A 56,394-nucleotide genomic window follows, 5' to 3' on the forward strand; every position below is an offset into this window, starting at 1 on the left:
CATGGAAGGCGTTGGTGGCCTTGGGAATGGATGCGCCCCGCTGGATATAGCCGTAGCCCGTCTCCGGATATCGCGGCTCGATGCCGAAGGTCACCAGATGGCCCTGTGCCGCCAAGCTGTGGGCTCTGGCCACCGCCGCCTGAAAGGCCGGTTGATCGAGGACGGCGTGGTCGGCGGGAAGCAGGAGAAGAATGGCGTCGGGGTCGGCATCACAGGCCACCAGGGCGGCCACGGCGGCGGCGGGCGCGGTGTTTCGGCCGACGGGCTCCAGAATGATGGCGGATGGTTGGACGGCGATGTCCCGAAACTGCTCCGCGATAATGAAGCGATGGTCTTCATTGCAAACGATCATCGGCGGCGCGAAGCGGGTCGTCTCCCCCACGCGCAATGCCGTGTCCTGGATCAAAGACCGCTTGCCATGGATGGTTTGCAGCTGCTTTGGGTACCGTTCGCGTGACACCGGCCAGAGCCGGGAACCGACACCACCGGACAGCAGGACGGGTTGGATGAGCCCCACCCGGTGGGAGGCGCTCATCAGCTCCGGAAACGCGTGATCATCGGTTGCCACGATACTCATAATGCGAAACCCTTATTGGGGTGTGATTGGTTCAACCGGTATTATCTGAATAGTTAATCACACGACAAACCAGAAGCTTGGAGTCTTTCTGGCGATTTATCCTCGATCGGGAAGATTTTAAAATGCGTACCCATGCGGGCGATATAAGCGATCAGTAACGGAAGAGCAAATGGACAACCTTGCGGACAGGCGCGACGGCGCCTGTCTGGCAGGACATGGCCGGTGTGAATGTCTACCCTCCACCGACCGGGAATAAACACGGTAGCGGTTGGACCCGCCGGCGGACCGGCGCCGCCGGGGGCCGTTTCGTCACCCCGCGTACTTCTTCACCACCGCGTACAGGAACTCCCGCCCCTCATAGAGGGAGCGGACGCGGATGCGTTCGTTCAGGCCGTGCACGCCGCTGCCGTCCGGGTCGCGGAACATGCCGCTGAGGCCATAGGTGGCGATGCCGGCGGCGTTCAGGAAGCGGCCGTCGGTGGCGCCGGTGGATTGGGTGGGCACCACCGGCACGCCGGGCCACATCTTGGCCGCCACCTCCTTCACCGGGTCCAGCACCGCAGGCGTCAGGGCTGGCGGCGGGGAGACGGGGCTGGGTTGGCCCACCGCCGTCACCTTGATGGCCGGGTCGTCCAGCACCTTGATCAGGGTCTGGCGCACCTCTTCCAGGGGTTGGCCCGGCAGGATGCGGCAGTTGACGTTGGCCTGGGCGTGCTGGGGCAGGGCGTTGGGCGCGTGGCCGGCGGTCACCATGGTGGCGACGCAGGTGGTGCGCAGCGTGCTGTTCCAGCCAGCGTCCTGGCTGACGCGCGTGATGGCCGCCGGGTCGGGATTGTCCTTGGTGACGGCGATCATGTCGGCCCCAACCGGACCGCCGATGACCGGAGACAGGGCGGTGAAGTAGGCCTTGGTGACCGGGTTCAGCGCCACGGGGAAATCGAAGGCCGCCAGCCGGTTCAGGCCCGCCGCCAGGTGATAGATGGCGTTGTCCCTGCTGGGCCGGGAACTGTGGCCGCCGGGGTTGGTCGTTTCCAGCGTGAAGTCCTGGTAGACCTTCTCCCCCGCCTGGATCTCCAGGGCCAAATACTTGCCGTCCTTGTCCAGCCTGCCGCCGGCCCCCTCGTTCAGGGCGAACTCGGCCTCCAGCGCGTCGCGATTGTGGGCCAGCAGGTAGGCCACACCGTCGAAGGTGTCGCTGGTCTCCTCGCCGCAGGTCAGCGCCAGCTTGATGTCGCGCTTGGGCCGGAAGCCCTCCTGGCGCAGTCGGACCAGCAGGTCGGCGAAGACGGCGGCCATGGCCTTGTCGTCGCTGCTGCCGCGCCCGTAGAAATAGCCGTTCTCCTCCACCAGGGTGAAGGGATCACGCTGCCAATCCTCGCGCTTGGCCTCCACCACGTCGATGTGGGCCAGCAGCAGGATGGGCTTGGCCGCCGGATCGCTCCCGGGCAGCACCGCCGCCAGCGCCCCGTCCTTGGGCCGGCCCTCCGGCACCAGCACGCGCACGTCGCTTTTCTTCAGGCCGATGGCGGTCAGCCGGTTGGCGATGTTCTGGGCCGCCGCCGTGCAGCTGCCGGCCGACAGGGTGGTGTTGGTCTGCACCAGCTGCTGGTAGAGGTTGCGGAAGGCCACCCAGTCGGGCCGGGTCAGGTCGACCTTGATGCCTTCCACTTCCCCGGTCGTCTTGGCCGCGTCCGCCGCGGACGCCGTGCCGCTCATGCTGAGGCTGAGCGCCGTGCCCAGGGCCAGGGCGGGGGCCAGCGCCCGCCATCCGTTCGTCTTCTTCATCGCCTGCCGCTTCCGATGTTTATTGTAGGCGGGAAGAATAGATAACGGTTTCAGCCCCCTGGCAAGCGCCGCCGTTCCCTTACCGGTCCAGGTCGCCCGACGGGCAGCCGGCGTCGGCCGTCACCGGGTTGCAGCGAGCGGCGACCCCGCCCGGCAAGCCGACGACGAAGCCGCTGGCCGCTGGTTCGGACGCGGGGTAATCCGTGCTGATCATCTGCGCGCCGCTGTCCAGCGCCACATCACGCCGCCGCGTGTCGTTGGTCCGCGCCTCCCTGGTGTCGGCGTCGGAACGCGTGCGCACCAGGTAACCCTGGCGCACCAGGGCGGTGATGGCGTCACCCGGGCCGTCGTTCATCTCGATGAACGCGGCGTCATCGCTGGCACCCTGGGGCCCGGCTTGGGCGTTGGTGAAGGCGACGCGGCCCTTCAGGCTGGGATGGCCCTCCAGATAGCGGGCGCTCACGGTGCGCTGGTCCAGCAGGAAGACGACCTTGCCCCGCGCCTCTTCCAGGCTGGGCCAGCCATGGTCGCGCACGGCGGCGTTCAGGGTGGCGGCGTTGCCCCGCACCCGGTCGGGGGTGATGATCTCATCGGCCTTGAACACCGACAGGATCTCCGCATCCAGGGCGTCCAGGCTGGCGGGGGTCAGCGCCTCGGGCTTGACCGTGGGGAAGGGCAGGGACAACACCTCTTCCTTCGTTTCGATCAGGATGAAGACGGGCACATGGCCGGGGTGGGCCCGCGACCAGGCGCGGATTTCCGCTAGGCATTGAGTGAAGGGCTGGCAGGAGCTGCGGTAGTCCAGGTCCTGGATGTGCATGACCTTGAAGCCCGGCCTGTCCATGACGTGGCCGGGGTCGAAGGGCGGGTCGGCCGGCCGGCCCGCCTGCGCCGCCAGGCCCGGGCCGGCCGGATGGGCGTACAGGCCACCCTGGCTGTCGGCGTAGATGTCCAGCTCCACCTGCCGCACGCCAGCCGACAGCTGGGCCGTCAGCGGCTGGTGGTGATAATCCAGGGCCGCGTACAGCTCCGGACGGGTCTTCTGCCACAACACCAATTCATTGGCGGCGATGCCGGCGTGATAGCTGTTGTGGGTACCGATGACCTGGATCTGGTTCATGGCGACCTGGTTTGTCGCCACGGTGTTCTCGGGCGCCTTGGTGGCGCAGGCGGTAAGGCCCAGGGCGGCGGCCAACAGCAGGGAACGGGAAAAAGGCATGGGGGGCGTGTTCCTAAAATGGCTTGGCGCAGGCTAACCATGAATGGTTTCAGAGCCATGACAGTTGACGCTCGGCAGGGGCCTCCTGGGACGGGTGGCGGAATAGGAGCGGCGGCGGGGCCGCATTCATGCCCCGGTGCCGGTCGGCGGGCGGATGTCATTTTCCGGGCTGCCCGCCCGATTCGGCACCGCGTCGGGTGGTCTGTTTGCGCCAGTGGTGGTGGGGGGATGGTGAGCGAACAATTTATAATGGATACGGCTCACCCGCCTGGCCCCGGAACGGACGGGCGGCCTGTTTGATGGTGGGGTCCGGCTTTCATCCATCAAAATTTTGCGCATACTCTCCGGCAAAACAGGGGCACATCCGTTGGGAGAGTTTCATGGTCAATCGTCGCCAGTTCCTGGCTGGCAGTTCCGCTGCCGTCGCCTTGTCCGCCACAGCCTTGTCCACCACACTGCCCGCCTGGGCGCAGACTTCCGCCTCGTCCGGCGCCGGCGCCTCCCTGACGGCGCTGTTGGAAACCTTCTTCCAGGAGGATCTGCGGCGTCGGCCCGAGGCCGCGACCAACCTGGGCCTGGACACGGGCGACCTGGCGTCCCTGCGCGGCCGCCTGGGCGACCGCTCGGCCGCCGGCTTGGCGGTGGAACGTGAGGCCGCCGCCAGCCAGATGCGCCGCCTGGCCGGCATCGACCGACGCAGCCTGGTCGGCATCGACGCCGTGAATTACGATTGCGTCGCCTACGTCCTGTCCAACCGGCTGGAAACCTACAAGCGCTTCGACTTCGGCCGGCCGGGCGAACGCTCCCCCTATGCCATCAGCCAGTTGACCGGCTGCTACCAGTCCACCCCCACCTTCCTGGACACCAAGCACCCCATCGCCACCAAGGACGATGCGGAGGCCTATCTCTCGCGGCTGGAGGCTTTCGCCACCGCGCTGGACCAGGATACCGAGCGCCTGGACCACGACCGGGGTGCTGGAGTTGTGGCGCCGGACTTCCTGCTGGACACGACCCTGACCCAGATGCGCGCCCTGCGCGTCGATGCCGACAAGTCGGACCTGGTGTCCTCCGTCGCCAAGCGCGCCAAGGCCAAGGGCATCGACGGCGACTGGGCCGCCCGCGCCGCCGGCATCTACACGTCCAAGGTGCTGCCGGCCCTGGACCGCCAGATCGCGGCGGTGGAGGCCGCGCGCGGGCAGGCGACGCACGACGCCGGCGTCTGGCACGTCAAGGACGGCGACGCCTGGTATGTCGACGGCCTGCGCGCCAACACCACCACCACCCTGTCGCCGGAGGAGGTGCACAAGATCGGCGTGGACCAGGGGCGCGAGATCACCGCCCGCCTGGACGCGGTGTTGAAGGCGCAAGGCCTGACCCGGGGCACGGTGGGCCAGCGCATCAAGGCCCTGTACCAGGACCCCGCCTCCTTCTACCCCAAGACGGAGGAAGGCAAGGCCCAGCTGATCGCCGACCTGGGCGTGCGCCTGGCCGACGTGGTCGGCCACCTGCCCCAATACTTCTCCACCCTGCCCAAGGCCAAGGCGGAGGTGAAGCCGGTGCCGGCGCAGATCGACGCCGGCGCGCCGCTGGCCTACTACCAGTCGCCCTCGCTGGACGGCAAGCGGCCGGCCACCATCTACTTCAACCTGCATGACACCGGTGAGTGGCCAAAGTGGGCGCTGCCGTCCACCCTCTATCACGAGGGCATTCCCGGCCACCACCTGCAGGTGGCCCTGGCGCAGGAGACGGCGGGCATCCCCCGCTACCGCTCCAACATGTTCTTCTCCGGCTACGGCGAGGGCTGGGCCCTCTATGCCGAGCAGCTGGCCGACGAGATGGGCATGTACGAAAAGGAGCCCATGGGCCGCATCGGCTACCTGAAGTTCCTGCTGTTCCGCGCCGGCCGCTGCGTCATCGACACCGGCATGCACCACAAGCGGTGGACGCGGGAGCAGGCGGTCAAATACATGGTCGAGCTGACGGGCGACACCGAAAGCGCCATGACGCGCGAGACCGACCGTTACTGCGCCTGGCCGGGTCAGGCCTGCAGCTACAAGATCGGCCATACCCTATGGGTGCGCCTGCGCGACCAGGCGCGGAAGGAACTGGGGCCGAAGTTCGATATCCGGGAGTTCCACCACGCCGGCCTGTCGTCCGGCAGCATGCCGCTGGACGTATTGTCACTGGTCATCCGGGACTACATCAAGGCGCGCCAGGCGGCGTGAGTCCGGAATGGGGCGCGCGGGTTCAACCGGGCGCCCCCCTGTCAGAACCAGGCGCGGTTGCCGCGCACGTACACCGCCTCGAACTCCTCGTCCGACTTCACGATGTAGAGGATGGCCTCGATGAAGGCGATCAGGCCGATGATGACCGAGGGGATGCCCAGCAGGATGAAGCCGAACAGGAACACCAGCAGCATGATGATGCCGGCGGTGGTGTAGCCCAGATAGAATTTGTGAATACCGAAGGTGCCGAGGAAAAACGCCAGCAGGCAGGCCACCAGCTTGTTCTTTTCCATCGGCGGGCTCGCCACGGCGTAGATCTGCTGGGCGACACCGTCGACGCCCACGAAGTCGACCTTGCGCCCGTTCACCGGTTCCGCCTCCGACCGCCAGTCATTGCGGCGGAAGGTGTAGCGCTGGCCGTCGGCACCGCTGATGACGCCGTCGCCGGTGTGCGTGGAATAAGAAAGAATGGTCCCCAGCATTTGTCCCCAACCTCATGCCTGTTGGGCCGGCACTCCATGCCTGCACCCTCCAGTAGAATAATCAGGCCGCCAGCGGAGGGGAAGCCGCTGATGCCCCTGTCGCCGGGATGTCATATGATGGCCGGGCCTTGCGAGGCCCCAAAATGACAGCGGGGGAGGCGGGACATGGCCTTGACGGGGATTGCCGCGACGCGGGATGTGCTGCTCCAGACGCCCGATCTGGCAGCCGCCACCGCGTTCTATGAGAAGGTGCTGGGCTTTTCCGTTTTCCACCGCACCCCGACGCTTGTGGGGTTGGAGACCGGCGCGTTCCGCCTTTACCTGGAAACTGCCGCCTCCGTTGGTCCGGTGTTAGAATTCCTGGTGGATGATTTCGACCAGGCGCTGTCGGACCTGTTGGCCGCCGGCTGCGTGATCGTGGACCGCGACCTGGCCGTACCGCGTTGCCATGTGCGCGACCCCCAAGGCCTGCTATTCAACCTGGCATCCCGGCGCTGAGCGCATAAGGCTCAGGCCGGGTTTGCGCCTCGACAGGTGTCACTCCACCGCCGGCGCGGTCTCCGACCCGCCCAGCACCTTGAACAGGGTGACCCGGTTTTCCAGCAGCGACAGCTGCACGGAAATGCGGTTCTGCTGGGCGCTGTACAGGCTGCGCTGGGCGTCCAGCAGGGTCAGGAAGCTGTCGACGCCGCGATCGTAGCGCTTGGTCGACAGGTCGTAGGTCAGCTGGCTGGACTTCACCAGCGAGGTCTGGGCCGTCAGTTGACGATCCAGCGTGCCGCGCGCGGCCAGGGCGTCCGCCACCTCGCGGAAGGCGGTCTGCACCGCCTTCTCATAGTTGGCCACGTCGATGTCGCGGGTGGCCTTGGCGGAGTCCAGGTTGGCCTGGTTCTTCCCATTGTCGAAAATCGGCAGGCTGATGCTGGGGCCAAAGCTCCAGGCGCTGCTGCCCGGCGCGAACAGGTCGGTCAGGCCGGCGCTGGCTGTGCCGTAGCTGCCGGTCAGCGTGATCTGCGGGAAGAAGGCGGCGCGGGCGGCGCCGATGTTGGCGTTGGCCGCCTTCAGCGTGTGCTCGGCCTGACGGATGTCCGGCCGGCGCAGCACCAGGTCGGACGGCAGGCCGGCCGGCAGGTCGCCCAGCACGTCCTGGTCGTCCAGGCTGGCGCCCTCGACCTCCGCGTCGGTCAGGGGCGCCCCCACCAGCAGTTCCAGGGCGTTGCGGTCCTGCGCCACCAGGCGGGTGTATTGCTCCAGATTGGCGCGGGCGGTGTCGACGGATGTCTGCGACTGCGCCAGATCCAGGGCGGAACTGCTGCCCCGGTCGAACATGCGCTTGTTGCGGTCGTACGTCGCCTCCTGGGTGCGCAGGGTGTCCTGCGTCAGGGCCAGCAACTGGCGGTCCGATACCAGGGTCAGGTAGGCGTTGGCCACCTCCGCGATCAGAGACAGGCGGGTACCGGCGGTGGCCTCGGTCGTCGCCAGGTACTGTTCCAGGGCCTGCTGTGACAGGCTGTGCACCCGGCCGAACAGGTCCAGCTCGTACGAGGTGACGCTGACCTGGGCCTGGCTGCTGTTGGCCGTGACCGGCCTGCCGGTGACGCTTTGCGAGGCTGGAGTGCGGGACCGGGTGGTGCTGCCGCCGGCGTTCAGCGTCGGCAGGGTGGCCGCGTCCTGCACCCGGTATGTCGCTCGCGCCACCTCGATGTTCAGCAGGGCCACGCGCAGGTCGCGGTTGTTCTCCAGCGACTTGGCGATCAGGGCCTGCAGCCGGGGGCCGCGGAACACGGCCTTCCAACTGTCGGGACCTTGCAGGGGTGACGGCGCGCCGGATGCCCCCGCTGGTTCATACGCCTGGCCGGTGGGCCAGGTGCTGGGGACTGGGCTTTGCGGCCGAGTGTAGTCCGACGCCAGGGAGCAGGCTGTGGTGAGCAGCAGGGCGGTGATGGCCGCGATGCGCTTGGGGGTCGAAAACACGGTCATCACGGATGTCCTGCGGTGTCGTGGCCTTGGGCGCCGGGGGCGGGTGTGCCCGAGGCGGGTGTGCCGGGGGCGGGCCGCTTGCCGAAGCGCCGGAGGACCGAGACGAAGAAGACGGGGACGAAGAAGATGGCGAGGAAGGTGGCCGAGATCATGCCGCCCATCACGCCCACGCCGATGGCGTTCTGCCCGCCGGAGCCGGCGCCGTTGGCCACGGCCAGCGGCAACACGCCCAGGATGAAGGCGAAGGACGTCATCAGGATGGGACGCAGGCGCTGCCTGGCGGCGATGGTCACCGCGTCGATCAGCTCATGCCCGGCCTCGTACTGCTCCTTGGCGAACTCCACGATCAGGATGGCGTTCTTGGCGGACAGGCCGATGGTCGTCAGCAGGCCGACCTGGAAGTAGACGTCGTTGTCCAGGCCGCGCAGGCTGGCCGCGGCCACCGCGCCGATGACGCCCAACGGCACCACCAGCATGACCGAGACCGGGATGGACCAGCTTTCATACAGGGCCGCCAGGCAGAGGAAGACGATGGCCAGCGAGATGGCGTAGAGGGCGGGGGCCTGCGAGCCCGACAGCCGTTCCTCGTACGACAGCCCGGTCCATTCGTACCCGATGCCCGGGGGCAGCTTTGCGGCCAGCTTTTCCATCTCCGCCATCGCCTCGCCGGTGCTGTGGCCGGGGGCCGGCACGCCCTGGATGTCGCGCGACGACACGCCGTTGTAACGCTCGAGCTGGGGTGAGCCGTACTGCCAATAGGCCGTGGTGAAGGAGGAGAACGGGACCATCTGGTTGCTGGAACCCCGCACGTACCAGCGGCTGATGTCGCTGGGCAGCATGCGGAAGGGGGCGTCCGACTGGGCGTAGACCTTCTTCACGCGGCCCTTGTCGATGAAGTCGTTGACATAGGACGAGCCCCAGGCGGTGGACAGGATGCCGTTGATGTCGGACAGTGACAGCCCCAGGGCCGTGGCCTTGGTCTGGTCGACCTTCACCCGCAGTTCGGGAACGTCCTCCAGGCCGTTGGGGTGGACCTGCATCAGCACGGGGCTCTGCGCCGCCATGCCCAGCAGCTGGTTGCGCGCGGCCATCAGCTTTTCATGGCCCAGGCCGGCCCGGTCCACCAGTTCGAAGTCGAAGCCGGAGGCGTTGCCCAACTCGATCACCGCCGGCGGCAGGATGGTGTAGATGGAGGCGTCGCGGTAGGCCATCAGCTTCATCATCGCCCGCTGGGCGATGGCGCCGGCCTTCTGGTCGGGCCGGGACCGTTGCGACCAGTCGCGCAGGTTGACGAAGGCGAAGGCGGAGTTCTGGCCACGGCCGGCGAAGTTGAAGCCCACCACCGTGAACAGGCCGGCCACATTGTCCTTCTCATCGACCAGGAAGTGCTTTTCCATGGCCTTGGCCGCTTCCAGCGTGCGCTCGGCGGTGGCGCCGGGGGGCGTGGCGGCCTGCACGAACAGGAAGCCCTGGTCCTCATCCGGCAGGAAGCCGCTGGGGATGCGCATGAACAGGAAGACCATGCCCGCGACGATGACGCCATAGACCAGCAGATAGCGCAGCGTGCGGCGGCTGACATGGCCGACGGCGCTGCCGTAGCCGTTGGACAGGCGGTTGAAGCCGCGGTTGAACCAGCCGAAGGGGCCCGTTTCCACGGCGCCGCTGCCGTGGTGGGCGGCGGGTTTCAGCAGGGTGGCGCACAAGGCCGGGGTCAGGACCAGGGCCACCAGCACCGACAGGCCCATGGCCGACACGATGGTCAGCGAGAACTGGCGGTAAATGGCGCCGGTGGACCCGGAGAAGAAGGCCATGGGCACGAACACGGCCGACAGCACCAGGGCGATGCCGATCAGGGCGCCCGTGATCTGCCCCATGGATTTGCGTGTGGCCTCGCGGGGGGACAGGCCCTCTTCCGCCATCACGCGCTCCACGTTCTCCACCACCACGATGGCGTCGTCGACCAGCAGGCCGATGGCCAGCACCATGGCGAACATGGTCAGCGTGTTGATGGTGAAGCCGAAGGCCGACAGCACGCCGAAGGTGCCCAGCAGCACCACCGGCACGGCGATGGTGGGGATCAGCGTGGCCCGCCAGCTCTGCAGGAACACGAACATGACGATGAAGACCAGGACGATGGCTTCCAGCAGGGTTTCGACCACGTCATGGATGGACAGGCGCACGAACGGCGTCGTGTCGTAGGGGTAGGCGACCTCCAGCCCCTCGGGGAACAGGGGTCGCAGTTCCTCGATCTTGGCCTTGATGGCCTTTTCCACCTGCAGCGCGTTGGCGCCGGTGGTCAGCTTGATGGCCAGGCCGGCGCCCGGGTGGCCGTTATAGCGCGCCTGGGTCTCATAGCTGTTGCTGCCCAGCTCCACCCGCGCCACGTCCTTCAGCAGGACCTTGGACCCATCGGTGTTCACGCGCAGGATGATGTTGGCGAACTGCTCCGGCGTTTCCAGCCGGGTCTGGGCGATGATGGTGGCGTTCAGCTGCTGCTTCTGGACGGAGGGCAGGCCGCCGACCTGGCCGGCGGACACGGCCTTGTTCTGCACGCCGATGGCGGTGGTCACGTCGGCCGCCGTCATCTGCACGGCCGCCAGCTTGTTCGGGTCCAGCCAGACGCGCATGGCGTGCTGCGGCCCGAACAGGGTGATGTCGCCGACGCCGTCCAGGCGGCTGATGGGGTCCTGCAGGTTGGACGCGACGAAGTCGCCGACGTCGGTGTCGCTCAACTGCCCGGTGGGGGAGAAGAAGGCCAGCACCATCAGGAAGTTCTTGGCGGACTTGCTGACCTGCACGCCCTGCTGCTGCACTTCGGTGGGCAGCAGCGGCGTCGCCAGCTGCAGCTTGTTCTGCACCTGCACCTGGGCGATGTCGGGGTCGGCCTCGGCGTTGAAGGTCAGGGTGATGGTGACGTTGCCCGAGCTGTCGCTGGTGGAGGACATGTAGCGAAGATGATCGATGCCGTTCATCTTCTGCTCGATCACCTGGGTGACCGTGTCCTCCAGCGTCTTGGCCGAGGCGCCGGGATAGCTGGCGGTGATGGCCACGGACGGGGGCGCGATGCGGGGGAACTGCTCGATGGGCAGGGTGTTGATGGCCAGCGCGCCCGCCATCATGATGACGATGGCGATGACCCAGGCGAACACGGGCCTGTCGATGAAGAATTTTGACATGGGGTGGACCCTGCCTTACAGCGGCTGCGGGGTGGCGGGGGCTGCGGCCTGGGGCTTCACCTCGTCCGCTTTCACGTCCGCGCCGGGGCGCAGGCGCTGAACGCCTTCCACCACCACGCGGTCACCGGCATTCAGGCCGCCGGTCACCACCCACTTGTCGCCCTGCGCTTGGGTGGTGGTGACGGGGCGGACGGTCGCCTTGTTGTCCTGGCCCACGACCCAGACGGTGGTGCCGCCATCGGCGCCGCGCACCACGGCCTGCTGTGGCACCAGCATGGCCTGGTCGCGCACGCCTTCCTCCACCCGCGCCCGGACGAACAGTCCCGGCAGCAATTCCGCCTTGGGATTGGGCACGGTGGCGCGCAGCGTGACCATGCCCGTGGTCTGGTCCACGGTCACGTCCGCGAATTGCAGGCGGCCAGGCTCACCGTAGGGTTGGTCGCCCAGGCCGTCGATCAGCAGGCTGATGGGGGCGTCGCCCGCGGTGGCGCCCTTCACATGGCCGGCGGCGATCTCCCGGCGCAGCCGCATCAGGTCGACGCTGGACTGGGTGACGTCGACATACAGCGGATCCAGCTGCTGCACGGTGGCCAGCGCCGTGGTCTGGTCGGCGGTGACCAGCGCCCCCTCCGTCACCGACGAACGGCCGACGCGGCCGCTGATGGGGGAGTAGACGCGGGTGTAGTCCAGGTTGATCTGGGCCGTCTTGACCTGGGCCCGGGCGGCGTCCACCGCCGCCAGGTCGGTCGCCAGGCTGGCCGTGATGTCGTCGTAGTCCTGCTTGGACACGGCGTTGACCGTCACCAGGTCGGCATAACGCTCCGCCTTGGCCTTGACCGATTTCACCGTGGCCTCCGCCTGGGCCAGGCTGGCCTTGGCGCTGGCCAGCGTCGCCTCGTAGGGGGCGGGATCGATCTGGTACAGCTGCTGGCCGGCCTTGACGTCGCCACCTTCGGTGAACAGCCGCTTCAGGATGACGCCGCTGACCTGGGGGCGCACCTCCGCCACGCGGAAGGCGGATGTGCGGCCGGTCAGCTCGGTCGACAGGGTCACGGGCTGGGGCGCCACGGTGACGACCCCCACGGAGACGGGCCCCTGTGGGGGCGGCGCCTGTTTCTTCTCGCCGCAACCGGCCAGCGTCACCGCCGCCACCGATAGCGTCGCCACCAAGGCCACCCTGGGAATAGTGAGCGTCATCAAAGCCTCTTCCACCGAAAGTCAGCCCCGCCCCGACCATCCCTTCGGGTGCCGCCGAAACGCGCGGGCAAAACGCGTTTCAGCCGGGACAACCCGGGGGTGGTAAGGGAACGGGGAAAAAGATAGGCAAGATGCAAGGAACGGAAGCCCCGTCCTTGCCCGATGATGTTCATGTACTGTATCATACAGTACAGTCCTGTGACGGGCGTCACCGGGGCCTTTGATTAAGCTATGAAAAAACGATGACCCCCTCTGCCCACGCCCCACTGTCCCCCTTGACCGGGACGCCCGATGCGCCATCCGGCGTCCCTTCCGGATCCGATGCGACGCCTGCACCCAAGCTGGGCCGCCGGGCGGAGGCCCGGCGCGGCGCCATGATGGACGCGGCGTTGAAGGTCTTCATGGAAAAGGGGTTCGAGCGCGCGACCCTGGGCGATATCGTGGCCCTGTCCGGCGGGTCCCGCGCCACGCTTTACGAACTGTTCGGCGGCAAGGAAGGACTGTTCCTGGCGGTGCTGGAGGTGGTGACCGGCCACATCAGCCAGCTGATGAACGACATCGCCGAAAGCTGCGGCCCGCCGGAAGAGGTGCTGGTTCAGTTCGGCACCTCGCTCCTGGAGGCATTGGTACAGCCGGACGTCATGGCCATGAACCGCATCCTGGTGGCGGAGGGGCGGCTGTTCCCCGACCAGTTGGAGGGCTTCTTCCGCACAGGGCCCGACCAGTCCCGCGACAAGGTGGCGAACTATCTGCGCCGGGCGGCGGACCAGGGGCTGGTCGTGGTGGATGACCCCGTCACCGCCGCCCGCATCTTCTTCGGCATGGTCACGGCGGGGTATTCGTTCGAGGGCCAGATCAACCCGGCCCGTCTGGGCGACGCCGCCTACCGCCACACCTACGTCCAGCAGGTGGTGCACCTGTTCCTTCACGGCTTGTGCCCGCGCTGAGGCCCCTCAGCCATGCTGGCGGCGTTGGTTCAGCTGGACGAACAGGACGGCCAGGGCGGCGGCCGCGGCGGCGAAGGGCGCGCCGATGATCCACGCCATCAGGAAGATGTACTGCGACACGTTCAGCAGCATCAGGACCAGGGCCAACAGGACGATGGCGCCCAGGGCCGCGATGGCCATGGACCAGCTGACGATGGACAGGCAGGCGACCGTGGGGTCGCTGGTGTCGACACTGACGATTTCACCGTCGTCGGTCGAACTGTCACTGGCGCCGGTCATTTCGCATCCAGTAGTTTTGTCTCCCGTCTGTGAAGAATATCACTCCGCCCCATAGAATCCAGGGGTCTGCCGCCTATCCCTGCGTATGGATGTAGGCGTCCCGGTGAAGGGTGGGACGCGATCGGCCTTGGCGTTCCCGGGCCGGACGCGGTAGTCATGGGGCGCAGCAGGCTCCGCGCCGTTCTCCAACCGCCGTTATCGATCCCCGTGACCGTGTCAGACACCGCCTCAGACGCCACTCTCGCCTCCGGCCCGCCCCAGGGCCCCGCCCCGACCGGCCGGGCGGCGGCCATGCGCATGCGGTTGATGCAGGCGGGGGCCGAACTGTTGGGCGAGGTGGGGATCGAGCGCATCTCCACCAACCAGGTGGCCAGCCGCGCCGGGGTGACACCGCCCGTCTTCTATCGCCATTTTAAGGACAAGTACGACCTGCTGGCGGCCCTGGGCAGCACCCTGATGGAGGCCCAGAACGACATCCTCTATGAGTGGCTGGAGCGCAGCGCGCCCGCGGGTTTTGAAGAGCTGATGGGGGCCCACTACCAATTCCTGCTGTCCACCATCCAGGCCACGGCCGAGATGCCGGGGGCGGTGTGGATCATGCGGGCGCTGCGCGCCGTGCCCTCGCTGACCGCCGTCCGCCTGGCCTCGCACGAGATGGTCACCGACCGCATCTGCCGCGCCATGGGCCCGCTGTTGCCCGACATGGACCCGGCCGAATTGCGCCTGCGCACCCGCATCGCCGTGGATGCGGGCTACGCCGCCGTGGAGATGGCGCTGGACGACCCCAGCATGTCGCCCGAAAGCGTCTGCCGCGCCCTGACCCAGATGTGGCTGGGCGGCCTGCGCCACGGGGTGTGACGCAGGCCGCCCGTACCGGATCAGCGTGGCATGAACCGGTCGCGCATCAGGGCCATGTAGGCCTCCTCCGACGTTTCGCGGCGGGCGGCGATCAGCGGCTTGATGTCATCCGTCGCGACATAGCGCAGCTGGTCCGTGCCGTCGGTGGCGGCGGTATGGATCACCTCCGCCACGCCGTCCGGCGTGGTGCCGGCCAGGGAATTGCGCCAGCCTTCGAAAAAGGCGTCCAGCTTGGTGACGAAGGGACGGTAATCGGCCAGGTCCGCCTGCGCGCCCGCCTCCGTCCCGCTACGGGGGCCGAAGTTGGTGCTGGTGACGCCGCCCGGCTCCACCAGCTTCACCGTCACGCCGACGCTGGCCAGTTCGAACGACAGCGCCTCGGAGAAGCCCTCCAGCGCGAACTTGCTGGCGCAGTACAGCGACATCAGGGGCAGGCCGAAGGCGCCGGCACCGGAGCTGATGTTGATGATGGTGCCGGCGCCATTCTCGCGGAAATGGGGCAGGATGGCGCGGGTCACGTCCATGACGCCGAAGACGTTGACCTCGAATTGCTCCGCCACCTTGGCCACGGGCGTGGCCTCGAACACGCCGAACAGGCCGAAGCCGGCGTTGTTCACCAGCGTGTCGATGCGGCCGAAGCGGGTTAGGCCGGCGTCGATGGCGGCGGCGATGCTGTCCCGGTCCTGCACGTCCAGACGGGTGACCAGCACATTATCCAGCGCGCCCAGGCCGGGGTCCCGGGCGGGGTCGCGCATGGTGGCGATGACGTTCCAGCCGCGTGCGGCGAACAGCCGGGCGGTGGTTTCCCCGAAGCCGGAGGAACAGCCGGTGATCAGGATGGTCTTTGCGGGGGTGCCCATGGTCCAGGGTCTCCTTGAAGGGTCGAGACCGCTGATGTAATGCGCCATCACTGATGCGATAATCGGCGCAATCTTGCATGACTTGATGAAGGATGCCGTACAGTGGCGAGCCTGGCCCTGAATGAACTGGCCGCCCTGGCGGCGGTGGCGGAGCATCGCAGCTTCCGCGCGGCGGCGGCGGCCATCGGCGCCTCCCCCTCCTCACTCAGCCACCGGGTGGCGGCCATGGAACGCCAGCTGGGCGTGCGCCTGTTCAACCGCACCACCCGCAGCGTGGCCCTGACCGAGGCGGGGGAGCAGTTCCTGGCCCGGGTGATGCCGGCCTTGCGTGAGATCGCCGACGCGGTGGAGACGGTCAACCGCTTCCGCGACACCCCCGCCGGCCTGCTGCGTCTCAATACCTCGGAGGAGGCTGCGGCGCGCATGCTGCCCCTGGTGCTGGACTTCATGGCCCGCTACCCGGACATGCGGGTCGATCTGGCGACCGAAGGGCGCATGATCGACATCGTCGCCTCCGGCTTCGATGCCGGTTTCCGCACCACCGATGCCGTGCCCGAGGACATGGTGGCCATCCCCGTGGGGCCGGAGGAGGGGTGGGCCGTGGTGGCCACACCCGCCTATTTCCAGGCTTATGGCACCCCCCGGGTACCGGCCGACCTGCTGCGTCACGACTGCATCCGCGCCCGCTTGCCCAGCGGCACCATCTACCGCTGGGAATTCACGCCCCGGGGCGGCCCAGCGGGGGGTGAGGAGATCCGCATCGACGTGCCGGGGCGCCTGACCCTGGGCAGCCATGCCCTATGCCTGCACGCCGCCCGCGCCGGCGCCGGCATCGCCTATGTCAGCCTGCGCGACGTCGCGGCCGACCTCGCCGGTGGCCGCTTGGCCCGCGCGCTGGCCGACTGGACGCCGCCCTCGCCGGGCCTGGCGCTGTACTACCCCCGCCAGCGCCTGCCCTCCGCCGGCCTCAAGGCCTTCATCGACCATGCCAGGGCCTGGCGGGCGACGGATCAGGGATAAGGGGCCGGCTGGCTGAAGACCCCGCGCTGTCAGTTCCCCCTTGCCAGCCCCACCATCTTTAGTTATCACTAACCATAGTTAGCGATGACTAACGCCGTGACCACGCAGACGGGACGGCGACGGGGAGTTTCATGGGCTTGGGCATCGGGCATTTTCCGAAACGGGCACGCGTGCCCATGCTGATCCTGCTGGCCGCGCTGGCGGCGGGCCTGCCGGCCTGCGACCCGGCGCCGGAAGCGCCGCCGTCGGTGGAGACGCTCGCGGCGCGGCGGCCGGCGGAGGATCGCCTGGCCGGCCTGTACGAGGCCAGCTGCAAGGCCTGCCACGCCAATCCGGACTCCGGCGCCCCGCTGGTGGGTTACGCCACGGCGTGGAAGCCGCGCTGGGCCAAGGGGCCGGACACCCTGCTGAAACACACGCTGGAGGGCTTCAACGGCATGCCGGCGGGCGGCCAGTGCTTTTCCTGCACCGCCGAGGATTACCAGGCGCTGATCCGCTTCCTGGCCGGCCAAGGGGCGGGCCAGGGCAAAACCAACTGACCAACGGGGCTTTAGGGGGAACGGACCGAACCATGCTGACACGGCGCACCCTGTTTCTGTTGATGGGCGGCACGGCGTTGGCCGCCGGCGGTGTGGCCGCATCCCGCGTGGGCGCGCAGCCGGAACCGCCGGCCCCGCCCAGCGCCGACGCCGGCGGCCACCTGCTGTGGCGCAACTGGTCGGGCATCCAGCATTCTTATCCCGCCGGCCGGGCCGCCCCGGCGGACGAGGGTGAACTGGCCGACCTGGTGCGCAAGGCCCCGGGCCCCATCCGCGCCGTGGGCGCCGGCCATTCCTTCATGCCCCTCGTGCCGACGCCCGGCACGCTGGTGACGCTGGACCGTATCGCCGGGTTGGACGGCCATGACGCCGATGCGCTGACGGCCCATGTCCGCGCCGGCACCCGGCTGGCCGACCTGGGCCCCGCGCTCTCCGCCGTGGGCCAAGAGATGCCCAACCTGCCGGACATCAACAAGCAGTCGCTGGCCGGCGCGCTGTCCACCGCCACCCACGGCACGGGCGTCAACCTGATGGCCCTGCACGGCAACGTCCAGGCCTTCCGCCTGGTGACGGCCGATGGCCAGGTGCGTGAGTGCGGTCCAGACCAGAACGCCGACCTGTTCGCCGCCGCCCGGGTGGGGCTGGGCGCCTTCGGCGTCCTGACCCGCGTGACGCTGAAGAACAGCCCGGTGCGCCGGGTGGAACGGCGGGTGTGGCTGCAGCCCCTGGAACAGACCCTGGCGGAATGGCCCACCTTGCAGGGCAAGCACCGCAATGTGGAGTTCTACTACCTGCCCTTCACCGACATGACCGCCGTCATCACCCATGATGAGACGGATGCCCCCGCCACCCCCCGGCCGCCCACCCAGGACAATGACGCGGTCATGAGCCTGAAGGCGCTGCGGGACTGGCTGGGCTGGTCCCCCGCCATCCGCCGCCGTGTGGCCAGGCATGTGCTGTCCGGCCTGGAGCCGGAGCGCGTGGTGTCCGAAAGCTGGCAACTGCTGTCCAACGAACGCCCCATCCGCTTCAACGAGATGGAATTCCACCTGCCGCGCGAGGCGCAGGTGCAGGCGCTGAAGGACGTGATCGAGGCCATCGAGACCCGGCGCTCCGACGTGTTCTTCCCCATCGAGGCCCGGGTGATCGCGCCCGACGACGCCTGGCTGTCGCCCTTCCACGACCGGCCCTCCGGCTCTATCGCCGTGCACGCCTATTACAAGGACGACTACCAGTTCCTGTTCGACGTGGTGGAACCCATCCTGCGGCGCCATGGCGGCCGGCCGCACTGGGGCAAGCTGAACACGCTGAAGACCGCCGACTTCATCGCCCTCTATCCCCGCTTCCGCGACGCCATGGACGTGCGCCGCCAGGTCGATCCGGATGGGCGCTTCCTCAACGACTATCTGCGGGGGGTGTTCACCGATGCGTGACGACTATGGACGGCGGCCCAGCCGCCGGGGCGTGCTGGCGGGCGGCATCGCCGGTGCCGCCGTGGTGGGCGCCGCCGCCCTGGCCTGGCCCGAGGGCGATCACGGCGGCGGCCATGACGCCTATTTCACCGCCCTGTCGGCGGCCTTGACCAAGGCGGGGGTGGCCCAGCCGGTGCTGGTGGTCGACACCACGCGCTTGGACGCCAACATCAAGGCGGTGGGCGACACCCTCGGCAAAGCGGGCAGTCAGGCCAAGGGCCTGCGCATGGTCGTCAAGTCGCTGCCCTGCCACGACCTGCTGGACCGGGTGGCCGCCGGCCTTAAGACCCGGCGCTACATGGTCTTCAACCAGCCCATGCTGGTGGAGATGGCCGGCCGCGCGCCCGACGCCGACGTGCTGATGGGCAAGCCCCTGCCGGTGGCCGCCGCCGCCGCCTACTACGACACGCTGGGTGCGCGGGCGCCGGGGCCGCAGTGGCTGATCGACACGCCGGAACGCCTGGCCCAGTACACCGCGATGGCCAAGGCGCGGGGCGTGGCGCTGAACGTGAATTTCGAGATCGACGTCGGCCTGCACCGCGGTGGCCTGACCGATCCGCAGGCCTTGGCCGCCATGCTGGCGGGCCTGGATCCCACCGTCACCGCCTGCGGCCTCATGGGCTATGACCCCCATGTGGCCAAGATGCCCGGCGTGTTCGACATGCGTGGCAAGGCGCTGGCCCGGGCCAAGGACGTCTACGCCCGCATGGCCGGAGTGTTGAAAGAGAAGGCGCCGCTGAAGGACGGGCAGGCGCCCCACACCTTCAACACGGCCGGCAGCCCCACCTATGCCCTGCACACCGACGACCCGGTGGCGACGGAGGTGGCGGTGGGCTCCGCCTTCGTGAAGCCCACGGACTTCGACATCGATACCCTGGCGCATCACCAGCCCGCCTGTTTCATCGCCACGCCGGTGCTGAAGGTGGCGGAGCCGGGGCTGGTCCCCGGGCTGGAAAGCCTGAGCGGCATCGCCGCTTTCTTCGACCCCAACACGGCCCGCGCCTTCTTCGTACAGGGCGGCCACTGGCTGGCCAACCCGGTGTCGCCGCCGGGCCTGCAGCTCAGCGGCCTCTATGGCCGGTCCAGCAACCAGGAACGCTGGTCGGGCTCCCGCCGCGTGCCGCTGAAGCCGGACGACTGGGTGTTCCTGCGCCCTTCGCAGAGCGAGGCGGTGCTGCTGCAGTTCGGACCGCTGCTGGCTTATGACGGCGCCGCCATAACCGGGCGGTGGCCGGTGTTCGAGATGTCGGCCTAAACGGCTGCATAAGGAAGTTGAGGACCCGGCGGGCACCGGGGCCAAAAAGAAAGAGTGCTAGGGCGGTTGCGCAACGACGGAACCAAAAACAGGGAGCCAACCATGATGCGGATAGGCAAGGCGGGTGTTGGATTCATGCTGCTGGCGGGTGTGGCGCTGGTGGCTTTGCAGGCGCCGGCGCGCGCCCAGTCGGTGGCACCGGCCGACACCGACGGCGTGTTGCAGGAAATCGTGGTCACGGCGCAGAAGCGGGCGGAAAACCTGCAGGACGTGCCGGTCGCCATCACCGCGCTGACGGCCGAAACGCTGGAAAAGACCGGCGTGCGCGACGTGCAGGATCTGCCCGCGCTGACGCCGGGCTTGCAGATCAAGACGTCGGACGCCAGCGCCAACCCCAAGGTCTTCATCCGCGGCGTGGGCCTGAACGACTTCAACGCCAACGCCGCCGGGGCCGTCGGCATCTATATGGACGGGGTCTTCGTCGCCTCCCCCTGGCCCAGTTGGGCCAGTTTTTCGACCTTGAGCGGGTGGAGGTGCTGAAGGGACCCCAGGGGACCCTCTATGGCCGCAACACCACCGGTGGCGCCATCAACATCACGTCGCGTCAGCCGACCTTCGACACCACCAGCGACGGCAGCCTGGAATACGGCCGCTTCAATTCGGTGAAGGCGGAGGCCGGCGTGGGTGGCGCCATCGTCCCCGGCAAGCTGGCGGTGCGCCTGGCCGGCGTCTATGAACGCGACGACGGCGACACCTACAACCGCTACTACAACGACTATGTCAACGCCGTGAACCGCTGGGGCGGGCGCGCCAGCCTGCTGTTCACGCCCAGTGACGACCTCAGCGTCACGGTTCAGTTCCATGGCGGCCAGAACCGGGGCGACAGCCGGTATTTCCAGTCCCGGCCGCTGATTCCGCAGGATGCCGCCGCCGCCGGTCCCGGTGGCCTGTGCGCGCCCGGCTTTTACGCCTCCGGCCTGTGCACCGACGCGCTGGGCTATGCCGACACCGACAACAACCCCTACGCCGGCGCCTACAACGTCAAGGGCCAGGACAAGGTCGACACCTGGGGCGCCTCCGTCAACGTGCGGTGGGACCTGGGCAAGGCCACCCTCTATTCCATCACCGGTTTCGACAGCGCCGAGCGCAGCGATCTGGAGGATACCGACGCCAGCCCCAACAACCTGCTGACCAGCACCTACAAGGCCACGCAGCACGACGTATCCCAGGAATTGCGGGTTGAGGCGCCGCTGGGCGACAAGTGGCGCGGCGTGGCCGGCGCCTATTTCCTGCACGACTATCTGAACACTTCCAGCCAGTACGACATCCTGCGCGACCTGCGCCCGATGTTCGTCACCGACGACAACCCCACCGGCTTCTCGCTGGAAAACAACGTGGCGACGGTGGGCTATCCCTACACGCAGATCAGCGACAGCTACGCCGTCTTCGGGCAGGTGGACTACCAGCTGACCGATAGGATCACCCTGACGGGCGGCCTGCGCTATTCCCAGGACGACAAGGACTTCCGCTACCGCAGCACGGTGGAGCAAGTGGTGGACGTGTTCAGCTACGCCGCCTCCAAATCCTTCGACAGCGTGTCGGGCCGCGCTTCCGTCCAGGTGAAGCCCACCGACGACGTCATGGTCTACGCCAGCTACAATCGCGGCTATAAGAGCGGCGGCTTCTTCGGCGGCTACACCCGCGACCCCGCCGACCTGGCGCCTTATGCCGACGAGACGCTGGACGCTTACGAGGTGGGCGCCAAGACCGAGCTGTGGAACAAGCGCCTGCGCCTGAACGCCGCCGGCTTCTATTACGACTACAGCAACCTGCAGGTCTTCCAGATCGTCACCCGCGACGGCATCCCGACCCAGACCTTCAACAACGCCGCCAATGCCCGCCTCTATGGCGTGGACGCCGATGTCACCCTGGTGCCGCTGAAGGGGCTGGAGATCAGCCTGGGCGGCGAATACCTCAACAGCGAATACCAGAACTATGTCTCGGAAGGGGAAAGCCTGTCCGGCAATCGCCTGCCCTCCGCGCCGCGCTGGACCCTCAGTGGCCTGGTCAGCTATGACCAGCCGCTGGACGGATCCAACGGCAAGGAGGCCGGCACGCTGAACGCCAGCGTCAACGTCTCCTACCGTTCGCTGGTTTATTTCGACAGCCACAACCTGACCCGGCTCAGCCAGTCCGGCTATTGGCTGACGGATGCGCGGCTGGGCTGGACCGCGCCCAACGGCACCATCAGCCTGGGTCTGTGGGTGCGCAACCTGTTCGACCAGACCTACATCATGGATATCAACAACCTGGACAGCTTTGGCTTGGATTCCATCAGCATGGGTTCCCCCCGCCGCTTCGGCGGGTACTTGAGTTGGCATTTTTAAGTGCCCACGGCGGGCGCGGCCATCCGGCCGCTTGCCTTCCCCGTTTTCCAGTCCGCTACGCTCGCCGGAAAACTGCGGGGGCCGGCGGTCGTCGGCCTGAGAAAAGCGAAAGGTGGAGGAGTGGAATGATGGCGGTGGAGCAGGGGGGTGACGACCTGGCGGCGGTGACCCGGGCCTTCGACCGGCTGCGCGTGGCGGCGCGGCAGGATCCCTATCCACCGGCGGAGCGGCGGCGGGACCAGCTGGCCGCGCTGGAGTGGGCGCTGATCCGTCGCCAGGATGCGCTGGTCCAGGCGGTGGATGCCGACTTCGGCGGCCGCCTGGCGCATGAGACGCTGTTCGCCGAGATCTTCGTGTCGTTGGAAGGGCTGCGCCACGCCCGCCGGCATTTGGCGGGCTGGATGCGGCCCTGCCGCCGCTCGGTACCCTTGACCCTGGGCCCCGGTCGCGCCTGGGTGCAGCCGCAGCCCCTCGGCGTGGTGGGCGTCATCGCGCCCTGGAACTATCCGCTGTTCCTGGCGCTCGGCCCCCTGACCGGGGCGCTGGCCGCCGGCAACCGGGTGCTGCTGAAGCCGTCGGAACTGACGCCCCGCACCACGGCCCTGATCGCCGACATCGTGGCGGAGGCGGCGGGGACCGACACCGCCACCGTCGTTTCCGGCGGGGCGGAGGTGGGGGCCCATTTCGGCCGCCTGCCCTTCGACCACATCCTGTTCACCGGGTCCACCCGCGTGGGGCGCCTGGTGATGAAGGCGGCGGCGGAGAACCTGACGCCCGTCACCCTGGAATTGGGCGGCAAGTCGCCGGCCCTGGTCCTGCCCGATGCCGACCTGACCTCGGCGGCCACGGACATCGCCTATGGCAAGTTCACCAACGCCGGCCAGACCTGCGTGGCGCCCGACTACGCCCTGGTGCCGCGCGCCCGGGTCGAGGATTTCGTGGCGGCCCTGGGCCAGGCTGTGCCGAGCTACTTCCCCGCGGGGGAAGGGGCCAGCGCCATGTCCGCCGTCTTCGGTGACGCCGGCCGCCGCCGCATGGCGGATCTGGTGGCGGAGGCCAAGGCGCGGGGGGCGACAGTGCGGGAATTGGGACCGCCGGTGCCAGGACTGACCATCGGCCCCGCCGTGGTGCTGGACCCGCCCGAGGACATCACCCTGCAGCGGGAGGAGATCTTCGGGCCCGTCCTGCCCATCGTGCCCTACGACGATGTCGACCGGGCGCTGGACTATGTGCGCGACCGGCCCCGGCCGCTGGCTTTCTATCTGTTCGGCCGCGACCGCGCCCTGATCGACCGGGTGTTGAGGACCACGGCCGCCGGCGGCGTGGTGGTCAACGACACCCTGATCCACGTGGCGGTGGAGGATCTGCCCTTCGGCGGCGTCGGCCCCAGCGGCATGGGCCGCTATCACGGTCGCGACGGCTTCGACACCTTCAGCCACCTGAAGGCCGTGTTCGACCGCAAGGGCCCCCGCCTGGACCGCCTGGCCCGCCCGCCCCTGAAGCCCCTGCACCGCTGGCTGACCAGGCTGTTGATCGGGGGGTAGGCGCTGGCGTCGGTGGCGTCCGCACCCTATCTTCGGGGCATGCTGAGAAGGGTGCTCCAAATCCGCGCGCGGTTCGTTTTAGCCCTGCTGCTCCCGCTGCCGCCGGCCGCCGGGGCCCGCGCGGACGTGTGGGACTACGCGCGCTCCGCCGGGCCCATCATCGGCCAGGCCAAGGCCTGCGGCGCGGCGGTGGCGCGCACCGACCATGCCTCCGACCAGGTGCGGGAGCTGCTGGACCTGACGGCGCCCAACCCGGACGAGCGCCGCAAGGTGGGGGAGATGTTCGACTTCCTGGTCAACACCGCCGTCACCATGCAGAACCAGGCGCCCAGCCGCGATGAGTGTCCTGAGGCGCTGGCGACGTTCGCCGACCTGGAACGGCGCTTGCCGTTGTGGCGGGAGGTATTGGGCCCGCGCAAGCCGTAGGTGAATATTTCCCACGGGGAATCATCGATTGCGGGGATGTAATATAATCGTGCAATCGGGCGCACGGATCCGGGGTGGCGAACCGCCCCGATCACGCCTGAACCGGTGGCGCCGGGCCATGTGGAACAACGGCCTGGACCTCCGGGGTTCAAGCTCCCCAGCCTGGCTGCGCCAGGGACAGGCCGTCCTCCAGACCGGGCCCCACGCTCAGCGTTTCGGTGCGGTTGCGGCCCGTGTCCTTGGCGCGGTACAGCGCCTGGTCGGCCGCCGTCACCAGTTCCTCCCACACATGGCCGTCGGCCCCCAGCGTGGCGACGCCGATGCTGACGGTGCAGCGCACTGTTCCCTGCGGTCGATCGAGGGCGATGGTCGCCACCAGCTGGCGCACCCGCTCCGCCGCCGCCCAGGCATCCTCCAGCCCGGTTTCGGGCAGCAGGGCCATGAATTCCTCTCCGCCCACGCGGGCCAGGATGTCGCTGCGCCGCAGCTCCCGCGTCAGGCAATCGGCCACGGCCACCAGCAGGGCGTCACCCGTGCCGTGGCCCCAGCGGTCGTTCACCGCCTTGAAATGGTCGATGTCGATCATCAGCAGCGACAGCGTCCGGTGGTGGCGTAGCGCGCGCGACACCTCCATCTCGCCCGCTGACCATAGCACCCGGCGGTTGGCCACGCCGGTCAGCGGGTCCTGCCGGGCCTGCTGCATCAGTTCGGAATCCAGGCGCCGGCTGATCATCCACAGATAACCGTTGGTGACGGTGGTGGTGACGCAGATGATGACCAGACGGGTCGCCACCTTCATGGCGTGGGGCTCCTGCATGGTCCCCTCCCAGTCGATCACCAGGGCCCAGCCGGCGCGCGCCAGGGCCAGCAGCGCCCAGGCCGCGTAGAGGGCGGCGGTGACGGTGGCGGCGGGGCACAGATCCCGCTCCGCGTGCCGCAACAGGTGCCAGGCGATGGCGGCCGACAGCGTGGCGAAGAACAGGCTGCTGACCAGGATTCGGCCCCGGCTTTCCGGCGCCCCCACCGTGAACCACAGGAATATGGCCGCCAGCAGCGCGCCCAGGGCCAGCACCGCCCAGGTGTCGTGCGCCGGTCGGCCCAGGAAGCGGGCCACGCCGACATAGGCCAGGCCATAGCCGGTGAAAATCAGGAAATGGCTGGACACCAAGGCCAGTCCGGGCGGCAGCCAGTCCAACTGGTTGGCCAGGGCCAGGCCCGCGGCCTGCGCGAAGCCGGACCCCGCCCAATAGGACAGGCCCGCCTGGCGGGGCAGGGACAACGCTGCCATCAACAGGCACAGGGCCGCCACGGTCTGCAGCAGCGTGTTGACGACCAGCAGGCTGGGGATGTCCAGATCCACCGACGCGCCCTCCCACCCAGGGGGACGGCCCCGGCCGGTGCCGGGGCCTAACCGCGCCTAAGATACGGGAGGTTCTTTCCACCTACAATGGTACGAAGGTTCGGCCTGGCCGAATCTTCCGGTTAGGTCAATGGCTTAGAGGGCAGGTGGTTTATTTGTGGTTCATGCGGGACCCTGTTCCACCGATACCACTCCGGGCGTTCAGGCGGCCGTCAATGTCACGCCGGACAATTCCTGCAGCGTTTCCAGGCTCAAGCCCTGGCACAGCTCGCGCACGGCGAAACCGCCTTCGGTCAGGTCCAGAACCGCCAGATCGGTGTAGACGCGGGTGACGCAGCCCAGGCCGGTCAGGGGATAGCTGCAGCGGTGCACCAGCTTGGACTGCCCGTCCTTGGTCAGGTGTTCCATCATCACGAATACCTGGCGGGCACCCACGGCCAGATCCATGGCGCCGCCCACCGCCGGGATGGCGCCGGGTTTGCCGGTGGACCAGTTGGCGATGTCGCCGTTCTCCGCCACCTGGAAGGCGCCCAGGATGGCGATGTCCAGGTGCCCGCCCCTCATCATGGCGAAAGACAGGCTGTGGTCGAAGAAGGCGCCGCCGTCCAGCAGGGTCACCGGCTGCTTGCCGGCGTTGATCAGGTCCGGATCCACGGCATCGGCGGCGGGCGAAGGCCCCATGCCCAGGATGCCGTTCTCGCTGTGCAGCAGGATTTCCTTGTTGGGCGACAGGTGGTTGGCCACCAGTTCCGGCATGCCGATGCCGATGTTGACGACGGCGCCGTCCTCGATGTCGTTGGCGATGCGGGCGGCCATCTGGTCGCGGGTCCACGCGACGTACTTGGGGGGCGTATGGGTCATGATGGAATTCCTGGCGATCAAGCGGCGGCGCGGGCGGCCTTGCCCACGGCCACCACGCGGCTGACGAAAATCCCGGGCAGGGCGATGGCTTCCGGGTCCAGGGCGCCCAGTTCCACGATCTCCTCCACCTGGGCGACCGAGATCCTGGCGGCGGAGGCCATGATGGGGCCGAAGTTGCGGGCGGTCTTGCGGAACACCATGTTGCCCCAGCGGTCGGCCAGCCGGCCCTTGATCAGGGCGACGTCGGCGTGGATGGGATATTCCAGGACGTAGCCGCGCCCGTCGATGACGCGGGCCTCCTTGCCCTCCGCCAGCGGCGTGCCGTAGCCCGTGGGGGTGAAGAAGCCGCCGATGCCGGCACCCGCGGCGCGGATGCGCTCCACCAGATTGCCCTGGGGCACCAACTCCAGTTCCACCTTGCCTGCGCGGTACAGTTCATCGAAGACGAAGCTGTCGGTCTGGCGGGGGAAGGAGCAGATGACCTTGCGCACCCGCCCCGCCGCCAGCAATGCCGCCAGGCCGGTGGTGCCGTTGCCGGCGTTGTTGCTGACCACGGTCAGGTCCCGGGACCCCTGCTCGATCAGGGCGTCCACCAGTTCCATGGGCATGCCGGCGTTGCCGAAGCCGCCCACCATGATGGTGGCGCCATCGGGCACGTCGCTCAGCGCTTCCAGGGCGGAAGTACGGATTTTAGATAACATCGGTTTTTATTCCTCAAACGCCGGCGGGGCATCCGCCCCTTGGTTTGTCCTCGGTTTCCAGTCCGCTATGCTCCCCGGAAGCCTGCGGCGGCCCCAGTCGGGGCCTCGTCGCTACGCTCCGGTGTGCTTAAGGGCCCGGGGGTGGTCAGACCCGTTCGATGACGCTGGCGATGCCCTGGCCCACGCCGATGCACATGGTGCACAGGGCGCGCCTGGCGTCCGATCCCGCCAGCTCATGGGCGGCGGTGGCGACCAGGCGGGCGCCGGACATGCCCAGGGGGTGGCCCAGCGCGATGGCGCCGCCGTTGGGGTTCACCCGCGCGTCGTCATCGGCGATGCCCAACTGGCGCAGCACGGCGATGCCCTGGCTGGCGAAGGCCTCGTTCAGCTCGATCACGTCCAGGTCGGCGACCGTCAGGCCCAGGCGGGCCAGCAGCTTGCGCGTGGCCGGCGCCGGGCCGATGCCCATGATGCGCGGTGGCACGCCGGCGGTGGCGGCTCCGACGAAGCGGGCCAGCGGCGTCAGGCCGTACTTGCGCACCCCCCCGCTGGAGGCCAGCAGCAAGGCGGCGGCCCCGTCGTTGACGCCGGACGCGTTGCCGGCCGTCACCGTGCCCTCGGCCTTCACGACACCCTTCAGCTTGGCCAGCGCTTCCAGCGTGGTGTCGGGGCGGGGGTGCTCGTCCACCGACACAACCTTGGGGTCGCCCTTGCGCTGGGGGATGGTGACGGGAACGATCTCGCGTTCAAAACGGCCCCGGGCCCGGGCGGTGCCGGCTTTTTTCTGGCTGGCGATGGCGAAGGCGTCCTGGTCGGCGCGGGAAACGCCGAAATCCTCGGCCACGTTCTCGCCCGTCTCCGGCATGCTGTCGACGCCGTAGGCCGCCTTCATCGCCTTGTTGACGAAGCGCCAGCCGATGGTGGTGTCGAAGATCTCGGCCTTGCGGGAAAAGGCGTCCTCCGCCTTGCCCATGACGAAGGGCGCGCGCGACATGCTCTCCACCCCCCCGGCGATCATCAGGTCCGCCTCACCCAAAGCCACGACGCGGGCGGCGATGGCCACCGCGTCCATGCCCGACCCGCACAGCCGGTTGACGGTGGTGCCGCCCAGGCCCACGGGCAGGCCCGCCAGCAGCAGCGCCATGCGGGCCACGTTGCGGTTGTCCTCCCCCGCCTGGTTGGCGCAGCCGAAGACGACGTCACCCACCGCGTCCCAATCCACCTGGGCGTTCCGCGCCATCAGCGCCCGCAGGGGCACGGCCGCCAGATCGTCGGCGCGCACCGATGACAAGGCACCGCCGTAGCGCCCGATGGGGGTCCGGATCGCGTCGCAGATGAAGACTTCAGTCATGAACACGCACTCCTTCGTCATCGCGAAGGAAGGGGGCCTGGCTGGTGCCCGGCGGCGGCCGTCCTGTCGGCGGCCCCGCCCCTGGGCACTGTCGGCTGTCCCCTCCCCGGGGAAGTCGGCGGCGGCTTTTTTCCAGCAACCGCATCTTTTTGTTCGTATAGCGCACAAATGTCCGTATAATGAACATCACAATGAACCTGGCGCACCGGCCTGTCAACGGCCCGTGGGGGTGGCGCGCCTGCGTGGTGGGGAATGCGGCGGATGACCGAGATGGACGTCGAGACGGGTGACGAGGGGGGTGAGTTCGTACGCGCCCTGGCGCGTGGCCTGTCGGTGATCGAGGCCTTTGGCGCGACCCACACACCCATGACCCTGTCGCAGGTGGCCAAGCGCGCGGACGTGACCCGCGCCACCGCGCGGCGCCTGCTGCACACCCTGTGCGCGCTGGGCTACGTCGCCTTTGATGGCAAGCTGTTCAGCCTGCGGCCCAAGGTGCTGAACCTGGGCCTGGCCTACCTGTCGTCCCTGACCCTGACGGGGGTGGCCCAGCCCTTCATGCAGGAACTGGTGGGCCGGGTGCAGGAATCCTGCTCCATCTCCGTGCTGGACGGCATGGACATCGTCTACGTCGCGCGCGTGCCCATGAAGCGCATCATGTCCATCGAGATCAGCATCGGCACCCGCCTGCCCGCCGCCCGCACCTCCATGGGCCGGGTGCTGCTGTCGGCCCTGCCGGATGCCGATCTGGACGCCATCCTGGCCGCCACGCCGGACATCAAGGCGGACGCGGTCAAGTCCGCCGTGCACCAGGCCGGCCGCCAAGGCTGGGCCCTGGTGAACCAAGAACTGGAGGAGGGCTTGCGCTCCATCGCCGTTCCCATCCGCGGCCGGGGCGGGGCCGTGATCGCTGCCATGAACGTCAGCACCCATGCTTCGCGGGTCAGCGAGGCGCAGTTGCGGGAAGAGTTCCTGCCGGCGCTACAGGCCACGGCGGCGGCAATCTCCCACGCCCTCAGTTTCGCCTGATCGTCACTTCCGCTTAGGCCCATAGCGCTTGCGGGGCGCGCCCCGGAAGCCGGCCTTGGGTTTGTTCGGGCCTTCGCCGGCCGCTCGCGCCCGGCTGCGCATGGCCAGGACCTGGGCCAGGCGTTCGGCCACGGCGGCGCGACGCTCGGTGACGGCCTCGCGGTCGGGGAAGTAGCTGGAGAACTTGCGGGTCGCCCAGTAATAGAGGTCGCAGATGCGCGACTGCGCCTCCAATCCCAAGTCGTCCAGGCTGTCGATGCGCTTGCCCGCCACGCTGTCCAGCGGCAGGGGCTGCTCCCGCTCCAGCGCGCGGCAAATGCCGTAGACCAGATCGGCGTCGGTCTCGCGGTCCAGGTCGGCCGGCATGAACAGCAGGGTCAGGCGGCGGTCGAAGTCCAGGCGGCGGGCGTCCAAGGCCACGGCCATCTTGCGCACCGGCGCCAGGTCGGCCAGGGCGTAGGGCGACCCCTTGGTGTCGGCGGCGGCGAAGCAGTCGACCAGGGGCACCAGCCGGTCGGTGCCGACGTAGGTCGCCAGGCGTTCCATCATGGCGCGGGTGGGCCGCAGGGTCAGCGACATGGCGGCGTGAACCTTCTCGTCCGCCGCCTTGTACATGTGGCGCAGGGCGTTGGGGCTGCCGCGCCCGACCACGCCGTATTCCCCGACCTCGAACTTGCCGTAGCGACCGGCGCGGCCGGCGATCTGCCGCACCTCCGACCCCGACAGGGGCCGCACCTCATGCCCGTCGAACTTCTCCAGGCTGGTGAACAGCACCCGGCGCACCGGCAGGTTCAGGCCCATGCCGATGGCGTCGGTCGCCACTACCACGTCGGCTTCGCCGGTGGTGAAGCGCTCCGCCTCGCGCCGGCGCACCTCGGGCGCCAGGGCGCCATAAATCACGGCGGCGCTCAAGCCTCGTGCGCGGATTGTTTCGCGTACGGAATGAACTTCGCGCCGGGAAAAGGCGATCAGCGCGTCGCCCGCCTGAACGTCGCTCCACTCCAACCGGCGGTCGATCAGCTTCAGCGGCGTCTTGCGCTCCAGCTCCACCACCTCCAACGGTTCGCCCAGGTACTGGGCCATGCGCTCCACCACCGGGCGGATGTCGGGGGAGCCCAGCAGGTACACCGTCTCCGCCGGCACGCCCACCAGGGCGGCCGACCAGGCCCAGCCGCGCTCGGCGTCCGCCAGCATCTGGACCTCGTCGATGACGGCCACGTCCAGGCGGCTTTCGGGGTCCAGCATCTCCACCGTGGAGGCGGTGATGCGGGCGCCGGGAACGCGGATCTCCTCCTCGCCCGTCACCAGGTTGGCGGCCACGCCCTCCTTGTTCAGACGGTCCATGATCTCCAGCGCCAACAGGCGCAAGGGCGCCAGATAGGCGCCGCTGCGGGCGTCCTTCAGGGCCTGCATGGCGCGGTGGGTCTTGCCGGAATTGGTCGGCCCCACCACCAGCACCAGGCGCCGGGGCATGCTGCGCGCCAGGGGGAACAGGTCCTCATAGCGCTTCAGGTCGAAATGGCTGTCGACGAAGCTGCGGCCCCGGGCGTGGATGCGGTCCTGGGCCCAGGCTGCCACCTCCCGCTCCCACCGGCGCAGGACGGAGGGGGCGTCCGTCAGGTGGTGGGTGGCGCGCCACAGCCGGTCACGGATTTCGGCCAGGGCCTCGGCGTCGCTTGACACCTCCGCCTCGATCTCGGCCAGGCGGCGGGCCAGGCTGCTTTCAGCGTCGCGCCGACGCCCGTTCAGCTTGTCGTCGATGCTGACCAGGTCGACCAGCGCCGCGCCGTCCAGGTCGGACAGTTCGCCGACGGAGAAGGTGCGGTCGACATTCAGGCGGTAGGGATGGGGGAAACCAGGCAGCCGCAGTTCCAGCCGCTGGCTGACGCGCACGCGGTCCGGCACGATGGCGGGGGTGATCTCAAATCCGGCCTCCCGCAAGGGCGGGCGGGCGGCGGCCAGCAGGGCGGGGCGGACCACGGCTTCCGACGCGCGGCGCTGGATGACGCCCAACAACTCTTCCTGCCGCGCCTCCTCCACCCACACCTGTTCCTTGTCGGGGAAGACCAGCGGCAAGGGCACCAGCCCCATGGCAGCCGCCTGCCGGGGGCGCACCAAGCCCAGCTGGGCCAAGGTGGCGCAGCCTTCCTCCGTCGTGGCGACGGCCAGCAGCAGGTCGGGATCCCAGCTGTGGGATTCGGAATCGGGGACGTGCGGGGTGGTGTCGGGCGTCATCGCAGCGAGAAAGACCGGAAAGAACAGGACGTTCCGCCTTTATGGGCCGCCGGGCCGCCGCCGTCCACCCGTCTTGGGCCCGCCCCGGTTCAGCGTGCGCCAGCCAGCGCCCGGTCAAAGGCGGCGATCAGGTCGTCACCCACCGTCTGCGCGCACATGATGCGCCCGGCGCCCACGGCGGACAGCTCGGGGAAGTGAACGGCAGCGATCTCCGACGGGTCGATCCCCGCCGAGACGGCTGCCGCCTTGGCGTCCTCCGAACCAGAGACGATGGTGTAGTCCACATGTCCCGACGCGATCATCTTCACCAAGTCCGACGGCGTACCCCGGATGGGACGGACGTGGCTGGCCTCTTCCGCCGTCATGGCGTCTATGATCGGCCCCTTGGACGCGCCCAGCATGCTGCCATAGATACGGGTCTTATCGCGCAGCAAGGCCTGGATTGAGGGATAGGCCTTGATCCAGTCCGCGTTCTTCTTGGTGATCACCACCCAGTCGATCTGCGGGAAGATGGGGTCGGTGAACTTGAATCGCGTCTCGCGATCCGGTGTCTTGATGACGTTGGGGGTGCACGCCGCCCGGCCATCCTGCAAATCCGCCAGGATGCGGTTGCGGGGGATGGGCCCCAGCCAGCTGATTTCATAGCCGGCTTTGGTGGCCAACGCCTCCACCCGGGCGGCGATGGGGCCGCGCACGGCCGCGCCATCCGAAGCGCCCTGCAGGAAGGGACCCACGTCAGGATATAAAAATTGAATAACAGGCTTGCCACTGGGCTGATCCATGGAGCTGGACACGCCGGTGCCGCTCGCGATAACGCTTAAGAACAAGCTGCCAATTAAACTGGCGGTGGCGCCCACGGGTCAGGCCCCCAATCGACGGAAAAGAGCGATAGGATGGGTCATTTCTGCCTACCCGCCAAGAGACGTTATTGCCCGCCGACAATAATAATATTGCCGGCGACTGCGTCGCCACTTCCCTAATAACTCAAATCTTAACGGATTAACAACGGCTTGCCGTTTCAGGATCTTTAAACTGTCCTGATGGTAGAGAGCATAAAAACTGGCCCAGGTTTTGCTTTCCATCATCCCTGCGTACCGGCGGGATTGTCCCGCTCGGCGCATCGATGGGGGAAAATCCATGTCTTTCAAGAAGATCGTTATGGCGTGCCTGGTCCTGGTCGGTGTCGGCGTCTATGCCACCAGCCACATGACGGCTGAGCGCAAGGTCGCCATGGTCAGCCCGATCGAGTGCCAGGGCTGCGAACCCTGGTGAGGGCCGGCCTTACGTTCGTACCAGGCGCCGGCTCGTCCGGCGCCACAGCAAAACGGCCGCCCTTTGGGGCGGCCGTTTCTATGACCGGTGATGGAATGGCCGGTTTTACTTGACGGCGCCGTCCTTGGGCGCGTCCTCCGCCACCGTCACGGCGTCGCCGTCGTTCAGCATGGTGTTGGGGTTCAGCACCACGCGGTCCTTGTCGCTGACGCCGCCCACCACCTCGACCGTGGTGTTGAATTCGCGTCCCAGGGTCACGGGGTGGAAGCGCACCTTGCCCTCGCCATCGATGACGGCGACGCGCTTGCCTTCCGGGCGGGTGACGATGGTGTTCACCGGCAGGGCCAGCACCTGGGCACCGGCCTCGGGGAAGTGGGCGTTGCCGCGCATGCCGGCCGGGATGGTCAGGTCAGGATTGGGCAGGTCGGCCTCGACCCGCATCGTGCCGCTGGTGCTGTCGACCGCGTGTGAGATGCGCACCACCTTGGCCGGGAAGGTGCGGCCCGGGAACTCCACGAAGCTGGCGTCCACCGCGGCACCCACCGCCACGGCCGGCACCTGGCCCTGGGGCACGTCGATGACCAGGCGCAGATGGTCCTGGCGCGACACCTGGTACAGGGCCTTGCCGCTGCTGGCGTCGGCCACCACCAGGTCGCCCTGTTCCACCAGGCGCTGGGTGATGATGCCGTCAATGGCCGTCGTCACCGTCTTGTAGGCGGTCAGCTGCTCCAGCCGTTTCACGTTGGCGATCGCGGCCTCCAGGTCGGCCTGGGCGGCGTTCAGGGCGGACTTGCGGGTGTCATAGGTCTCGCGCGTCACCCAGCCGTCGCCCAGCAGGGACTTGGACCGGCTGTAGTTGGACTTGGCCAGGGCCAGGTTGGCTTCCGCCTGGTGCTGCGAGGCGCGGGCCTGCATCAGCTGCTGGTCCTGGTCGGGCGCCTCGATGACGGCCAGGGTCTGGCCAGCCTTCACCACGTCGCCGATGTCCACCAGGCGCTTGCCGATGTAGCCGGAGACGCGGGCGTAGACGGTGTATTCCGTCAGGGCCTGGGTCTGGGCCGGCAGCAGCAGCCCGTCGGACGACTTCACGGGCTTGGGGTTGGTGGTCTTCACCTGCAGGGGTGCCTGCGGCCGGGCTTCCGGCGGTGCCTTGGTGCCGCTGGCCAGGTGGGGGGCAGACACCAGGCCGATGGCGGCCAGGGCCACGGCGGCGGTGCCCAGCATCCAGGACCGGCGGCGGACGGTGGTCTTAGGGGCGGCGCTCATAATCATCAGACTCCTAAAATCACTCGGCGGCCGAGCCGGCGGGAACGGTGGTGGTGGCAAGCACGGCATGGCGCCGGCGATGCAGCAGGACGTACAATGCTGGAACCGCCAGCAGGGTCATGGGGGTGGAGAACAGCAGGCCGCCCATCACCGCGCGGGCCAGGGGGGCGTTCTGCTCGCCACCCTCGCTCAGCGCCAGGGCCATGGGGATCATGCCCAGCACCATGGCCAGCGCCGTCATCATGACGGGGCGTAGGCGGGCGCCGCCGGCCTCCGCCATGGCGTCCAGGGGTGTCAGGCCCTGTTCGCGCCGCTGGTTGGCGAAGGACACCATCAGCACGCTGTTGGCGGTGGCGACACCGATGACCATGATCATACCCATCAGGGCCGGCTCGCTGAAGGTGGTGCCGGTGAGCAGCAGCATGACGGCGCCGCCCAGGATGGCAGCCGGGGTGGCCCCCAGCACGATCAGCGGGTCCAGCCATGACTGGAAGTTCACCACCATCAGCATGTAGACGAAGACCACGGCCAGGGCCATGCCGGCGGCGATGTCGCCGTAGGCCTGTTCCATGGTCTTGATCTGGCCGCCCATCTCGATGCGGTTGCCGGGCTTCAGCTGCGGGCGCACGGCCTCGATGGCGGCCTTGATATCGCGGCTGACCGATCCCAGGTCGCGGCCCGAGACGTTGGCGATGACGTCATAGCGGGGCGCGAAGGAGGTGCGGCTGATGTCCGCGGCCACCTTGGTCGGCACCAGCTTGGCCACGTTGCGCAGCAGTACCGGCGTCGTCACCCGCGTGGAATGGATGGGCGTGTTCAGCAGATCCTCGGCGGAGGCCATCAGGCGCTGCGGCGACTGCACCACGACCGGGTAGATGACCAGCGAGTTGACGTCCATCCAGTAGCTGGGATTGACCACGCCCGAGGACGCCAGCGACACCAGCACCTCCTGCGCCACGTCGTTCTGGGTCAGGCCCAGCTCGGCCGCGCGGGCCCGATCGACCTCGATGCGGTAGGCCGGGGTGGCGGTCACCTGGCGCAACGTCACGTCCACCAGGCCGGGGATGTTCTTGAAGCGCTGGCGCAGATCCTCCGCGATCAAGGCGTTGGGCGCGCGGGCCGTGCCGATGATGCGGATGTCGATGGGGGTGGGCACGGCGCCGTTCAGGATCTGGCTGGTGATGTCGCCGGGCTTCTGGAAGATCTCCACGCCCGGGTAATCCTTGGCCACCATGGCGCGGATCTGCTCGACATACTCGTGGGTGGGCCGCGACCGCTTCTCGGTCAGGGCGCCCAGGATCTCACCGTCGGCGGAGCTGACCGTGACGCTGTCGGTCAGGCCCAGGTTCACCGGGTCGGGCAGGCCGATGTTGTCGATGATCAGGCCCAGTTCCTCTGGCGGGATGATCTTGCGGATGGACCGCTCGATGGCGCCGAACTGACGCGACGCTTCCTCCAGCCGGGTGCCGGCGGGGGTGCGGACGTGCAGGCGGAACTGGCCGGCGTCGACCTCGGGGAAGAAGTTGGTGCCGACGAAGGGGATGGTGGCGGCGGCGCAGACCAGCAGCACCACAGCGAAACCGGTTACCATCCACGGCCGTGACAGGCCGCCGCCCAGCACCCTCAGGTACCGCTGGCGCAGGCCCTCGAAGCCGCGCTCGAATCCGGCATGGAAGCGCGCCCAGGCGCCGGCCAGGCCGGTCGGGGGCGCAACGTGGCCATGGTTGCCCTCCTCGCCATGGCCGTGGCCGCGCAGTTCCGCCGGCAGCAGCCAGGCGGCCATGGCCGGGACCAGGGTCCGCGACAGCACGTAGCTCATCAGCATGGAGGAGATGACGGCCAGCGCCAGGGGCGAGAACAGGTACTTGGCGATACCGTGCAGGAAGAAGATGGGCACGAACACGATGCAGATGCACAGCGTCGAAACCAGGGCCGGGAAGGCCACCTCGTCCGAGCCTTCCAGGATGGCCTGGCGCAGCGGCTTGCCCATGCCGATGTGGCGGTGGATGTTCTCGATGGCCACGGTGCCGTCGTCCACCAGGATGCCGATGGCCAGCGCCAAGCCGCCCAGGGTCATGACGTTCAGGGTGTGGCCCGCCATGGACAGCACGGCCACGGCCGTCAGGATGGACAGTGGGATGGAGGTCAGCACGATGGCCGTGCTGCGCCACCCGCCCAGGAACAGCAGGATCAGGATGGCCACCAGCGCGCCCACGATCAGGCCTTCGTGCTGGATGCCCTCCATGGCGTGCTTGATGAAGGTGGTCTGGTCGAACAGCGGTTCAATGCGCATGCCGGCCGGGGCCGCCTTGCGGATTTCCGGCAGGCGGCGCATGACCTCGTCCACCACCGCCAGGGTGCTGGCGCCCCCCAGCTTCATGATGGTCAGCAGCACGGCGGGCTGGCCGTCCGCGTGCACGACATTCGTCTGCACGGCGGCGCCGTCGCGGACATTGGCCACGTCGCGCATGAACACGGTGCGGCCGTTCACATCGCGCAGGGGGATGTCGTTGAAGGTGTCGACGGCGATGGGCGAGCTGTTCAGGCCCACCTGGTATTCGGTGTCGCCGATCTTGGCGGTGCCGGAGGGCAGGTTCAGGTTCTGGGCGGTGATGGCCTTGTTGACGTCGTTGGGCGTCAGGCCATAGCTGCGCAGCTTGTCCGGGTTGATGTCGACCATGATCTGGCGCGCGTTGCCGCCATAGGGCAGGGGCAGGCGCATGCCTGGGATGTCGCTGATCTGCGACCGGATGGTGATGCGGCCATAGTCGTACAGCTGCGCCTCCGACATGGTGTCGGACGACAGCGCCAGCTGCAGGATGGGCACGGAGGACCGGCTGTACTGCACGATCAGCGGCGGCTGCGTGCCGGTCGGCATGCGCTTCAGGATGGTCTGGCAGATGGCGGAAATCTGCGAGATGGCCAGGTCGATGTTCACGCCCGGCTGGAACGTGGTGCGGATGATGCCCACGCCGTTGGACGTCTCGGACTCCACCTCGGCCACGTTGTCGGCGGTGTTGATGATGGCCAGTTCACCGAAGGCGGTGATCTTGCCCGTCATTTCCTGGGCATCCAGGCCCGAGTAGCTCCACACCACCGTGACCGTGGGGATCTCCACCTCGGGAAAGATGTCCGTGGGCATCCGGAACAGGCTCAACACGCCCAGCAGCGTGATCAGGCCGGCCAGCACGGCGAAACTATAAGGGCGCCTCAGGGCGTAGGCGACGATCCACATGGGGGCGGGGCTCCGGCAATGCGATGCGGAAGAATGCAACGCTACGCCCAGGGGCCGGGGTCGCCCCCCGCCCGGCACAGCCCGGAATAATTAACGCGCTTACGGGATGAGGGGAACCTACTTCGATACGCAACGGTTCGAATTTAGGCATGCCGCGACCAATCGCCGCCAATTCGCAAAACTGTGGCCTGCGTCACTGCGTCCGATGATGGAGGGTTGTAGCTGCGGTCAGCCCTGGATCGCCAAGCCCTCCCTGGGGACGTTCTCGGCCGCGTCCTGCCGCCCGGCGGCGGGGCGGTCGGACAGCGACGGCACCCAACGGACCACCACATACAGGCCGAAACCGCAGGCCAGCAGCGGCTTGAACCACGTGGCGGTCGCCAGGTGCATGCCCCGCGTCCAGACGTGGGTGGTCAGCGCGAAGCATAGCAGCACCAGCACCCAGCCCAGGGCGCGGTTGCGACGGACATGGAATTCCCAGCCCGCCAGGGCGCCGGCGACCAGCGCCATGTCGCCGAAATGGCCCAGCACCGTGCGCGGGTTGAACAGCAGCAGATAGGTCACGATCAGCGCCGCCACGGTGGCGCTGGCCCGGTGCGCGGTCAGGCGGCCGACGGCGCCACGGGCCAGGATCAGAACGGCGATGCCCGCCAGGACGCGGATGACGGTCTGCGCCATCAGGTCCAGCGGCAGGCCCAGGGTGGCCAGGCCATTGGCGAAGTCATGCCAGACACCGCCGCCGGGGTTGGCGCTGCTCATGGTCTTGCGCACCAGCTGGCCATATTCGCCCAGGGCGTAGCCGGGGTCCCAATGCGCCAGGGGCAGGGCCAGGGCCGCCGCCAGCCACAGCGCCAGAGACAGGCGCAGGCGCGGCCACAGGGCGAAGGCCAGCATCACCAGGGCCAGGGCCTGGGGCTTGAAGGCCCCCGCCAGCACCAGCAGGAAGGCGGCGCGGCGCCAGCGGCCCTCCGCCACGTCGGCCAGGCCGGCCAGCATCAGGCCCAGCATCAGGAATTCCGTTTGCGCGCCACGCAGATCCACCACGCCGATGGGCAGGGCCGCCAGCAGGGCCACGCCGAACACGCGTTGCCAGTCGGCCCCCCGCGGGTCCGCCGGCGCCAGCAGCCGGCACAGCCGGGCCACCCCCCACCAGCACATGGCCAGCAGGCTCAGGCGCCACAGGGCATCGCCCAGCAGGGGGGAAGATAGGCCCAGGGGGTGAACAGCACGGCGCTGGACGGCAGGTAGAGGAAGCCATTGATGCCGTCCTCGTATATCTCCGCGCCTTGCCACCAGGCCCACGTGGCCTCGGCATAAATGTGGAATTCCGAAACGAACCGTCCACTTATCACCTGGGCCTCGATGGCCACCAGGGCGGCCGTCCAAAGGGCAAGGCCGAAGACCAGCGGGCGGGCCAGGGAAGGGAAGGACAGGCGAACCATGCTGGGGATTAACCTATCTCATAGGTAATAGGCTCTATGGTCTATGCCTAACACCTTTGCGCTCAAGGTCAAGCCCTAAGGCCTAGCCATTGCGCATTTATGATAAAATGTCGCGACACCGCCCTTGCCGGGTACGGGGTGTTTGCCGTAAGGCTGCCTTCGCCGACGGTTCCGCAGGCCCGCCTGTGGATGAAAAGGGAACGTGGTGGGGGTGCCTGGCACCCGACTCCACGGCTGCCCCCGCAACTGTGAACGGTGAGCGCCGCCCCTCCCCTGGTCATGGGGGAATGGCCACTGGGTTCCTTCCGGAGCCTGGGAAGGCCGGGCCGGTGCCGTGACCCGTGAGCCAGGAGACCTGCCGTCGGTGATGTTGGTCGCGGGCGGGGTGTCCCGGCGGAACCGGTCAGCGGCGGTGCGGGCCTCGTGACCCCGCGGCCCCTCGGTCTCGTCGACAGCGCAATCCCATCCTTCCGGCGGGTCTTGGCCTTTGGTACCACCGGTGCCTGACACCGGATGGGATGGGAACCGACGAATGACGCATGAGCACAAGGCCGTCCCAGGCATCACCCTGGTCCTGGGTGGCGCCCGCTCCGGCAAAAGCCGCTTCGCCGAAGGGCTGGTGACCGCCCTGCCGGGTCCCTGGACCTATATCGCCACCGCCCAGGCCTGGGACGACGAGATGCGCGACCGCATCCGCCAGCACCAGGCCGACCGCGCGTCGGGCTGGACGACGGTGGAGGTGCCGCTGGACCTCGGGGGCGTGCTGGCCGCCCATGGCCATGGGCCCGTGCTGGTCGACTGCCTGACCCTGTGGCTGACCAACGTCATGCTGGCCGACCGGGACGTTCCCGCCGCCATGACCGCGCTGCAGGCGGCGCTGGCCGCCTGCGCCGGCCCCATCGTGCTGGTTGGTAATGAGGTGGGCATGGGCATCGTGCCGGAGAACGCATTGGCCCGCGCCTTCCGCGACCACGCCGGACGCCTGCACCAGCGTTTGGCGGCCATGGCGTCGCAGGTCTTCCTGACGGTGGCGGGCCTGCCCCTGAAAGTGAAATAAGGGTGAAGGAGGAAGCCATGGCCGATCTTGAGACCCCTGAAGACCCGTTGCCTGACGACGAAGCCGCCCGTCATCGCGAGAAGATGCGAAAGCGCAAGGTGGTGCAGGACGCCCGCGTTGCCCAGGCGACGCGGGAGAAGGGCCTGCTGATGGTCCACACGGGCCCCGGCAAGGGCAAGACCACGGCGGCGCTGGGCATGATGCTCCGCACCGCCGGTTATGGCCTGCGCGTGGGTTTCGTCCAGTTCGTGAAGGGCAACTGGGCGACGGGGGAGCAGACGGCGCTGAAGCGCTTTTCCGACCTGATCGACCATCATGTGATGGGCGAGGGCTTCACCTGGGACACCCAGGACAAGGAACGCGACATCGCGGCCGCCGTCCGCGCCTGGGATCTGGGGCGGCGGATGCTGGCCGATCCGCGGTATCATCTGGTGGTGCTGGATGAGATCAACATCGTGCTGCGCTATGGCTATCTGGACGTGGCGGCGGTGCTGGCCGGCCTGAACGCCCGCCTGTCCGACACGCACGTCCTGCTCACCGGCCGCAACGCCAAGGCGGAGGTCATCGAGGCCGCCGACCTGGTGACGGAGTTCCAGGCGGTGAAGCACCCCTTCCAGGCCGGCATCAAGGCACAGCGCGGGATCGACTTCTGATGGCGGACGGTATCGCCGGGGGCGCCCGCGCCCTCATGATCCAGGGCACCGGCTCCGATGTCGGCAAATCGCTGCTGGTGGCGGCGCTGGCCCGGGCCTACACCCGGCGCGGCCTGCGGGTGCGCCCGTTCAAGCCGCAGAACATGTCCAACAACGCCGCCGTGACGCCGGATGGCGGGGAGATCGGTCGCGCCCAGGCGCTGCAGGCCCGCGCCTGCGGCGTCCCGCCGTCAGTGGACATGAACCCGGTGCTGCTGAAGCCGCAGACGGACGTGGGGGCGCAGCTGGTGCTGCGTGGCCGGGTGCTGGGCAATGCCGAGGCGTCCGCCTACCAGCGCCGCAAAGGGGAACTGCTGCCGGCCGTGCTGGAAAGCTTCCATCGCCTGCGGGCCGATTGCGACCTGGTGGTGGTGGAAGGGGCGGGCAGCCCGGCGGAAACCAACCTGCGCGCCGGCGACATCGCCAACATGGGTTTCGCCCGCGCCGCCGGCGTGCCGGTGGTGCTGGCCGGCGACATCGACCGGGGCGGCGTCATCGCCAGCCTGGTGGGCACCCATCACGTGCTGGACGTGGAGGATCGCGCCCAGATCCGGGGCTTCCTCATCAACAAATTCCGCGGCGACGTCCGCCTGTTCGAAAAGGGCGTGACGGAGATCGAGGCCCGCACCCGTTGGCCCTGCTTCGGCGTCATGCCGCACCAGCCGGCGGCGGCGCGCCTGCCGGCCGAGGACGGCATGGACCTGGCGCACTGGGCGAAACGCACCTCCGGCGGGCCCTTGCGCATCGCCGTGCCCATGCTGTCGCGCATCGCGAATTTCGACGACCTCGACCCCCTGCGGCTGGAGCCGGGCGTGACGGTGGAGATGGTGCCGCCCGGGCGGCCCCTGCCCGGTGACGCCCAGGGCGTCATCCTACCGGGGTCCAAGGCCACGCTGGCGGACCTGGCCTTCTTCCGCGCGCAGGGGTGGGACGTCGACCTGGCCGGGCATGTGCGCCGGGGCGGCTGGGTGCTGGGCCTGTGCGGCGGCTATCAGATGCTGGGCCGCGTCGTGGCGGACCCCGACGGCATCGAGGGGCCGCCCGGCACCGCCGCCGGCCTGGGCTATCTGGATGTGGAAACCGTGCTGGCCCCGGCCAAGACCCTGCGGGCGGTGACGGGCCGCGACGCCGCCAGCGGGGCGGCCCTCACGGGCTATGAGATGCATTTGGGCGTGACCCAGGGGCCGGATCGCGCCCGGCCGCTGCTGCACCTGGACGCCGAGGGCGGTGGCATGGTGGCGGAAGGGGCGGTCAGCTTTGGTGGCCGCATCGCCGGCACCTATGTCCACGGCCTGTTCGGCCATGACGCCCAGCGGGCGGCTTGGCTGAAGCGGTGGAACGTGGCCCCGGGCCTGGACAGTTACGATGGTACGGTGGAGGCGGCGTTGAATGAGCTGGCCATGGCCGCCGAACGCCACCTGGACCTCGACGCGCTATGGGCCATCAGTCGATGACTGTTCCCGGCAAGCCGCGCCCCGACTTCGATGCGGACTTCCGGTCCCACTTTCGCGACCTGCTGGTCTGGCGCCGCGACGTGCGGCGTTTCCGCACCGACCCGCTGCCCGACGGTTTGCTGGAACGGCTGCTGGACCTCGCCTGCCTGGCCCCCTCCGTGGGGCTCAGCCAGCCCTGGCGCTTCGTCCGCGTGGATGACCCGGCCCGCCGCGACGCCGTGCGGGCGGAGTTCGAGCGCTGCAACGCCGAGGCGCTGGCCGCCCAGGTGCCGGACCGCGCCCGCCTCTACGCCAGCCTGAAGCTGGCCGGTTTGCGCGAGGCACCCTGCCACCTGGCGGTGTTCATCGACCCCGACCCCAGCCAGGGTGCCGGCCTGGGCCGCCGCACCATGCCGGAGACCCTGGCCTATTCCGCCGTGGCGGCCATCCAGACCCTGTGGCTGGCGGCCCGGGCGGAGGGTATCGGCCTGGGCTGGGTTTCCATCCTGCGGCCGGAGATGATGAACAGCCTGCTGGAGGTGCCGGCCGCGTGGCGCCTGGTGGGCTACCTCTGCATCGGTTATCCCGCCGAGCCGGACGATGTGCCCGAACTGGAACGCGCCCACTGGGAACACCGGCATCCGCTGTCGGATGTCTTGTTTCAAAGATGAGAGTTCCCTCAGGCGCCGGGCGCCGCCTTCCGGCGGCTTGGCTTATCCTCGGTTTCCAGTCCGCTGACGCTCCCCGGAAACCTCCGGCGGATGCGGTCGCATCCTTGTCGCCACGCGCCGGTCGCGTCCTAGCTTATCCAGGCGAACACCAGCGCCAGGGCCCACAGCAGGGCCAGGCTGCGGCGGTAGAGGCTGAGGGCGGCATCGATGTCGGTGGCGGTGGCGTCGGCCCGGCCGTCGCCCATCCAGTGGTCGTCCACCCGCACCTCGCCATAGGTGCGTGGCCCCGCCAGGCGCAGGCCCAGGGCGCCGGCCATGGCGGCCTCCGGCCAGCCGGCGTTGGGGCTGCGGTGATGGCGGGCGTCACGGCGCACGGCCGCGAGCGCCGCCTTGGCCTGGGCGCGACCGCGCGTCCAGGCCGCCAGCACCAGCAGCAGGGCCGTCAGGCGCGAGGCCGGCAGGTTCACCACATCGTCCAGCCGGGCGGCCGCCCAGCCATAGGCCTCATGGCGGGGGGTGCGATGGCCCACCATGCTGTCGGCGGTGTTGATGGCCTTGTACGCCAGCAATGCCGGCAGCCCCCCCACCGCCAGCCAGAAGGCCGGCGCCACCACCCCGTCGGAGAAGTTCTCCGCCAGGCTTTCGATGGCCGCACGGGCCACGCCCGCCTCATCCAACGTGGCGGGGTTGCGGCCAACGATGTGGGACACCGCCTCCCGGCCGCCCTCCAGCCCGCGTCGGCGCAAGGCCCGCGGCACGGCGGCGACGAAGCGGTGCAGGCTGCGCTGGGCCAGCAGGCCGCTGGCCACCAGCCCGGTGGCGACCGTGCCCCAGAACCCGCCCAGGCGGGCCAGCAGGGACTGCAGCGCGATGCCCACGGCCAGGGCCGCGCCCACCAACACCAACTCCGCCACGACGCCCATGGCCTTGCGCCGGGCGGTCGGCAGCGCCGCGTCGTTCCAGGCGCGGTCCAGCCGCCCGATCAGGGCGCCGATCCACACCACGGGATGGCGGATGCGGGCGTACAGGGCGTCGGGATAGCCCAGCAGGGCCTCCAGCGCCAGGGCGGCCAGGGCCAGCCAGGGCAGGGCTGGATAGAGGGGGGGAAGAACGTCATGGTGCGCCAGGTGGTGTGTTATGGCGGTTTAGCATGAAGACGAAGGACATGCCGCATGGCTGGTGACGAAACCCTTATCCAACATGGCGGCGACCTGACCCAGGCGGCGGCCCTGTTCCCCGATGCGCCCGGCCCCTGGGTTGATCTCAGCACCGGCATCAACCCCTGGCCCTATCCCTTGCCCATCATTCCGGCCGCCGCCTGGACGGCCCTGCCCACGCGTGGTGACCTGCGGGCGCTGCTGGCGGCGGCGGTCACGGCCTATGGCGCACCGGGGCCGGACAGCCTGGTAGCGGCGCCAGGATCGGAACTGCTGATCCAGACCCTGCCGCGCCTGCGCGCCGCCAGGGACGTGGCCATCGTCGGCCCCACCTATGGCGACCACGCCCGCGCGTGGACCGCCGCCGGCCATACCGTGCGCGCCGCGACGGCACCCGGGGACGCGATGGACGCCGCGGACGTGGTGGTGCTGTGCAATCCCAATAATCCCGATGGCCGCACCTGGGACGCGGCCGCACTATTGGACTGGGCGGCACGGCTGGCGGCGCGGGGCGGCTGGCTGGTGGTCGATGAGGCCTATGCCGACCTGGACCCCGCCCGCAGTCTCTGCCCCCACGCTGGCGCGCCGGGGCTGGTCATCCTTCGATCCTTCGGCAAGTTCTTCGGCCTGGGTGGCGTGCGCCTGGGTTTCGTCCTGGCGCCGCCGGCGCTGCTGAACGCGGTGCGCCTGGCCCTGGGGTCCTGGGCCGTCAGCGGCCCCGCCCTGGCGGTGGGGGCGGCGGCGCTGGCCGACCTGGAATGGCAGGCCGCCACGCGGCACCGGCTGGGCGCTGCGGCGGACGCGCTGGACGGTGTGCTGCGGGCCGGGGGCCTGCGCGTCATCGGCGGCACGGCGCTATATCGGCTGGTGGATGCCGGTGACGCCGCCGCCCTCTGGCGGCATCTGGCCCAGGCCGGCCTGTGGACGCGGCCCTTTCCGGAACATGCCGGCTGCCAGGCCTGGCTGCGCGTGGGCCTTGCGGCGGACGTGGGTGCGCTGGACCGCCTGGCGGCGGCGCTGGCGGCGTTCTGAAAGGTGCGTGTTCTACCGGTCGAACCAGTATGTGTCCGGCAGGGCGGCCGTCTCCGGCGACTGGACGGGGTTGGGGATGTCGATGCGCCCGCCGGTTGGGGTCAGGTCGTGATGTCGGCCCACCGCGCCTCGGCCACCACCACCAGGTCGGCGGGCGCCAGGGCCAGCTGCAGGCCCCGGCGCCCGCCGTTGACGATGATCTCCGCCAGCGCCTCCGCCGACCGGTCCAGGAAGGTGGGCAGCTTGCGGCGTTGGCCCAGGGGGCTGATGCCGCCCACGACATAGCCGCTGCTGCGCTCCGCCACCGCTTGCGGCGCCAGGTCCGATTTCTTGGCCTTGGCGGCGGCGGCCAGCGCCTTCAGATCCAGGCGCGCGCCGGCGGAGATGATGGCGCAGGCAAGTCCCCCGGCCCACCCTCCAGCTGGCAGACCAGGGTCTTGTAGACCAGGGCGGGGTCCAGACCCAGGGCCTCCGCCGCGGCCAGGCCGATGGCGGCGGCGTTGGGGTCGTAGTCGTACTCCAGCAGGCGATAGGCCACGCCCGCCGCCTCCACCGCGCGTACCGCCGGTGTTCCCTTGGTCGCCATGTCGCGTCCCCCTATGAACCGGGGTCAGCGTATCAAATCCCGGCACCGTCGATGAAATTGTAAATGTCGAAGGATGCCAGGCCCTTGGCGATGTCGGTCACGGCCTTTTGCGCCTGGGGCAGGCGTCCGCCCAGGGTGATGAAGCCGTGCACCATGTCCGGATAGACGGTGTGCAGCACCGGCACGCCACTGCCGGCCAGGCGCGCGGCATATTCCCGCCCCTCATCCTGCAGCACGTCCAGGCCGGCGGTCAGGATGACGGCGGGCGGCAGGCCGGCCAGGCTGTCGGCCAGCAGCGGCGACAGGCGCCAGTCGTTGCGGTCGGCGCCGTTCGCGTAATTGTCCACGTACCACAGGTACTGCTCCCGGCTCATGAGATAGCCATTGGCGCGGCGGTGGTGGGAGGGGCGGTCGGCGTTCAGGTCGGTGCAGGGATAGATCAGCACTTGGGTCTTCAGGTGCGGTTCGCCCCGTCCCGCGCCTTCAAGGCCAGCACGGCGGCCAGGTTGCCGCCGGCGCTGTCGCCGGCCACGCCGATGGCCAGGGGGTCGACGGCCAGCCGCTCCGCGCTGCCGGCCAGCCAGGTCAGGGCGGCCCAGGCGTCATCCAACGCGGCGGGGAAGGGATGTTCCGGCGCCAGGCGGTAATCCACCGCCACCACGGTGTGGCCGGAGGCGGCGGCCAGCTGGCGGCACAGGGTGTCGTGGCTTTCCAGATTGCCGATGGTCCAGCCGCCGCCGTGCAGGAACAGCAGCGCCGGCACCGGACGCCAGCCGAAGTTGGCACGGTAGATCCGCACCCGCAACGGGCCGGCCGGGCCGCCGATGATCTGGTCCATGACCGAGGCCAGGGCCGGCGGCTCCGGCGCCAGGGGGCGCCGGCTTTCCACATAGCCGGCGCGCAAGGCGTCCAGCGGCAGGTCGCGATGGCGGGGCGGCCCGATCTCCCGCAGCAGGTCGGCCAGGGCCGGCGTCACGTCATCCGGGACAAGAAAGCCTTCCTCGTCGGGTGGGGTGTGGGCGGAGCTGACGGCCATGACGTCCTCACGAGAATTACCGTGTCGGCCGCAGTATGGCGTCACGTATATACGGCAGTCAATGTGTTATAATTCATATATAACATTTTATAAATGTATTATCTGGGACGATGGGTCGCCAGGCCCAGGGCGTTCAGGATAAGCACCGCCAGCAGCCCGCCCACGAACAGTGTGATGCCGGTCCATGCCCAGCCGTGCCAGAAAAAGCCCCCGGCCGTGCCCGCCAGGGTGGACCCCATGTAATAGGCGAACAGGTAGAGGGAGGAGGCCTGGCCCCGGTGCCGGTGCGCGCGCAAACCGATCCAGCCGGACGCCACCGAGTGCACGCCAAAGAAGGCGAAGGTGAACAGGCCCAGGCCCAGCGCCAGCGTGTCCAACCGGGTGATGTCCATGATGCCCAGGCCGGCCAGCATCAGCACGGCTGATACCACCAGCACCCGCCCGGGGCCGAAGCGGCTGGACAGCCCGCCGAACAGGGGCGAACTGACGATGCCGAAAATATAGACCAGGAACAGCACGGCCACCGTGGCGGGCGGCAGGTTCAGGGGCGGCGCCTGCAGGCGGAAGCCCACGTAGTTGAACACGGTGACGAAGGCGCCCATGGCCAGGAAGCCGGTGGCGAACAGGGCGACCAACCCGCCGTCCGACAGGTGCAGGCGCCAGGCGGCGGCAAGTCCACTCCATAGGCCACCCTCGCGCTGGTGGAAATGGCGCGAGGGCGGCAGGGCGGCGGCCACGGCGGCGGCGGCCCCGATGCCCACGGCCCCCACCAGGCCCACGGCCACCCGCCAGTTGGACACGTCCGTGATCAGCACGGTCAGAATGCGGCCGCCCATGCCGCCCATGGCGGTGCCGCCGATATAAAGGCCCATGGTCAGGCCCGCCGATTTCGGATTCACCTCTTCCGCGACATAGGCCATGGCGACGGCGGGCAGGCCGCCCAGCGCCAGGCCCGCCAGGGCCCGCAGCGCCAGGAACAAGGGCCAGCTGGGCGCCAGCGCGCTGGCCAGGCCCAGACCCCCTGACAGCGCCAGCGAGGCCACCATGATGCCCTTGCGCCCCGAGCGGTCGGAAAGGGCGCCCGCCACCAGCAGGGCCACGGCCAGCGCCGCCGTGGTGACGGACAACGACAGGCTGGCCCCCGGTGGGCTGACGCCGTAGGCGCGTGCGAAGTCCGGCAACAGCGGCTGCACGCAATAAAGCGTGGCGAAGGTGGAAAATCCCGCCACGAACAGGATGGCCGTCACCCGGCGGTGGGCGGCGGTGCCGATCTCAAGGTACGGAAGATCTTTACCATTTGGGGCCACGGATACCGTCGGGGCGGGGGTGGCGGGTGGATCGCTGGGCATGCCGGAACCTTGGGGGCCAGGGGGAACGCGCCGCATGGCGGCACCTCTGCCAAGGTCTTGCCGCCACAAGCCTTTTTCGCAAGAAGGCGCTGTGGCTGGAAGGCCCGTCGTTGCATGGCACCAATCCTGCCAAAGGGATTCATACAAGAGTAGCCACCAACAAAAAGCGGAATGCATAGAATTTTATTCTTTAAGATTCTTTGGCGGATTTATAAGTAATTATGGTTAATGATCCCTTAATAACGAAATCTTTATAAGAAAATATGAGAGTAATATCCAAAAGCATATATTGCTCAGCTTGGCATGTGAACCAGTTAACCCAGAACAATCCGTCTTGGTCTTGTCTCGGGTGAGTTGGGGTTAAAAATGAAAAACACCATGTGCTTGAAGTCTAAATTATTGCGTTCACCATCCGGGCTGGTACTGACGCTGCTGGGGATCGCCCTCGCGTCCGGCGCGCAGGCCCAGTCGATGAACTACGGCTCGCTGGAAGATCTGTTTGGCGAGGCGGTGACGACCTCGGCGACGGGCAAGCCGCAGCGTGCCAGCGAGGCGCCGGCGCCCATGACCATCATCTCCGCCGAGGAGATTACCCGATCCGGCGCGCGCGACATCCCCAGCATCTTGAACCGCGTGGCTGGCGTGGACGTGCTGGCCTGGGGCGCGGAGGGCGCCGACGTCGGCGTGCGCGGCTACAACCAGGGCAGCAATGCCCGGCTGCTGGTCCTGGTCAACGGCCGACAGGTCTATCTCGACCACTACGGCATCACCGTCTGGGCGGCCATCCCCGTGCAGCTGGCCGAGATTTGCCAGATCGAGGTGGTGAAGGGGCCTGAGGTCGCGCTGTTCGGCTTCAACGCCGTTTCCGGCGTCGTCAACATCGTGACCTATAACCCCCTGTATGACGATGTCGGCACCGCCCAGGTGACGGTCGGCACCCAGGGGCAGAAGGAACTGAGCGCGGTCAAGAGCTTCAAGCTGGGCGACAAGGTCGGTTTCCGCCTGTCCGCCGGCGGCACCAACATCGATGAATACGACACATCATCCGACGTGCCGACCAAACAGCTGCGCAGCAACCAGGACGTCCGCCGCGCCGTCTCGCTGGATAGCTTGGCGCAGGTCCTTCCGAACGTCCAGGCTGGTTTTGAAGGAACCTGGAGCCGCGCCGACGTTTTCGAGGCCGGCGCGCTGCAGGGCCCCCACCAGGGCCAGTTCAACATCCATTCCCTGAAGGGCACGGTGAAGGCCGACACCGATTGGGGCCTGATCGAAACGACGGCCTACAACAACCACATGGACTTCACGATCCACACCTTGAGTGGCGGCAACGTCATCCAGTTCGGCTCGACCACGAACCTTACCGTGGTGCAGGCGCAGGATCTGCTGAAGCTGACGCCGTCGCTGACGACGCGTCTTGGCCTTGAATACCGCGACAACGCGATGGACTCGTATCCGGCGGAGGGCTCCGTCACGGGGTACCGGGTCGCCTCCGTGTCCAATATGTACGACTGGCAGATCGACGAGAACCTGAGCTTCACGGCGGCGGGCCGCTGGGATCACATGATGCTGTATCATGACGGCTTCCGGCCTTATCCCTTCACCAGCGCCGATTACAACGACCGAACCGTGGACACCTTCGCCTACAACGTGGGTCTGGTGTGGCGGCCGGTGGCCGGCGACACAGTGACGTTGACAGCCGCCCGGGGTATCCAATCCCCCAGCCTGATCGAGTTCAACAACAACGCCGTCACGACGCCGGCCCCCAAGGCCACGATGCAGACTGGCAATCCCTATACCAGGCCGGCGGTCGCCACCAATTATGAGCTGGACTATCAGCACGCCCTGGATTTCCTGGGTGGGACGATCAAGGCATCGGTGCTGTACCAGAAGACCTCGGACCTCACGACGATCTTCTCCGGCTTCCGGTACCCGGTGAACGGTTACACCGCTACCTTCACCGGTGACAATGTCGGCGACAGTTCGCAGTGGGGTACCGAACTGGAGCTGCGCGGCCACATCGACGCCCTGCGCTGGAGCGCCTCCTGGGTCTGGATGAACCCGGTCGACCATCTGACGTTCGCCCCGGGGTCGCAGACCTTGAACTTCCAGGAATCCACGCCCAAGAACACCGTCAAGGGCAACATCGGCTACGACTTCGGCCGGTGGACGACCGACCTGCTGCTGATCTGGCAGGCCGAGCATAAGGCCTATTTCCTGACCGCCGCAGGCCAGGGCCTGCACAAGGTCGATCCCGGCGTGACGGCTCAGGCGTCGGTTTCCTACAAGGTCAGCGACTCGTTCTCCCTCACGCTCGCCGGCAGCAACCTGCTGCACGACGAGACCCAGCTGACGGCTGGCCCCAAGGCCGAACGTCGCGTCTGGGGCACCGCCACGTACAAGTTCTAAGGGGGATGGACGAATGAACAAGAGCAAGAGGACCGCGATCATCGCGGGAATGAGCGTCCTGTGTGTCGGCTCGGCCGCCACGGGCATGACCTCGGCGGCGGAGATGGACGCCAAGCAGGTGACCATCGCGGCCAAGGCCCTGGGCTTCCTGACCACCAAGGCGCCCGCCGGGGCCAAGGTGGTGGTGACCGCCGGCGCCGCCCCGGTGGCGGCGGTGCAGGCGGCCCTGCCGGGTGCCGCCGTCGCCGCCGGTGACGCGGCCCCGGGCGCCTACGCCGTGTTCGTATCCTCCGCCGCGGAGGGCAAGAAGGCGCTGGCCAAGGGCACCGTCACCGTGGGCAACGACGTCGCCTGCGTCGACGCCGGCGGCTGCGTCATCGCCGTCGAGACCACGCCCAAGGTCACCATCTACGTCAGCAAGGCTGCGGCGTCGGCCGCCGGGGTCGAGTTCGACCCGAACTTCAAGATGATGGTCACCGAGAAGTAAGGACCCGGGCGGGTCCCGGGGTGGCGGGGTGGGCGGCTGGGTTGGGCCGTCCATCCCGGCGCCGCCTTGGGGGAATCCCGCCCGCGGGAATTCAAGAACAGCGGGCGCAAGCCCGGCCCAGGACTGGTGGGCGGAATTGGTGGAAGGATGAAGGCGATGCGGTTCGATGATCTTCCCATGGCGTTGAAGCTGTTCGCGGCCCCCGCCATCGGGCTGGTGGCCCTGGTGGCGATGGCCATCGCTTCCCACCAGGTGGTGGGCGGCATCACCGCCACCGCCAAGGATGTGGGCGAGGTCCGTTTCGAGGCCACCGCCGAGTTGCTGAGCGCGTCCAGCGAGCTGAACGGCGCCGCCAAGGACCTGTATTACGCCCTGGCGGCCGCCACCGCCGGCGGCGACGCGAAGGCCTCCGCCACCCTGCTGGACGGCGTGGTCCAGCGCATGGGCAAGGCGAAGGAGGCGGTGGAGCGCGCCAAGGACCGCCTGCCCGACGGCAAGACCAAGGCCGAGCTGGCCACCGTGGGCCAGGACATCGACAAGCTGGGCCAGCCGGTGGGCTTCGTGAAGGACATGCTGGGCATCGACGCCCAGTCGGCCGTGTCCTTCCTGGAGCCGCTGCGCGCCAGCCTGCAGGGCGTGCAGGACCGCCTCAGCGCCGCCGCCTCGCATGAGCGGACCACCGCCGCCACCGCGATCAAGGACATGGACGCCAGCGCCACCGCCACCCAGACCCTGTCCACCCTCATCGTGCTGGCGGTGGTGCTGGGCGTGGCCGCCATCGCCTTCGTCATCGTGCGGGCCCTGAAAAGCTCCATCGACCGCATCTCCGGCGCCACCGAGGCCCTGGCCGCCGGCGACACCGCCGTGAACATCGAGGCGCTGGCCCGCAAGGACGAGCTGGGCGCCATCGTCGGCGCGCTGGCGGTGTTCCGCGCCAACCTGGCCGACCGCGACCGCCTGACGGCCGAGCGGGCCGAGGCGGAGAAGCGGGCCGAGGCGGAGAAGCGCCAGGCGTCGCTGCGCATCGCCGACAGCCTGGAAAGCTCCGTCCACAGCCTGGTGGAGCGCCTGACCGCCGCCGTGCGGCAGCTGGCGGGCAACGCCCGGGGCCTCAGCGACCAGGCCCAGGTGGGGCAGGAGCGCACCAGCGTGGTCGACCGCGCCGTCAACGAGGCCAACGGCAACGTGCAGGCCGTGGCCAGCGCGGCGGAGGAACTGTCCGTCTCCTTCGGGGAGATCAGCGGCCAGGTCACCCGCGCCGCCACCATGGCCAGCAACGCCCGCGTGCGGGTGGAGGAAAGCACCCAGCAGATGGAGCGGCTGCAGAACCAGGGCGACCGCATCGGCTCCGTCGTGCGCCTGATCAGCGAGATCGCCAGCCAGACCAACCTGCTGGCGCTGAACGCCACCATCGAGGCGGCGCGGGCGGGGGAGGCGGGCAAGGGCTTCGCCGTCGTGGCCAGCGAGGTCAAGAGCCTGGCGACCCAGACCGCGAAGGCGACGGAGGAGATCGGCGGCCAGATCACCAGCATGCAGGGGGCCACCCGCGAGGCGGTCGCCGCCATCGCCGCCATCCAGCAGACGGTGAACGAGATCACCACCATCTCCTCCGCCATCGCCGCCGCCGTGGAACAGCAGGAGGCCGCGACCCGCGAGATCGCCCGCAACGTCCAGATGGCGTCCCAGGGCACGGCCGTCGTGGCGGAGAACGTGGCCGGCCTGCAGGCCATCGCCGACAGCACCCACCGCTCCAGCGACGAGGTCCTGTCCTCCTCCCAGGTCCTGGGGTCCGAAACCTCGGCCCTCAGCGCCAGCGTCTCGAAAGCCATCGCCTCCCTGCGCGCCGCCTGAGGCAAGAGCGCCCCGTCGGCGCAATTCGCTGGCGGGCGACCGGTAACGCCCTGTATTCCTGGATATCCCCGTCACCGGGGGGATCCTGGAATCACAGGGCGGAACCATGTGCGGCATCGCGGGGCTTTGGGTATTCGGGGGGCGGACGGCACCCGGCTGGCGCATCAGGCCGGCGTCATGATCGACCGCCTGGCCCATCGCGGACCCGATGATCGCGGCGTCTGGCAGGATGACGCCGCCGGCGTGGCGCTGGCCAACCGCCGCCTGGCCATCATCGACCTGTCACCCCTGGGCCATCAACCCATGACCTCGGCCGATGGCCGCGTCACCGTCGCCTTCAACGGCGAGATCTACAATTACCAGGATCTGCGCCAGCAGCTGGTGGGCGAGGGCGTGGCCTTCCGTGGCCAGTCCGATACCGAGGTGCTGGTGGAGGCCATATCCCGCTGGGGCGTCAATCGCGCGCTGGCCGCCTGCAACGGCATGTTCGGCCTGGCCATCTGGCTGGCGGATGAGCGCCGGCTGATGCTGGTGCGCGACCGGCTGGGGGAAAAGCCGCTCTACTGGTCGCTGGCCAACGGCGTGCTGCTGTTCGCCTCAGAACTCAAAGCCATCCGGGCCGAACTGGGCTACCGCGCCGTGCCGGACGAGGCGGCGCTGGCGGACTATTTCCGCCAAGGCTTCATCCCGGCGCCCCGCACGGCCTTCACCGGCATCCACCAGCTGCCGCCCGGCACCTGCATGGTGGTGTCGGCCGACGGCGGTTCCGAGACGCGGGCCTATTGGTCGGTCGCCGACGCCGCCCGCCGCGCCCTGGCCGCCCCTTTGACGCTGGAGGATCCGGAGATCCTGCGCCTGACCGGCGACCTGCTGACCGACGCGGTCCGCCGGCGCATGGTGTCGGACGTGCCGCTGGGCGTCTTCCTCTCCGGCGGCATCGACAGCGCCCTGGTGGCGGCCCTGATGCAGGGGCAGAGCGCGACGCCCATCCGCAGCTTCACCATCGGGTTCGAGCAGGCGGAGTTCGACGAGTCCGCCGCCGCCGAGGCCACGGCCAGGGCCCTGGGCACCGACCACACCACCCTGCGGGTGGATGCCGCCGACGCGGTGGACCTGGTGCCGCACCTGGCCAGCATGTATGACGAGCCCTTCGCCGACATCTCCGCCATTCCCACGGCCCTGCTGTGCCGCCTGGCGCGCCGCCACGTGACGGTGGCCCTGTCCGGCGATGGCGGGGATGAGGCCTTCGGCGGCTATTCGCGCCATCTATGGGCCGGCTCCATCAACGGCTGGCGGCGAAAGCCGGGCTGGCTGCGCCACGGCTTGGCCCGCCTGGACGCGGCCATACCCGACGCTTGGATCGATGGGACCGCCCATCTGCTGAAGCCGCATCTGCGCCAGCCGTCGGACAAGGTGGGCAAGTTCCTGGGCGCCGTCGCGGCGGCGGATGAGGACCAGGCCTACATCGCCATGCTGGGCATGAAGGCCGACGCCATCCTGCGTCCCGGCCTGACGCTGGGGGCGGCGGCACCCGTCGCCGTGCCGCCCCTCACGCCCTTGGGGGGGCCGACCCGACATTGCGCCTGCAACTGCGCGACCTGGCCCGCTACCTGCCCGACGGTGTGCTGGTGAAGGTCGACCGCGCCAGCATGGCCGCCGGCCTGGAGGCGCGCGCGCCCCTGCTGGACCCGCGCGTGGTGGAATGGGGCCTGCGCCTGCCGCTGAACCAGCGCCTGCGCGATGGGCGGGGCAAGTGGATGCTGCGCCGGCTGCTGGCGAGGCGTCCCGCAGGGCGCCGTCACCGCCCCGAAAACCGGTTTCGGCGCCCCCCTGGGCGTCTGGCTGCGCGGCCCCTTGCGCGACTGGGCGGCCGGCCTGCTGGACGCCGCGCCGCAGGACGGCCTGATCCAGGCGCCGGTGGCGGCCGCCCTGTGGCGGCAGCACCTGTCCGGCCGCCACGACCATACCGGCCGGCTGTGGACCGTGCTGTCCTACCTGTCGTGGAAGGCGACGGTCGCGCATTCGGACTGAGCGGCCGTCTTCCCGGCGTGTCACAATCCACAAATCATTCCCAAAAATGGAACCAAGCCCATGACCCATACCGTGAAGATCACGGCCGTGCTCATCGCCCGGCCGGGCAAGCTGGATGACCTGAAGGCCTTGCTGGCCGGCATGGTGGCACCCTCGCGGGCCGAGCCGGGCAATTTGCGCTGGGACATCTGGCAGGACCAGGCCGAGCCCAACCGCTTCGTGCTGGATGAGCTGTACGTGGACAACGACGCCATCGCCGCGCACCGCGCGACGGCCCATTTCCAGAACTATCTGTCGAAGATCAACGACGTGGCCGAGCGCACCGCCATGGTGTTGAACCCGGTCGAGGTCGCCTGACGGTTCAGGCCGGCGGCCCGCCCGCCCGATAGGCCTGGAACCATTCGACGAATCGCGCCACGCCCTCTTCCACCGGCGTGGCGGGGGCGTAGCCGATGTCCCGGGCCAGGTCGTCGATGTCGGCCCAGGTGGCGGGCACGTCGCCGGGCTGGATGGGCAGCAGGCGGATATCCGCTGCCATGCCCAGTTTCTCCTCCAGCAGGCGGACATAGCGCATCAGCTCCACCGGCCGGTCGCTGCCGACATTGTACAGGCGGTAGGGGGCGACGCCGCTGCTGGCCGGGTCGGGGGCGGTGCCGGTCCAGGCCGCGTCGACGGCCGGCGGCCGGTCCAGCAGGGCCAGGATGGCCGACACCACGTCATCGATGTAGGTGAAGTCACGCCGCATGCGCCCCTCGCCATACACCTCGATGGGCCGTCCCTCGACGATGGCCTGGGCGAACTTGTACAGCGCCATGTCCGGCCGCCCCCAGGGCCCGTAGACGGTGAACAGGCGCAGGCCGGTCACGGGGATGCGGAACAGGTGGCTGTAGGAATGGGCCATCAGCTCATTGGCGCGCTTGGTGGCGGCGTAGAGCGTCAGGGGATGGTCCGCACCCCCGTGCGGGCTGAAGGGCATGGCGGTGTTGGCGCCGTAGACCGAGCTGGTGGAGGCGTAGACCAGGTGGGCGCAGGCGACGGCCCGGCACCCCTCAAGCACATTGGCGAAACCCACCAGATTGCTGTCCACATAAGCCGCCGGATGCTCCAGGCTGTAGCGCACGCCGGCCTGGGCGGCCAGGTGCACCACCTGGCCGAAGCGGTGGGTGTCGAACAGGGCCGCCACCGCCGCGCGGTCGGCCAGGTCGATGCGCGCCTCGGTGAAGCCGGGCAGGGCCCGCAGGCGGGCCAGCCGCGCCTCCTTCAAGGCCACGTCGTAGTAGGGGGTCATGTTGTCCAGCCCCACCACCGCCCCGCCCCGTCGCAGCAAGGCCAGCGCCACGTGGTTGCCGATGAACCCGGCGCTGCCGGTGACCAGGACGGGGGACATCGTGGGGGGATTTCCTGGGGCCAAGATCTTGGAAGCGTTCGCGGACGGCCTTGCCTACCACGTCCGGGTGCATAGTGCGACAGTCGCTTGATGCCGCACCCCAAGGGTTAGGTCGGAACCGGCACGGACTTTGCGTTAATGGCATGTGTACAAAGGTCACAGGTGCCGCCATGGAAGACATCACCTACTACGACGCCGAGGAAATCCGCCGCAAACTGGAGCGCGCGGCCGATGAGCTGGAC

50 protein-coding genes, 2 pseudogenes and 1 riboswitch (2 of these 53 running past the window's edge) are annotated in these 56,394 nt (G+C 68.7%); of the genes and pseudogenes, 27 read left to right on the forward strand and 25 right to left on the reverse strand.

What is annotated here, in order from left to right; genetic code table 11:
- The 3 genes from UAA55_RS03670 to UAA55_RS03680 form a co-directional block, all read right to left on the reverse strand.
- On the reverse strand, positions 1–535 hold the beginning of the coding sequence (locus UAA55_RS03670) for a mannose-1-phosphate guanylyltransferase/mannose-6-phosphate isomerase (RefSeq protein WP_322951310.1). Its footprint begins 905 nt before the window's first position; 535 of the gene's 1,440 nt are visible here — the first part of the coding sequence; it begins with the start codon at positions 533–535; its stop codon lies beyond the left edge, outside the window.
- Between the two features lie 351 nt (positions 536–886).
- The gene (locus tag UAA55_RS03675; protein ID WP_322951311.1) at positions 887–2,362 is read right to left on the reverse strand and encodes a M20/M25/M40 family metallo-hydrolase; all 1,476 of its coding nucleotides are present in this window, start codon (positions 2,360–2,362) and stop codon (positions 887–889) included.
- A 79-nt stretch (positions 2,363–2,441) separates the two neighbouring features.
- Positions 2,442–3,581, reverse strand: a complete 1,140-nt coding sequence (locus UAA55_RS03680) for a phosphatidylinositol-specific phospholipase C1-like protein (RefSeq protein WP_322951312.1) — start codon at positions 3,579–3,581, stop codon at positions 2,442–2,444.
- Positions 3,582–3,961: 380 nt separating this feature from the next.
- Between UAA55_RS03680 and UAA55_RS03685 the strand changes: the two genes are divergently transcribed.
- The gene (locus tag UAA55_RS03685) at positions 3,962–5,806 is read left to right on the forward strand and encodes a DUF885 domain-containing protein (RefSeq protein ID WP_322951313.1); all 1,845 of its coding nucleotides are present in this window, start codon (positions 3,962–3,964) and stop codon (positions 5,804–5,806) included.
- A 41-nt stretch (positions 5,807–5,847) separates the two neighbouring features.
- On the opposite strand, the gene UAA55_RS03690 is transcribed toward UAA55_RS03685, so the two are convergent.
- A complete protein-coding gene (locus UAA55_RS03690) occupies positions 5,848–6,288 on the reverse strand; it encodes a TM2 domain-containing protein (RefSeq protein WP_322951314.1) in 441 nt (146 codons plus the stop codon).
- Between the two features lie 165 nt (positions 6,289–6,453).
- On the opposite strand from UAA55_RS03690, the gene UAA55_RS03695 reads away from it, so the two are divergent.
- Complete coding sequence (locus UAA55_RS03695) at positions 6,454–6,786, forward strand: VOC family protein (protein ID WP_322951315.1); 333 nt, start codon at positions 6,454–6,456, stop codon at positions 6,784–6,786.
- 39 nt (positions 6,787–6,825) lie between these two features.
- On the opposite strand, the gene UAA55_RS03700 is transcribed toward UAA55_RS03695, so the two are convergent.
- From UAA55_RS03700 to UAA55_RS03710, 3 genes are read right to left on the reverse strand one after another with little or no spacing between them, the layout of a single operon-like run.
- Positions 6,826–8,268, reverse strand: a complete 1,443-nt coding sequence (locus tag UAA55_RS03700) for an efflux transporter outer membrane subunit (protein ID WP_322951316.1) — start codon at positions 8,266–8,268, stop codon at positions 6,826–6,828.
- Complete coding sequence (locus UAA55_RS03705; protein ID WP_322951317.1) at positions 8,268–11,444, reverse strand: efflux RND transporter permease subunit; 3,177 nt, start codon at positions 11,442–11,444, stop codon at positions 8,268–8,270. The genes UAA55_RS03700 and UAA55_RS03705 overlap by 1 nt, the downstream gene beginning before the upstream one ends.
- A 15-nt stretch (positions 11,445–11,459) precedes the next feature.
- Positions 11,460–12,641, reverse strand: coding sequence for an efflux RND transporter periplasmic adaptor subunit (locus tag UAA55_RS03710; RefSeq protein ID WP_322951318.1), 1,182 nt, complete (start codon positions 12,639–12,641; stop codon positions 11,460–11,462).
- A 242-nt stretch (positions 12,642–12,883) separates the two neighbouring features.
- Here UAA55_RS03710 and UAA55_RS03715 point away from each other — a divergent pair, with 242 nt between their 5' ends.
- Complete coding sequence (locus UAA55_RS03715) at positions 12,884–13,588, forward strand: TetR/AcrR family transcriptional regulator (protein ID WP_322951319.1); 705 nt, start codon at positions 12,884–12,886, stop codon at positions 13,586–13,588.
- A 6-nt stretch (positions 13,589–13,594) separates the two neighbouring features.
- On the opposite strand, the gene UAA55_RS03720 is transcribed toward UAA55_RS03715, so the two are convergent.
- Positions 13,595–13,867 carry a hypothetical protein gene (locus UAA55_RS03720; RefSeq protein ID WP_322951320.1) on the reverse strand — a complete coding sequence of 91 codons (273 nt, stop codon included), beginning with the start codon at positions 13,865–13,867 and terminating at the stop codon, positions 13,595–13,597.
- A 291-nt stretch (positions 13,868–14,158) separates the two neighbouring features.
- Between UAA55_RS03720 and UAA55_RS03725 the strand changes: the two genes are divergently transcribed.
- Complete coding sequence (locus UAA55_RS03725; protein ID WP_088875092.1) at positions 14,159–14,725, forward strand: TetR/AcrR family transcriptional regulator; 567 nt, start codon at positions 14,159–14,161, stop codon at positions 14,723–14,725.
- 20 nt (positions 14,726–14,745) lie between these two features.
- Here the strand turns inward: UAA55_RS03725 and UAA55_RS03730 are convergent, their stop codons facing one another.
- Positions 14,746–15,585: an SDR family oxidoreductase gene (locus tag UAA55_RS03730; RefSeq protein ID WP_322951321.1), complete on the reverse strand. Its 840-nt coding sequence runs from the start codon at positions 15,583–15,585 to the stop codon at positions 14,746–14,748.
- A 102-nt stretch (positions 15,586–15,687) separates the two neighbouring features.
- Between UAA55_RS03730 and UAA55_RS03735 the strand changes: the two genes are divergently transcribed.
- The 8 genes from UAA55_RS03735 (at position 15,688) to UAA55_RS03770 (ending at position 24,228) form a co-directional block, all read left to right on the forward strand.
- A complete protein-coding gene (locus UAA55_RS03735; protein ID WP_322951322.1) occupies positions 15,688–16,605 on the forward strand; it encodes a LysR family transcriptional regulator in 918 nt (305 codons plus the stop codon).
- A gap of 131 nt (positions 16,606–16,736) precedes the next feature.
- Positions 16,737–17,144, forward strand: coding sequence for a c-type cytochrome (locus UAA55_RS03740; RefSeq protein ID WP_322951323.1), 408 nt, complete (start codon positions 16,737–16,739; stop codon positions 17,142–17,144).
- A gap of 32 nt (positions 17,145–17,176) precedes the next feature.
- Positions 17,177–18,577 carry a D-arabinono-1,4-lactone oxidase gene (locus UAA55_RS03745; RefSeq protein ID WP_322951324.1) on the forward strand — a complete coding sequence of 467 codons (1,401 nt, stop codon included), beginning with the start codon at positions 17,177–17,179 and terminating at the stop codon, positions 18,575–18,577.
- Positions 18,570–19,871: an alanine racemase gene (locus UAA55_RS03750; RefSeq protein WP_322951325.1), complete on the forward strand. Its 1,302-nt coding sequence runs from the start codon at positions 18,570–18,572 to the stop codon at positions 19,869–19,871. Before UAA55_RS03745 ends, UAA55_RS03750 begins: the two co-directional genes overlap by 8 nt.
- A 102-nt stretch (positions 19,872–19,973) precedes the next feature.
- Positions 19,974–20,411 carry a TonB-dependent receptor plug domain-containing protein gene (locus UAA55_RS03755; RefSeq protein ID WP_322951326.1) on the forward strand — a complete coding sequence of 146 codons (438 nt, stop codon included), beginning with the start codon at positions 19,974–19,976 and terminating at the stop codon, positions 20,409–20,411.
- Entirely contained in the window at positions 20,405–22,258 is a 1,854-nt protein-coding gene (locus UAA55_RS03760) for a TonB-dependent receptor (protein WP_322951327.1), read from the forward strand. The genes UAA55_RS03755 and UAA55_RS03760 overlap by 7 nt, the downstream gene beginning before the upstream one ends.
- A gap of 125 nt (positions 22,259–22,383) precedes the next feature.
- Positions 22,384–23,802, forward strand: coding sequence for a coniferyl aldehyde dehydrogenase (locus UAA55_RS03765; protein ID WP_322951328.1), 1,419 nt, complete (start codon positions 22,384–22,386; stop codon positions 23,800–23,802).
- Positions 23,803–23,853: 51 nt separating this feature from the next.
- A complete protein-coding gene (locus UAA55_RS03770; protein WP_322951329.1) occupies positions 23,854–24,228 on the forward strand; it encodes a hypothetical protein in 375 nt (124 codons plus the stop codon).
- Between the two features lie 148 nt (positions 24,229–24,376).
- On the opposite strand, the gene UAA55_RS03775 is transcribed toward UAA55_RS03770, so the two are convergent.
- The 4 genes from UAA55_RS03775 to pcaF form a co-directional block, all read right to left on the reverse strand.
- Positions 24,377–25,588 carry a GGDEF domain-containing protein gene (locus tag UAA55_RS03775; protein ID WP_322951330.1) on the reverse strand — a complete coding sequence of 404 codons (1,212 nt, stop codon included), beginning with the start codon at positions 25,586–25,588 and terminating at the stop codon, positions 24,377–24,379.
- A 201-nt stretch (positions 25,589–25,789) separates the two neighbouring features.
- Positions 25,790–26,449 (reverse strand): 3-oxoacid CoA-transferase subunit B, encoded by a 660-nt coding sequence (locus tag UAA55_RS03780; RefSeq protein WP_322951331.1) that lies wholly within the window; start codon positions 26,447–26,449, stop codon positions 25,790–25,792.
- Positions 26,450–26,466: 17 nt separating this feature from the next.
- On the reverse strand, positions 26,467–27,150 hold the full coding sequence (locus tag UAA55_RS03785) for a 3-oxoacid CoA-transferase subunit A (protein ID WP_322951332.1): 684 nt from the start codon (positions 27,148–27,150) through the stop codon (positions 26,467–26,469).
- 145 nt (positions 27,151–27,295) lie between these two features.
- On the reverse strand, positions 27,296–28,501 hold the full coding sequence (pcaF, locus tag UAA55_RS03790; protein WP_322951333.1) for a 3-oxoadipyl-CoA thiolase: 1,206 nt from the start codon (positions 28,499–28,501) through the stop codon (positions 27,296–27,298).
- 261 nt (positions 28,502–28,762) lie between these two features.
- Between pcaF and UAA55_RS03795 the strand changes: the two genes are divergently transcribed.
- Positions 28,763–29,527 carry an IclR family transcriptional regulator domain-containing protein gene (locus UAA55_RS03795; RefSeq protein WP_322951334.1) on the forward strand — a complete coding sequence of 255 codons (765 nt, stop codon included), beginning with the start codon at positions 28,763–28,765 and terminating at the stop codon, positions 29,525–29,527.
- 3 nt (positions 29,528–29,530) lie between these two features.
- Here the strand turns inward: UAA55_RS03795 and UAA55_RS03800 are convergent, their stop codons facing one another.
- Together UAA55_RS03800 and UAA55_RS03805 are read right to left on the reverse strand one after the other, a co-directional pair.
- Positions 29,531–31,762 (reverse strand): helicase-related protein, encoded by a 2,232-nt coding sequence (locus tag UAA55_RS03800; protein ID WP_322951335.1) that lies wholly within the window; start codon positions 31,760–31,762, stop codon positions 29,531–29,533.
- Positions 31,763–31,851: 89 nt separating this feature from the next.
- Positions 31,852–32,457 carry a substrate-binding periplasmic protein gene (locus tag UAA55_RS03805; protein ID WP_322951336.1) on the reverse strand — a complete coding sequence of 202 codons (606 nt, stop codon included), beginning with the start codon at positions 32,455–32,457 and terminating at the stop codon, positions 31,852–31,854.
- 442 nt (positions 32,458–32,899) lie between these two features.
- On the opposite strand from UAA55_RS03805, the gene UAA55_RS03810 reads away from it, so the two are divergent.
- Positions 32,900–33,034, forward strand: a complete 135-nt coding sequence (locus UAA55_RS03810) for a hypothetical protein (RefSeq protein ID WP_322951337.1) — start codon at positions 32,900–32,902, stop codon at positions 33,032–33,034.
- A gap of 105 nt (positions 33,035–33,139) precedes the next feature.
- Here UAA55_RS03810 and UAA55_RS03815 read toward each other — a convergent pair whose 3' ends face one another.
- The 4 genes from UAA55_RS03815 to UAA55_RS03830 form a co-directional block, all read right to left on the reverse strand.
- The gene (locus tag UAA55_RS03815) at positions 33,140–34,300 is read right to left on the reverse strand and encodes an efflux RND transporter periplasmic adaptor subunit (protein ID WP_322951338.1); all 1,161 of its coding nucleotides are present in this window, start codon (positions 34,298–34,300) and stop codon (positions 33,140–33,142) included.
- 19 nt (positions 34,301–34,319) lie between these two features.
- Positions 34,320–37,535: an efflux RND transporter permease subunit gene (locus UAA55_RS03820; RefSeq protein ID WP_322951339.1), complete on the reverse strand. Its 3,216-nt coding sequence runs from the start codon at positions 37,533–37,535 to the stop codon at positions 34,320–34,322.
- Between the two features lie 228 nt (positions 37,536–37,763).
- Complete coding sequence (locus UAA55_RS03825; protein WP_322951920.1) at positions 37,764–38,810, reverse strand: glycosyltransferase 87 family protein; 1,047 nt, start codon at positions 38,808–38,810, stop codon at positions 37,764–37,766.
- Positions 38,705–38,977 carry a hypothetical protein gene (locus UAA55_RS03830; protein ID WP_322951938.1) on the reverse strand — a complete coding sequence of 91 codons (273 nt, stop codon included), beginning with the start codon at positions 38,975–38,977 and terminating at the stop codon, positions 38,705–38,707. The genes UAA55_RS03825 and UAA55_RS03830 overlap by 106 nt, the downstream gene beginning before the upstream one ends.
- A 149-nt stretch (positions 38,978–39,126) precedes the next feature.
- A riboswitch (cobalamin riboswitch) is annotated at positions 39,127–39,354 on the forward strand.
- A gap of 155 nt (positions 39,355–39,509) precedes the next feature.
- On the opposite strand from UAA55_RS03830, the gene cobU reads away from it, so the two are divergent.
- The 4 genes from cobU to bluB are packed head-to-tail and all read left to right on the forward strand — an operon-like array spanning position 39,510 to position 42,830.
- Positions 39,510–40,034 (forward strand): bifunctional adenosylcobinamide kinase/adenosylcobinamide-phosphate guanylyltransferase, encoded by a 525-nt coding sequence (gene cobU / locus UAA55_RS03835; protein ID WP_322951340.1) that lies wholly within the window; start codon positions 39,510–39,512, stop codon positions 40,032–40,034.
- A gap of 17 nt (positions 40,035–40,051) precedes the next feature.
- A complete protein-coding gene (gene cobO / locus UAA55_RS03840; protein ID WP_322951341.1) occupies positions 40,052–40,687 on the forward strand; it encodes a cob(I)yrinic acid a,c-diamide adenosyltransferase in 636 nt (211 codons plus the stop codon).
- Positions 40,687–42,180: a cobyric acid synthase gene (locus UAA55_RS03845; RefSeq protein ID WP_322951342.1), complete on the forward strand. Its 1,494-nt coding sequence runs from the start codon at positions 40,687–40,689 to the stop codon at positions 42,178–42,180. The genes cobO and UAA55_RS03845 overlap by 1 nt, the downstream gene beginning before the upstream one ends.
- A complete protein-coding gene (gene bluB / locus UAA55_RS03850) occupies positions 42,177–42,830 on the forward strand; it encodes a 5,6-dimethylbenzimidazole synthase (RefSeq protein WP_322951343.1) in 654 nt (217 codons plus the stop codon). The genes UAA55_RS03845 and bluB overlap by 4 nt, the downstream gene beginning before the upstream one ends.
- A gap of 128 nt (positions 42,831–42,958) precedes the next feature.
- Here the strand turns inward: bluB and cbiB are convergent, their stop codons facing one another.
- Positions 42,959–43,969, reverse strand: coding sequence for an adenosylcobinamide-phosphate synthase CbiB (gene cbiB, locus UAA55_RS03855; protein WP_416235165.1), 1,011 nt, complete (start codon positions 43,967–43,969; stop codon positions 42,959–42,961).
- Between the two features lie 33 nt (positions 43,970–44,002).
- Here cbiB and cobD point away from each other — a divergent pair, with 33 nt between their 5' ends.
- On the forward strand, positions 44,003–45,019 hold the full coding sequence (gene cobD, locus UAA55_RS03860; protein WP_322951344.1) for a threonine-phosphate decarboxylase CobD: 1,017 nt from the start codon (positions 44,003–44,005) through the stop codon (positions 45,017–45,019).
- A gap of 101 nt (positions 45,020–45,120) precedes the next feature.
- Here cobD and UAA55_RS03865 read toward each other — a convergent pair whose 3' ends face one another.
- The 4 genes and pseudogenes from UAA55_RS03865 to UAA55_RS03885 all read right to left on the reverse strand — a co-directional run bounded on the left by UAA55_RS03865 (position 45,121) and on the right by UAA55_RS03885 (position 47,990).
- Entirely contained in the window at positions 45,121–45,447 is a 327-nt protein-coding gene (locus UAA55_RS03865; RefSeq protein WP_322951922.1) for a YbaK/EbsC family protein, read from the reverse strand.
- Positions 45,378–45,605 carry a YbaK/EbsC family protein gene (locus tag UAA55_RS03870; RefSeq protein ID WP_322951939.1) on the reverse strand — a complete coding sequence of 76 codons (228 nt, stop codon included), beginning with the start codon at positions 45,603–45,605 and terminating at the stop codon, positions 45,378–45,380. Before UAA55_RS03870 ends, UAA55_RS03865 begins: the two co-directional genes overlap by 70 nt.
- 32 nt (positions 45,606–45,637) lie before the next feature.
- Positions 45,638–46,641, reverse strand: a pseudogene (locus UAA55_RS31160) (alpha/beta hydrolase).
- Between the two features lie 98 nt (positions 46,642–46,739).
- Positions 46,740–47,990 carry an MFS transporter gene (locus UAA55_RS03885; RefSeq protein WP_322951347.1) on the reverse strand — a complete coding sequence of 417 codons (1,251 nt, stop codon included), beginning with the start codon at positions 47,988–47,990 and terminating at the stop codon, positions 46,740–46,742.
- Positions 47,991–48,389: 399 nt separating this feature from the next.
- Here UAA55_RS03885 and UAA55_RS03890 point away from each other — a divergent pair, with 399 nt between their 5' ends.
- From UAA55_RS03890 to UAA55_RS03920, 7 genes and pseudogenes are all read left to right on the forward strand, one after another.
- Positions 48,390–50,396, forward strand: coding sequence for a TonB-dependent receptor plug domain-containing protein (locus UAA55_RS03890; protein ID WP_322951348.1), 2,007 nt, complete (start codon positions 48,390–48,392; stop codon positions 50,394–50,396).
- Positions 50,397–50,409: 13 nt separating this feature from the next.
- Positions 50,410–50,883 carry a hypothetical protein gene (locus UAA55_RS03895; protein ID WP_322951349.1) on the forward strand — a complete coding sequence of 158 codons (474 nt, stop codon included), beginning with the start codon at positions 50,410–50,412 and terminating at the stop codon, positions 50,881–50,883.
- 156 nt (positions 50,884–51,039) lie between these two features.
- Complete coding sequence (locus UAA55_RS03900) at positions 51,040–52,734, forward strand: methyl-accepting chemotaxis protein (protein WP_322950843.1); 1,695 nt, start codon at positions 51,040–51,042, stop codon at positions 52,732–52,734.
- A 108-nt stretch (positions 52,735–52,842) separates the two neighbouring features.
- A complete protein-coding gene (asnB, locus tag UAA55_RS03905) occupies positions 52,843–54,366 on the forward strand; it encodes an asparagine synthase (glutamine-hydrolyzing) (RefSeq protein ID WP_322951350.1) in 1,524 nt (507 codons plus the stop codon).
- Positions 54,312–54,455 (forward strand): annotated as a pseudogene (locus UAA55_RS03910) (asparagine synthase-related protein); the annotation flags it as partial. The gene asnB and the pseudogene UAA55_RS03910, both read left to right, overlap by 55 nt.
- A gap of 19 nt (positions 54,456–54,474) precedes the next feature.
- On the forward strand, positions 54,475–54,765 hold the full coding sequence (locus UAA55_RS03915) for an asparagine synthase-related protein (RefSeq protein ID WP_322951351.1): 291 nt from the start codon (positions 54,475–54,477) through the stop codon (positions 54,763–54,765).
- Between the two features lie 60 nt (positions 54,766–54,825).
- On the forward strand, positions 54,826–55,122 hold the full coding sequence (locus UAA55_RS03920) for a putative quinol monooxygenase (protein WP_322951352.1): 297 nt from the start codon (positions 54,826–54,828) through the stop codon (positions 55,120–55,122).
- A 4-nt stretch (positions 55,123–55,126) separates the two neighbouring features.
- On the opposite strand, the gene UAA55_RS03925 is transcribed toward UAA55_RS03920, so the two are convergent.
- Positions 55,127–56,152: an NAD-dependent epimerase gene (locus tag UAA55_RS03925; RefSeq protein WP_322951353.1), complete on the reverse strand. Its 1,026-nt coding sequence runs from the start codon at positions 56,150–56,152 to the stop codon at positions 55,127–55,129.
- A 170-nt stretch (positions 56,153–56,322) separates the two neighbouring features.
- On the opposite strand from UAA55_RS03925, the gene UAA55_RS03930 reads away from it, so the two are divergent.
- On the forward strand, positions 56,323–56,394 hold the 5' end (the start) of the coding sequence (locus UAA55_RS03930) for a hypothetical protein (RefSeq protein WP_322951354.1). It continues 156 nt past the right edge of the window; the window shows 72 of its 228 coding nt (coding positions 1–72); its start codon is at positions 56,323–56,325; its stop codon lies beyond the right edge, outside the window.

The organism is Nitrospirillum guanabarense, from assembly GCF_034653355.1.
Taxonomy (GTDB): Bacteria; Pseudomonadota; Alphaproteobacteria; order Azospirillales; family Azospirillaceae; genus Nitrospirillum.

Coding starts and splice junctions, on each gene's coding strand:
- UAA55_RS03675 (WP_322951311.1), bottom strand. CDS start 2,362: ATGAAGAAGACGAACGGATGGCGGGCGCTGGCCCCCGCCCTGGCCCTG.
- UAA55_RS03680 (WP_322951312.1), bottom strand. CDS start 3,581: ATGCCTTTTTCCCGTTCCCTGCTGTTGGCCGCCGCCCTGGGCCTTACC.
- UAA55_RS03685 (WP_322951313.1), top strand. CDS start 3,962: ATGGTCAATCGTCGCCAGTTCCTGGCTGGCAGTTCCGCTGCCGTCGCC.
- UAA55_RS03690 (WP_322951314.1), bottom strand. CDS start 6,288: ATGCTGGGGACCATTCTTTCTTATTCCACGCACACCGGCGACGGCGTC.
- UAA55_RS03695 (WP_322951315.1), top strand. CDS start 6,454: ATGGCCTTGACGGGGATTGCCGCGACGCGGGATGTGCTGCTCCAGACG.
- UAA55_RS03700 (WP_322951316.1), bottom strand. CDS start 8,268: ATGACCGTGTTTTCGACCCCCAAGCGCATCGCGGCCATCACCGCCCTG.
- UAA55_RS03705 (WP_322951317.1), bottom strand. CDS start 11,444: ATGTCAAAATTCTTCATCGACAGGCCCGTGTTCGCCTGGGTCATCGCC.
- UAA55_RS03710 (WP_322951318.1), bottom strand. CDS start 12,641: ATGACGCTCACTATTCCCAGGGTGGCCTTGGTGGCGACGCTATCGGTG.
- UAA55_RS03715 (WP_322951319.1), top strand. CDS start 12,884: ATGACCCCCTCTGCCCACGCCCCACTGTCCCCCTTGACCGGGACGCCC.
- UAA55_RS03720 (WP_322951320.1), bottom strand. CDS start 13,867: ATGACCGGCGCCAGTGACAGTTCGACCGACGACGGTGAAATCGTCAGT.
- UAA55_RS03725 (WP_088875092.1), top strand. CDS start 14,159: ATGCGCATGCGGTTGATGCAGGCGGGGGCCGAACTGTTGGGCGAGGTG.
- UAA55_RS03730 (WP_322951321.1), bottom strand. CDS start 15,585: ATGGGCACCCCCGCAAAGACCATCCTGATCACCGGCTGTTCCTCCGGC.
- UAA55_RS03740 (WP_322951323.1), top strand. CDS start 16,737: ATGGGCTTGGGCATCGGGCATTTTCCGAAACGGGCACGCGTGCCCATG.
- UAA55_RS03745 (WP_322951324.1), top strand. CDS start 17,177: ATGCTGACACGGCGCACCCTGTTTCTGTTGATGGGCGGCACGGCGTTG.
- UAA55_RS03750 (WP_322951325.1), top strand. CDS start 18,570: ATGCGTGACGACTATGGACGGCGGCCCAGCCGCCGGGGCGTGCTGGCG.
- UAA55_RS03755 (WP_322951326.1), top strand. CDS start 19,974: ATGATGCGGATAGGCAAGGCGGGTGTTGGATTCATGCTGCTGGCGGGT.
- UAA55_RS03765 (WP_322951328.1), top strand. CDS start 22,384: ATGATGGCGGTGGAGCAGGGGGGTGACGACCTGGCGGCGGTGACCCGG.
- UAA55_RS03780 (WP_322951331.1), bottom strand. CDS start 26,449: ATGACCCATACGCCCCCCAAGTACGTCGCGTGGACCCGCGACCAGATG.
- UAA55_RS03785 (WP_322951332.1), bottom strand. CDS start 27,150: ATGTTATCTAAAATCCGTACTTCCGCCCTGGAAGCGCTGAGCGACGTG.
- pcaF (WP_322951333.1), bottom strand. CDS start 28,501: ATGACTGAAGTCTTCATCTGCGACGCGATCCGGACCCCCATCGGGCGC.
- UAA55_RS03795 (WP_322951334.1), top strand. CDS start 28,763: ATGACCGAGATGGACGTCGAGACGGGTGACGAGGGGGGTGAGTTCGTA.
- UAA55_RS03800 (WP_322951335.1), bottom strand. CDS start 31,762: ATGACGCCCGACACCACCCCGCACGTCCCCGATTCCGAATCCCACAGC.
- UAA55_RS03810 (WP_322951337.1), top strand. CDS start 32,900: ATGTCTTTCAAGAAGATCGTTATGGCGTGCCTGGTCCTGGTCGGTGTC.
- UAA55_RS03815 (WP_322951338.1), bottom strand. CDS start 34,300: ATGAGCGCCGCCCCTAAGACCACCGTCCGCCGCCGGTCCTGGATGCTG.
- UAA55_RS03820 (WP_322951339.1), bottom strand. CDS start 37,535: ATGTGGATCGTCGCCTACGCCCTGAGGCGCCCTTATAGTTTCGCCGTG.
- UAA55_RS03830 (WP_322951938.1), bottom strand. CDS start 38,977: ATGGTTCGCCTGTCCTTCCCTTCCCTGGCCCGCCCGCTGGTCTTCGGC.
- cobU (WP_322951340.1), top strand. CDS start 39,510: ATGACGCATGAGCACAAGGCCGTCCCAGGCATCACCCTGGTCCTGGGT.
- cobO (WP_322951341.1), top strand. CDS start 40,052: ATGGCCGATCTTGAGACCCCTGAAGACCCGTTGCCTGACGACGAAGCC.
- UAA55_RS03845 (WP_322951342.1), top strand. CDS start 40,687: ATGGCGGACGGTATCGCCGGGGGCGCCCGCGCCCTCATGATCCAGGGC.
- bluB (WP_322951343.1), top strand. CDS start 42,177: ATGACTGTTCCCGGCAAGCCGCGCCCCGACTTCGATGCGGACTTCCGG.
- cobD (WP_322951344.1), top strand. CDS start 44,003: ATGGCTGGTGACGAAACCCTTATCCAACATGGCGGCGACCTGACCCAG.
- UAA55_RS03870 (WP_322951939.1), bottom strand. CDS start 45,605: ATGGCGACCAAGGGAACACCGGCGGTACGCGCGGTGGAGGCGGCGGGC.
- UAA55_RS03885 (WP_322951347.1), bottom strand. CDS start 47,990: ATGCCCAGCGATCCACCCGCCACCCCCGCCCCGACGGTATCCGTGGCC.
- UAA55_RS03895 (WP_322951349.1), top strand. CDS start 50,410: ATGAACAAGAGCAAGAGGACCGCGATCATCGCGGGAATGAGCGTCCTG.
- UAA55_RS03900 (WP_322950843.1), top strand. CDS start 51,040: ATGCGGTTCGATGATCTTCCCATGGCGTTGAAGCTGTTCGCGGCCCCC.
- UAA55_RS03915 (WP_322951351.1), top strand. CDS start 54,475: ATGGGCGGGGCAAGTGGATGCTGCGCCGGCTGCTGGCGAGGCGTCCCG.
- UAA55_RS03920 (WP_322951352.1), top strand. CDS start 54,826: ATGACCCATACCGTGAAGATCACGGCCGTGCTCATCGCCCGGCCGGGC.
- UAA55_RS03925 (WP_322951353.1), bottom strand. CDS start 56,152: ATGTCCCCCGTCCTGGTCACCGGCAGCGCCGGGTTCATCGGCAACCAC.